The organism is Hyphococcus sp. D3-15 (genome assembly GCF_055809375.1).
This window is the reverse complement of record NZ_CM147910.1, coordinates 4058502-4113498: the sequence shown is the minus strand read 5'-3', so window position 1 is coordinate 4113498 and position 54997 is coordinate 4058502. Positions and strand designations below refer to the sequence as shown.

Here is a 54997-nt window from a genome sequence, read left to right as displayed (position 1 = left end):
TCGGGGTGGCTGTACGCATCTTTTGCGCTAATCTTATGACAGAAACTTGGGCGCTCTGTCGAACGTCGCCCGCAGTATGTTGAGGGACTTATGCGGAAAATGGCGTGGACGGGGCTGGCCGTTCTGATGCTTGGCGCATGCGCGCAGCCGAATGATGCGGGCGAAGGCGATGTGAAAACCGCTGACGCCAAGAGCGAGGGCGCGCTTGCAGGCGATGCTGCGACGAAAGACGCAAGCGACGATAAAGCGCCCGAGCCGGTGCGCCCGCCGCTCGATCCCTATCCCTCAACCTACAAGCCCTATCCGGGGGAGACTGTGCTGCTCACCGGCGCGATGGTGCTGACCGGAACAGGCGAGCGCATCGAAAACGGCGCTGTCCTAATCGCGGACGGAAAAATTTCCGCGGTCGGCGCCGCCGGGTCGATCACCGCGCCGGAAGGCGCCGCGACGGTGGATGCGAAAGGCAAATGGATCACGCCGGGCATCATCGATATTCACTCCCATCTTGGCGACTATCCCTCGCCCTCCAATGCATCCACATCCGACGGCAATGAGATTGTCGCGCCCAACACCGCTCATGTCTGGGCGGAACATTCCGTATGGCCGCAAGATGCGGGCTTCACCCGCGCGATCGCCGGGGGGATCACGTCGCTGCAAGTGCTGCCCGGTTCGGCGAACCTGTTTGGCGGACGCTCTGCGATTTTGAAAAACGTGCCATCGCGCACGGTGCAGGACATGAAATTTCCCGGCGCGCCTTACGGGCTGAAAATGGCCTGCGGTGAAAATCCGAAACGGGTTTACGGCGAGCGCGGCGGTCCCGGCACGCGCATGGGCAATATGGCCGGCTATCGCGCCGCATGGATTGAAGCGGCGGCGTATAACAAACGCTGGAGCGATTACTGGACGGCGTTTGAAAAATGGCAGGACGACGATAGCGACGACAAATCGGATGTGCCGCCGGAAGCGCCATTACGCGATCTCAAACTGGAAACCCTTGGCGGCGCGCTGAATGGCGACATCGCCGTCAACATGCATTGCTATCGCGCCGATGAAATGGTGCAGGTCCTCGATATGGCCAAGGAGTTTGGCTATAAAGTTACGACCTTCCATCACGCTATCGAAGCTTACAAAATCGCCGACTATCTGGCGGAGAATAATGTCTGCGCGGCGGTCTGGGCCGACTGGTGGGGCTTCAAGCTCGAGGCCTTCGATACGGTGGGCGAGAACGCGGCATTGGTGCACGCCCAGCCCGGCGGTTGCGCCATCATCCATTCTGATGATGAGCGCGGCATTCAGCGGCTCAATCAGGAAGCGGCGAAAGCCATGGCCGACGGACGGCGGATCGGCGTCGCGATCGAGCCGGAAGACGCCATTGGCTGGATCACCTCAAACCCGGCGCGGGCGATGGGCATTCTCGATCAGACCGGCACGCTCGAAGCGGGCAAGATGGCGGATGTGGTGATCTGGAACGGCAATCCCTTCTCGGTCTACGCGAAAGCCGAGAAGGTCTATATTGACGGCGCCTTGTTATATGACCGGTCCAATCCGGCGCTTTCGCCGCGCGTCGATTTCGAACTCGGCCTTCACGATAACGGCTTTACCGGCGGAGCAGGGCAATGAACGCAAACATCATGAAAAGCCGTATACTGAGAAAATTGTTTCTCGCCGCTGCGGCGCTGGTTTCCGCCGCCGCATCGCCGGTGCTGGCGCAAAGCATCGCGATCATGGATGGGCGCGTCCATACGGTGTCCGGCGACGTCATTGAAAACGGCGATGTCATCATCCGCGACGGCCGGATTGTCGAAGTCGGCGCCGATCTGTCGCCGCCGGCCGGTTCGACCGTCATTGACGCCTCCGGCAAGATCGTCACGCCGGGCCTGTTCAGCGCCTATTCAAGCATAGGCCTGGTGGAAATCGGCGCGGTCGATGACGCCAATGATTCAAGACCGGCTGACGGGTTTGGGCTCGGCGCCGCGTTCAACGCCGTCGACGCCTTCAACCCGTCTTCAGTGCTAATTCCGGTGAACCGCGCGGGCGGGGTGACGCGTGCGCTTTCCGCACCAATCGCAGGCAGCTCGTTATTCGCTGGCAAGGCGGCGGTGGTCGATCTGTCGGGCCGCGCCAATTCGGTGATGCGCGCCGATGTCACGCAAATCGCCGCCATGGGCGAAAGCGGCGCGGTTCGTCAGGGCGGCACGCGCATGGGCGCCTGGCTGGTGCTGCGGGAATATCTCGATGAAGCCCGCTCCTATCAGGCGAACCCGAATGATTATGTGCGCCGCCCCCGCGAGGCGCGTTTCGCACTGTCGGACCTGAAAGCGCTTGGGCCGGTGGTCAATGGCGATCAACCGCTGATCGTCGCGATCAACAGCGCCAATGACATTCGCACTTTGATCCGGGTGAAAAACACCTACCGCATCAAAGTGATCATTCTTGGCGGGTCAGAAGCGTGGCGTGTGGCGCGCGAGCTTGCCGAGGCGGGCATTCCGGTGATCACCAGCGGCATGGATAATCTGCCGGTGCAGTTTGAGGATATTGACTCTACCTTGAAAAACGCCGCGCGGCTGCATCAGGCCGGGGTGAAATTTTCCTTCTATGAAGGCGCGCATAATATTCGTCTTATCCGCCAGCATGCGGGCAACGCTGTCGCGGAAGGGCTTCCTTATGCGGCGGGGCTGAAGGCGCTGACCCTGGCGCCGGCGGAAATGTTCGGTCTTGGCGATCAGCTCGGTTCGCTTGAGGCGGGCAAGATCGCCGATGTGGTGATCTGGGACGGCGATCCGCTGGAAGTGACCACCAAGCCGGAAGCGGTTTACATCAATGGCCGCCTGCAGGACCTCAACAACCGTCAGCGCATGTTGATGGAGCGCTATCGCGATCTATCGCGCGGCGATCTTCCGCACGCATATCGCGGCGCGGACTAAACCTAGCTGACTGTCTGGCTTTCAAGACCCGCAAGCGTTTCGCGCTTGCGGGTTTTTTGCGCGCCGCCCTCGGCGATCAGGCTCAGGGCGAGCGACGGCAAGAGGCCGAGCCCAATCAGGATCAGCGCCGCCAGCGCCGCATCGGCGAGACGCTCATCCGCGGCGAGGCGATAAATCTGGGTGCTGAGGGTTTCAAAGTTGAACGGCCGCAAGATCAGCGTAGCGGGCAGTTCTTTCGCAATGTCGATGGCGACGATAGCCGCGCCCGCCAGAACCGATGCGCGCGCCATCGGCCAATGCACCTCGCGCACCAGCCGGCCCGGCGCAGCGCCGAGCATTTTGGCGGCGTCATCCAGCTGCGGGCTGATCTGCGCCATGCCGCCAGCCGTCGCGTTATATCCGGCGGTCAGGAACCGGGCCACATAGGCGTATAGCAGCACGAACACGCCGCCGGCGATGGCGTGGCCGGAAACCCGCGCCAGACTGGACGACAAGGCAAGCACGCCAATCGCCATCACTGCGCCGGGCACTGCGTATCCAAGCGTTGCGGCGCGCAGCACCAGTTTGGCGATCCGGCCGCGCGCGGCGCGCGCGCCATAAGCGAGGATTATCGACAGGGCGGCGGCGATGCACGCTCCGGCGGCGGCGATGATCGCTGTGTTCATCCCCGCATGGGTGAGATTGCGCATCACGACGGGGCTCGCGCCGAGGCCGAGCTTGGCGAGCAACACGCCGGCAGGCGCGACAAAGCCGAACAGCACCGGCAGCGCGCAGAGCGCCATCACGGCGGCGGCGTGTGGCGCAGAAAGCTTTAACCGGCGGCTCGCCCGTTGTGCGCGCACATCTTCGCTGGCGCGTCCCTTGCGGCTGGCGCTTTCCATCAGCACCAGCATCAGCGCCACCAGAAACAGTCCCGCAGCGAGCTGCATCGCGCCGGTCAGATCGCCAAGCCCGTGCCAGGTGCGGAAGATGCCGACGCTCAAAGTCGGCACGCCGAAATAATCCGCAACGCCGTAATCCGCCGCGATCTCCATCAGGGCCAGCGCCAGTCCGCCGAAAAACGCCGGACGGCTGGCGGTCAGGAGAATACTGAGGCTGGCGCGCATCGGACTTGCGCCAAGTGATCGCGCCGCTTCCATCAGTGAGGCGGAGCGCGCCGACAAGGATGCGGTCATCGCCAGAAAGACATAAGGATAAGTCGTCAGCATCAGGACGAATGCGGCGCCCGGAAGCGAGCGGATTTCCGGCAGCGCGCGCGGCCCGATCACCCCGGCGACCGCGCCAAAGGGACCGAAGAGATCGCCATAGGCGTAGGCGGCCACATAAGCGGGGATCGCAAAGGGCAACGCCAGCGCCACGGCGAAAATTTTCGCCCCGGAAAATCCGTCAGCGAGATCGCCAGCGCCGCGCCGGCGCCGATGAGCCCCGCGCCCAGCCCCGCGAGAAGGCAGAGCATAAGCGTCGTCACCAGATATTGAACGCCGCTCGGGCCGAACAGCAAATGCTCTCCGGCGCCCGTCGCGCCGACAAGCACGGCGGCGATAGGCGCGGCGGCAAGCACCGCAATCGCGGCGATAAGCCCTAATCCGCGCATCGGTCCCGAAGCGGGATTGCGGCTGTTATGATGGTGTGACGCGTCTAGCACTGTTCTTAATTCTCGTTCTCAACTAGTGACATCTATGCGAAAGTCAGGCAATTCCCAATCCCTCAGGGCGAAAGAGATTGCCCGTTAAGTGGATAGACTGTTCGAAAGACGCGCATGAGCCTCGCCCTGACCGACATTTCGCACCGCTTCGGCGAGACGCGGGCCGTCAATGGCGCCAGCCTCGATGTGGGGCCGGGCGAGATTGTCTGTCTGTTCGGCCCCTCCGGTTGCGGCAAGACCACCTTGCTGCGCCTCGCCGCCGGGCTTGAACCGCTTCAGGCGGGCGAGGTTTCGCTTGAAGGCCAGACGCTGGCCGCGCCGGGACGCCAGACCCCGCCGGAAAAGCGGCCGGTCGGTTTTGTGTTTCAGGATTATGTGCTGTTCCCGCATCTGACCGTCGAAAAGAACATCGCCTTTGGCCTTAAGGGCGCGGGCGAGATTAAAGCGCGGGTAGCGGAACAATTGTCGGCCTTCGGCATCGCCGATTTCGCCCGCCGCTTTCCCCATGAACTGTCCGGCGGACAGCAACAGCGTGTGGCGCTCGCCCGCGCCATGGCGCGCAAGCCCAAAGCGCTTTTGCTGGACGAGCCTTTCGCCAGCATCGACGTTGCGCTGCGCCGCCGCTTGCGCGCGGAATTGCGCCGTGTACTGAAGGAACAGCAGGCCGCCGTTTTGCTGGTCACCCATGACGCAGAAGAAGCGCTGGCGCTGGGCGATCGCATCGCCTTGATGCGCGAGGGGCGGATTGTCGAAACGGCGACCCCCGAAGCGCTGTATGAAAGCCCGCAAACCCCGGAAGGGGCGGGGCTGTTTCCCGGATGTCAGACGCTGGCGGGCGAGATACGAGGCGGCGTGTTTCACGCGGTGATTGGCGACGCGCCGGCCGGTGGCATGAAAGACGGGCCCGCCCGCGCGATCCTGCGCGCTGACGCCCTGACCGCGACGCCTGACCCGCAAGGGACGTTTCGCGCCGCCGATATCCGTTTCGCCGGGCCGGGCTGGCTGGCGCGCCTCGACAGCGCCGATGGCGCGTCGCTCGCGGTCGCCATGGCTGCGCCCCCGTCATGGGGCGCGCTGCATTCGGTCAGCGTGGACTGGTCGAAAGCGTTTGTTTTTGCTGGATAAATATGCCCGCCGGTGGTGCGGCGCTTTCGCGCCTTGCCTTCACCCGCATGCCCGCTTAGCTTGCTATTGAGAATTATTCGCAAAAATACGGACGGAAGACATGGCATTCAATCTGGCGTCGGGCAAATGGGTATCAGGCATGGCGGGCATTCTGGCGGCGCTGTTGCTCGCCGCATGCGGCGGGCCTGGCGGCGAGAACGGCGAACAGGCGGCGAAGCGCCCGATCACCGGCGAGGTCAATGTCTATTCCGGGCGCCATTATGATTCCGATATCCTGCTTTATGATCAGTTCACGGAAGAAACCGGGATCAAGGTCAATTACATCGAGGCGGGCGGCGATGCGCTGATTGAGCGTCTCGGCCAGGAGGCGGACGCCAGCCCCGCCGATATTTTCATCACTGCGGATGCGGGCATGTTATGGCGCGCCGATCAGCGCGGCGTGTTTCGCGCCATCGACAATGATGCGCTGGATGCGCGCGTCCCGGCGCAGTTCCGCCATCCGGACGGCAAATGGTTCGGGCTTTCCAAACGCGCGCGCATTGTCATCTACAACAAGGAAATGGGCCTGCCCGAAGGGCTTGAGACTTATGAAGATCTCGCCGATCCCGCTTATCGCGGCATGATCTGCGTGCGGTCCTCTTCCAATATTTACAACCAGTCGCTGCTTGCATCGATGATCGCCCATCACGGCGCACAGGAAGCGGAGCAATGGGCGGCGGGCGTGGTCGCGAATTTCGCGCGCAAGCCGCAAGGCAATGACACTTCCCAGATCGAGGCGGTAGCAGCCGGACTTTGCCGCATCGGCATCGTCAACAGCTATTACACGGCGCGCTTCATCGGGGCGAAGGATGCAAAGGCGGCGGCGATTGGCGACAAGTTCGACCTGTTCTTTCCCAACCAGCAGGGCCGCGGCGCTCATGTGAATATTTCCGGCGCCGGGGTGACGAAATATGCGCCGAATGCGGAAAATGCGGAAAAGCTGATCGAGTTCCTCCTGCGCGATGAATCCCAGGCGGCGTTCGCCAGCGGCAATAATGAATATCCGATTGCGCCGGGCGTTGCGGCGGTCGGCCCGATCGCCGCTTACGCGGATTTTGTCGAGGACGACCTTCCCGCGGCGACGCTTGGCGAGAATCAGCCCGAAGCCGTCCGCATTTTCGACCGTGTCGGCTGGCCATAAATTTGTTCTTCCTGAGTGCGGCGCGCCCTCGCGTATAACGCCATAAATCCCGCATCGGAAACTATGGAATGCGGGGCGCGCGATGAGGCTGAAAAACAAGATTGCATATGTAACCGGCGCAGCCAGCGGCATTGGCGCGGCGACCGCGATCCGCTTCGCCGCCGAGGGCGCGCGCGTCATCTGCTCCGACATTGATGATGAGCGCTCGAAAGAAGTGCTTGGCTACATCTCCCAGGATGGCGGCGAGGCCGACTATATCCACCATGATGTCGCCAATCCCGATGAATGGAAAACCGTCGAGATCCCATTTGCTGGACCGCTATGGCGGCATCGACATCATGGTCAACAATGCCGGCGTCGGCGCGCTGAAAAACATCGAAGACATTTCCTTCGAAAACTGGCGCAAGGTGATGGCGGTCAATCTCGACAGCGTGTTTCTCGGCACGCAAATGGCGGTGCGCCTGATGCGCAAGCGCGGCGCAGGCTCCATCATCAATGTCTCATCGATCTTCGGGATCGTCAGCGAAGCCAAGGCGCCGGCCTATAGCGCGACCAAGGGCGGCGTGCGGTTCCTGAGCAAATCCGTGGCGCTGCATTGCGCCGAGCAGGGATACAATATTCGCTGCAACACCGTGCATCCCGGCTTCATCGACACGCGCATTGGCGAATCGGACATGATGGAGCTCAATGCAGAGCAGGTGGATGCCCTGTTCAGCCGTGTCGCCGCCAATATTCCCATGGGCAAGAATGGCGCGCCGGAAGATATCGCCAGCGGCATGGTCTATCTGGCGAGTGACGATTCCGCCTATGTGACGGGTACGGAACTGGTCATCGATGGCGGCTTTGCGGCCCGCTGATCGCGAAATTTGCGAGGCGGCGCGGGGTGTTCAGGGAAATGGCGCCAGTCAGGGTTGCGAATTGATATAACAAAGATATAACAGTTACTGTATCTTTGGGAGAGTCGCCATGACCGACAAGTCGCCTCAGAGTGAAAACGCCGCCAAGCCGAACAGCGCTGAAAAGAAGGCAAGTAAAGGCGCCGCCGGCAATGACAACGCAGCAGCGCACGGCGTGCGCAAGCGTCCTTCCGGCCTGTTGAAGAATGAAAAGCTGGTCTGGGATGCGCTTTCCGGCAGCATTGAGCCGCTCAAGGCCTATGAGATTCTCGACAAGTTGAAAGAGCAGGGCGTGCGTGCGCCGATGACCGTTTACCGGGCGCTCGACGGGCTTGAGGCCAAGGGACATATCCACAAGCTCGACGGCATGAATGCGTTTGTCCTGTGCAATCACGAAGGTCCGCATGTGGTGCAGACTTTCCTGGTCTGCGAGCGCTGTTCGACGGTGAAGGAATTGCAGGTTGTCGCCGTGGAAGCGGACATCGCGCCGGCAGTGCGCGCCGCCGCCTTCGACATGCATACGGCGCGTCTTGAGATTAAGGGCAATTGCACCAATTGCGCGGCGGCCTAGTTTTTCCGCGCGCTGGCGATGCAGAATGATTGACTCCTAAAACGGCGCGCCTATGGTCGCGCTTACTGTCTGGTTTCATTTCCCGGACAGGCAGCATGCGGGAGAGGCCAGCCACATGATTCGCGCTGGCGCCGAAGGAGCAACCGCCCCGGAAACTCTCAGGCAAAAGGACCGCAGGGCTGCGTTAAAGGCTGGAAAGCGAGCGGCGCATGATTGCCGCTCCACCGACGGAGTAAGCGTGTTCTGTCACCCTTCATGGAAGGGGGCGCGCGCGAAATCTCTCAGGTTCCCATGACAGCCGGGGTCGTCGTATCTTTTGCGGCGATTTTTACATGGGAACTACGAATGAATTCTGCCTTAAAGAAAACCTCGCTTCACAATCTGCACCAGTCGCTGGGCGCCAAGATGGTTGCGTTCGCCGGTTACGATATGCCGGTGCAATATCCGATGGGCGTGTTGAAGGAGCATCTTCACACGCGCGAAAAGGCGGGGCTGTTCGATGTTTCCCATATGGGCCAGGCCTATCTGACAACCACCGAGGCCGAGATCGGCGCGCCGGGCGCTCATGAAAAAATCGCCGCGGCGATCGAGAGTCTTGTTCCCGCCGATATCAAGAATCTGAAACAGGGTGGCGTGCGCTATTCGGTTCTGCTGAACGAGCAGGGCGGCGTGCTGGACGATCTGATGATCACGCGGGTGCTCCGCGACGATCTGCAGGGAACGCTGTTTCTCGTGGTGAATGCGGCGACCAAGGAGCAGGACTTCGCGCTGCTTGAAGACAAGCTGCAAGGCGTTGCAACGCTTGAGGTCGTGCATCATCGCTCGCTGATCGCCTTGCAGGGGCCGAAAGCCGCGGCGGTGATAGAGCGGTTGATGCCCGGCTCGGCGGACCAGCCCTTTATGAGCGTGCGGCCGATGTACTGGCCCGCGTCCGACGACCGCGCCTATATCGTGGTCAGCCGTCTTGGTTACACCGGCGAGGACGGATTTGAAATTTCCGTGCCGAACTCCCATGCAACGCTGCTCGCCAAGGCGCTGCTGGCGGCGCCGGAAGTGGAGCCGATCGGCCTTGGCGCGCGCGATTCGCTGCGCCTTGAGGCGGGGCTGTGTCTCTACGGACATGACCTGACGCCGGAGATTTCGCCGATTGAAGGCAATATCGCTTTTGCGGTCGGCAAGCGCCGCCGCGAAGAGGGCGGCTTTCCGGGCGCGGCGCGCATTCGCCGCGAACTCGCCGAAGGTCCGCAGCGCCTGCGCGTCGGGTTGCGGCCGGAAGGCCGGGCGCCCGCCCGCGAAGGCACGGAAATTCAGTCTACGGATGGAAAGACCATCGGCGCCGTCACCTCTGGCGGTTTCGGGCCGAGCGTCAACGCGCCGGTCGCCATGGGCTATGTGGATGCGGATTTTTCGAAAACCGGAACCCAAGTCAATCTCATCGTGCGCGGCAAGCCGGCGCCGGCGGTGGTCGCCGACATGCCCTTCATTCCGCATAATTATTTTCGAGGTTAGGAGAGAGCCATGACCGTCCACTACACCGAAGATCATGAATGGGTGAAGGCCGAAGGCGATGTCTTCGTCATCGGCATCAGCGCCCATGCGGCGGAGCAATTGGGCGATGTCGTCTTTGTCGAGCTGCCTGAAGCCGGCAAGTCCTTTGCCAAGGGCGATGACATGGCGGTGGTGGAATCGGTGAAGGCCGCTTCCGATGTTTACGCGCCGATCTCCGGCGAGGTGGTTGAGGTCAACGCCGCCATTGTCGACGACCCGTCCCAGGTGAACGCAGATCCGGCGGGCGCGGCGTGGTTCGTGAAAATCAAACCGAGCAAGCCGGCCGAACTCGACGCGCTGATGGATGAGGCGGCGTACAAAGAATTTGCAGGCGCGTCATGAGCGAGAACAAGCCAGACGACAGCGCGGCGACCGGCGCCGCGACAGGCATTTCACTGGGCATCGCAATGGGCGTTGCCTTGGGCGCCGCCATCGGCGTCGCGCTTGATAATCTGGCGCTCGGCATTGGCGTCGGCATCGCGATAGGCGCAGGCGTCGGCTCAGCCCTCGGCGCGGCCTCTGCGAAGTCGAAAAAAGACGACGGCGACAAATAGAGAAACGGAAAACAGCCCATGCGCTATCTCCCTCACAACAACGCCGACCGTCAGGCGATGCTGAAAACCATCGGCGCCGGGGATATCGACGCGCTCTTCGCCGATGTGCCGAAAGACGCGCTGAACGCCGATTTCGACTTGCCCGATCATATGGGCGAGATGCAGGTGGAGCGCGCGCTTGGCGCCATGGCGGCGAAAAACCGCGCGGCGGGGGCGGGCCCGTGTTTCCTTGGCGCCGGCGCCTATAAGCACCACATTCCGGCGACCGTGGATCATATTATTCAGCGTTCGGAGTTTTTGACCGCCTACACGCCCTATCAGCCGGAAATCGCGCAAGGCACGCTGCAATATCTGTTCGAGTTTCAGACCCAGGTCGCCGCCCTGACCGGCATGGAGGTCGCCAACGCCTCCATGTATGACGGCTCCACCGGCTGCGCCGAAGCGGCGCTGATGGCGCGGCGCGTCACCAAGCGCGGCAAGGTTCTGCTCTCCGGCGGGTTGCATCCTCATTATGGCGCGGTGACGCGCACCAATCTGGAGCTTGTAGACGCGAAAGTCGTTCAGGCGCCCCTCGATGCGGACGCATCCGAAGACATTATCGCGCAAATTGACGACGAGACCGCCTGCGTCATCGTCCAGTCGCCGGATGTGTTCGGCAATGTGCGCGATCTGGCGCCGATTGCGGACGCGGCGCATGCGAAAGGCGCGCTGCTCGTCGCGGTGGTGACAGAAGCGGTCTCCTTCGGCGCCTTGAAAAGCCCCGGCGAGATGGGCGCCGACATTGTCGTCGGCGAAGGCCAGTCCATCGGCAACGGCCTCAATTTCGGCGGGCCTTATGTGGGCCTGTTCGCCACGCGCCAGAAATATATGCGGCAGATGCCCGGCCGGCTTTGCGGCGAGACGCAGGACGCGGAAGGAAAGCGCGGTTTCGTGCTGACGCTGTCGACCCGAGAGCAGCATATCCGCCGCGACAAGGCGACGTCGAACATCTGCACGAATTCGGGGCTGTGCACGCTCGCCTTTACGATCCATATGACGCTGCTCGGCGAGGCGGGGTTGCGCAGGCTTGCGATGCTGAACCACGAAGCGGCCTGCAAGACCGCCGACGCGCTGGGACAAATCAACGGCGTCGAACTCGTCAACAAATCCTACTTCAACGAATTCACCTTGCGCCTGCCGAAAGATGCCGCCGAAGTTGTGGACAAGCTTGCTGGCGACGGCGTGCTCGCCGGCGTGCCGGGTTCGCGCCTGTGGCCGCACGACAAGGCGGCGCACAATCTTCTTATCGTCGCCGCGACGGAATGCGTGAGCGATGAGGATATCTCGGTTTTTGCGGCCACCCTCGCGAAGGCGATTTAGAACAATGAGTGCGATTTTTTCAAAACATCTCCCCCCGCTCGTTCCGGCTCATCCTTCGAGACGGTTTGCTGGAGCAAGCCTCCTCAGGATGAAGTCGTTTCTTTTTTCTCTAATCCTCCTTCATCCTGAGGAGCGAACCGAAGGTTCGCGTCTCGAAGGATGCGCAACAGGCGGTGCATCATGACCATGAATAATCAGGGCCGTCCCACAACACCGAGTTCTGGCGCAGGCGAAGCGACGGCAAGCAACGTCAAAACCTTCACCGGCAATAAGGCGCTACAAATCGAAGAGGCGTTGTCTTTCGAAGTCGGCGACTTCGCGGGAACCGGCGTTGATCTGTCCGAGCCTTCCGGCGAGTTCGACCGCCTCGGCGGATTGAACCGCAAGACCGACATCGGTTTGCCGGGTCTTTCCGAACCGGAAACCATGCGCCATTTCGTGCGTTTGAGCCAAAAGAATTACGCCATCGATATGGGCCCGTTCCCGCTCGGGTCCTGCACCATGAAACACAATCCGCGCCTCAATGAAAAAATGGCGCGGCTGCCGGGCTTCGGCGATTTGCACCCATTGGCGCCCGAAGCGGCCGTGCAGGGCGCGCTCGAATTGATCGACACGCTCGCGCATTGGCTGAAAACCCTGACCGGCATGCCCGCCGTCGCCATGTCGCCGAAAGCCGGCGCCCATGGCGAGCTGTGCGGCATGATGGCGATCAAGGCGGCGCTGGTGGCGCGCGGCGAAGGTGAAACCCGCAAGCGCGTGCTGGCGCCTGAATCTGCGCACGGCACCAATCCGGCGACGGCGGTGCAATGCGGCTTTACCGTCGAAAACATTCCCGCCGACAAGACCGGGCGCGTCGACCTTGCGGCGCTGAAAGAAAAGCTCGGCCCTGATGTTGCTGGCATCATGGTGACCAATCCGAACACATGCGGTCTCTTCGAGCGCGATATTCGCGCCATCGCCGATGCGGTGCATGAGGCGGGCGGCTATTTCTATTGTGACGGCGCCAATTTCAACGCCATTGCGGGCAAGGTGCGCCCCGGCGATCTTGGCGTCGATGCGATGCACATCAATCTGCATAAAACCTTTTCAACGCCCCATGGCGGCGGCGGTCCGGGCTCCGGTCCGACAGTGCTCTCCGATGCGCTCGCGCCCTTCGCGCCTGTGCCTTACGTCATTTGCGAAGACGGGCGCTACAGCCTCGTTGAGACCCGCCGCGCCGCGAAAGCCGATGATGATAGCGGCGAAAGCCTGGGGCGCCTCACCGCCTTTCATGGCCAGATGGGCATGTTCGTGCGCGCGCTCTCTTACATGATGAGCCATGGCAAGGACGGCGTGCGCCAGGCGTCGGAAGATGCGGTGCTGAACGCCAATTACGTTCTTGCGCGCCTCAAAACCGAAATGACGCCGGCCTTTGAAGGTCATTGCATGCATGAAGCGTTGTTCGATGATCGCTTCTTGAAAGACACCGGCGTCGAGACCGTCGATTTCGCCAAGGCGATGATCGATGAGGGCTATCACCCGATGACCATGTATTTCCCGCTGGTGGTGCATGGCGCCATGCTGATCGAGCCGACGGAATCGGGATCGATTCGCGAACTCGATCTGTTCTGCGATGCGCTTTTGTCTCTGGCGAAGCGCGCCAAGGCAGGCGAGGCCGCTGCATTCAAAGCCGCGCCTGTCCATGCGCCGCGCCGCCGCCTTGATGAAACCGCCGCCGCGCGCCATCCGGTTCTGCGCTGGACGCCCGAACAAAAGGCGCAAGCGGCGGAATAGGCGGTCCGCGCCGATTACGCCGCGCCTCGTCCGGGTTCACGGAGGCGGCCGACGCATTGTAAGTTTCGCGCAGCTTCACAGGAGGAGCGCGCATGGATTTACTTTCCGCCGTCACAATGCACGGGATCAACATATTGGCGACGCTGTTCGTCCTGCTTGCGGGCGGCGGGGTTTTGCTCGTCGTCATCATGTTCATCCTCGACGCCAACCAGTCGCGCGACGCCATACGTCATAATTTTCCGGTGCTGGGGCGGTTTCGATATCTGTTCACCCGGCTCGGTGAGTTCTTCCGGCAATATTTTTTCGCCCTCGACCGCGAAGAAATGCCCTTCAACCGCGCCGAACGCGACTGGATCTACAAATCCGCGCAAGGAAAAAACAACACGCTGCCCTTCGGCTCGACCCGCAATCTCAATCTCGTGGGCTGTCCAATCTTCATCAACACCGCATTCCCGCGTCTTGACGAGGAGGCGACTGATCCGCCCGCCGTGATCATTGGTCCGTATACGCCTAATCCCTATCATGTTGCGTCATTGATCAATGTCTCCGGCATGAGCTACGGCGCCTTGTCAAAACCTGCGGTGCGGGCCTTGTCCCATGGGGCGGCGCTGGCCGGCTGTTATATGAACACCGGCGAGGGCGGGCTGTCGCCTTATCACCTCGAAGGCGGCTGCGACGTCATCTTTCAGATGGGCACGGCGAAATATGGCTGCCGCGACGGGGCGGGGCTGCTCGATGAGGAAAGGCTCAAGACCATCGCCGCCCATGCGCAAGTCAAAATGATCGAGGTGAAACTCGCCCAGGGCGCCAAGCCCGGCAAGGGCGGGCTGTTGCCGGGCGTCAAAGTGACCGAGGAAATCGCGCAAATTCGCGGCATTCCTGCTGGCGAGCCGTCAATCTCGCCGAACCGCCATCCTGAAATCGATAATATTGAAGAGCTGCTCGATTTTATCGCCCGGGTGCGCCGGGTCACCGGCTTGCCCACTGGGTTCAAAACGGTGATGGGCGCCTATGGCTGGGTTGACGAACTCTGCGACGCGATTGAGCGGCGCGGGATTGAATCGGCGCCCGATTTCATCACCCTTGACGGCGGCGATGGCGGCACCGGCGCGGCGCCCATGTCGCTGATGGATAATGTCGGTCTGCCCTTAAAGCAGGCGCTTCCCATGCTGACGGATATTCTTGAACGGCGCGGTATGCGCGAGCGCATCAAGGTGATCGCCTCGGGCAAGCTGGTGACGCCGGTGGAAGTCGCCTGGGCCTATTGCGCCGGCGCTGATGTGGTCAACACCGCGCGCGGTTTTATGTTTTCCATTGGCTGCATTCAGGCCATGCGATGCAACACCAATAATTGTCCCACAGGCATAACGACGCATAAAAAACATTTGCAGGGCGGGCTCGATCCGCAGGTGAAGGCGAAAGAAGCGGCGAGCTATATTGAAAAAATGCGCAAGGATGTGGCGATGATCGCTCATTCCTGCGGCGCGCCCCATGCCCGCGCGCTGAAACCCTTTCATGTGCGCATTCAGCAGTCGGACGGAACCTCGATGCCGCTTGACGAATTGCTGGCGAAACGCCGCCCCAAGGCGCCGCACGAATATAAGGACGCCTAGAAAGCCCGGGCTAAATCTTTAAAAGCCCTTTCCGCATGCCTATATCCCATGCAAAGCGGAGGGAAAGACGATGGCGGCGGACGATCTCACCATACCGGAAAGCATTTTGTTGTTGGCGCTTCATGATGAAAGCGGCGAACGCAAGGGAAGTTTTCTGGAATATGCGCTGGCTGGCGCGGGCCTTGCCGAACTTTTGCTGATGGGGCGGCTGCGCGAAGCGGGCGATCCGCCAAAGCGTCTTGATTTCATCGACATGTCGCCGGTTGGCGAACCTTTTCTCGACGCTTGCATTGAAGCGATTTCGAAAAAGAAATCGGGCAAGAAGGCGGTTGACTATGTGAATGCGATGGGCGGCAAATCCGCGCCCTTGCGCATTCTGCTCGACCAGCTCACCCGGCGCGGCGTTTTGCAGATGAAGGAAAAGAAATTTCTCTTCTTCTTCACGCGGAGGGTTTATCCGGAGGCCGATCCGTCGGCGGAGAATGCGTTGAAGCAACGCCTTGCGACGGCGATGTTTGGGACGGGTGAAGCCGATGCACGCGACAGCGTGATCATCGCGCTCGCCAACAGCGTTGATATTCTCCGGCATAATTTCGACAAGGAATTGCTGAAATCCTACAAGCCGCGCATCAAGGAAATTTCCGAGGGCAGCCTGTTGCCCGCAGGCGCCGCCGCTGAGGCCATTGAAGCGGTGCGGTCGGCGGTCTTCATCGCGGCGATCATGCCTGCGATCATCGTGACCGCGACTTAAGGGTTAAACCCGCCTTCGCGCAGGAACTGGCGTTCCGCCGGTGTTGATATGCGCCCGAAGATTTTGTTCCGGTGCGGGAAACGCCCAAAGCGCTTGACGATGTCGCGATGTTCAATCGCGAAAGGCAGGTTCATCGTGTCCGGCAGGCGCGCCATGAACAGCTCGACGCATTCCTCCTGCACGTCCGCATCTTCCGCATGCATGAAGGGCATATAGAAAAACGACCGGCGCTGTTTGTTCACAAGCTGATCAAAGCGCCGCGCCAACGCCTCGCGCGCCACATCCAGCGCTTGCGCGTCCTGCGCAAAGGCCATTGGCGTGTCGCGATAGAGATTGCGCGAAAACTGGTCGAGCAGGATGATCAGCGACAGGGAATAGACCGGGTGCGCGCGCCACACATCGAGGCGCCCGGCTTTGGCGGCGGCGTGCATCGCGCCGAAACGGGTCTTGATCGCGGCGTCGAATTTATCGTCGCGCCGGAACCACTGATAGGGTTTCGATTCCTCAAACCAGAAGGAAAGCACGGCGTCGCCGTTAGCGTTGGTGGGGCGGATTGAGTTTTCATGCGACATGACAGCTGAAATAATCATGAGCGCTGGAAATTACAAATAAGCGCCGTCTTTCAGGCGGCTTTTTTGCGACGCGCGGTCCAGCCAAGTCCAGCTAAACCAGTGAACAAAAGCGGCAGTCCCGCAGGAAGTGGAACGTCAGAGATAGCAGTCGCTTCAAGGGATTCCAGATAAAAGGGCGTATCCACATATCCGAACGCCATCTGGAACACGCGGCCGAATTCGCCGGTCATCGCACGCAGAACCAAATCCGAAAAAGTCGTAACCCCGCCGACAGAAACGTCGAGCCCGCCAATATAAAATTCAATCAGCCCATCGGAGTTGTTCAGGGACTGATTGTCGACGCCGCGAAATGAAAGCGCGTCTAGATATGTATAGTCCCAAAAACTGACGAACAGCGCTTCATCTTCGCCATTCGCGCCATCGATTGCACTGTCTATCGGGTTTTCGCAGGGAAAGCCGGAGTCAAAAAACCCCGGATCGCCCACGACTGAACGGCAGACCCCCGCTCCTCTGGGAGAACCTGTTGCGGGGTCATCGAGATAAGCTTCAACGGGAAGACTGCCGCCGCCTGTGAATCCGTCATTTGTTGCGACGATATTTTGGGAGGCTCTTAGCCGCACCAGAACATTGTCACCAAAATCGATAAGCTCGTTTGTTGCGTGTCCCGGATTTGCTGTTGCGTAGTCGACAAAGTTCACCGATGTCGCTTGCGCCGGCATGCCGCCAAGACAGAAGGCGGCAAATGTCAGTGAAAATATTGCGCCAAATTTCATGAAACACGCCCCGTACGATATTCGAATGTAAAAAGGCCCTTATAGCTACAGTCTTGTCAACCGTAAGACCTTTGACAAGCGCAAAGCTTCATGGAGTTGTTACAAAAAAGGTCGCGCTGCAACTACAGCGTGGCGCAATAATGCGGCGGCTCAACCGAGAGATGCGACGCCAACCGCCTTCTTCATCACCGTCGGAACTCGCGCCTCATCCGGTTTGATCCATTGCTGGTCTTTGCTTTTGCGGAAGCCTTTCGGCGCTGCGCCCGCATAAACATCAAGAGTCAGATGGAAATGCGTGAATGTGTGTGTCGCTTCGCCGGTTTTTTTCCAGTTGGCTTTTACCGGCGCGGATAAATGCGCATCGCCGTTCAGCGCTTCCGCCCACTCTGTTCCCGGCAGTCCCATCATGCCGCCGAGCAAGCCTTTTTCCGGGCGCCGTTCGAACAGCATTTCCCCGCGCGCATTGGTGAGCGCAAAGACCGCGCCGACGCGATTGGGTTTTGGTTTTTTCGGCGCTTTGACGGGAAAGTTTTCCTGCGTCCCTGCTTTTTGCGCGGCGCAGTTTTTCGCGATGGGGCACAGCAAGCATAGCGGCGCTTTCGGGCGGCAGATGCCTGCGCCGAGATCCATCAGGCTTTGCGCGAAATCGCCGGAGCGTTCATGCGGCCAGATCTTTTCCAGCTTTTCGCGAATTTCGGTTTTGGCGGCGGGCAGCGGCGTTGCGATTTCGTATAGCCGCGCGGCGACGCGCTCAATATTGCCGTCAATCACGATGGCGCGCTTGTCGAAGGCGATCGCGGCGATGGCGGCGGCGGTATAGGCGCCGATGCCGGGCAGGGCGCGCAAGCCTTCCTCCGTATCCGGAAAGACGCCGCCATGGGTCTCCGCGACGACGACTGCGCATTTGTGTAAATTGCGGGCGCGGGCGTAATAGCCGAGCCCCGCCCATTGTCCGAGAATGTCATCCATCGGCGCCGCGGCCATGTCGGTGACGCACGGCCAGCGCGTCAGGAATTCGGCGTAGCGCGGACCGACCGTTGCGACGGTTGTCTGTTGCAGCATGATCTCCGACAGCCACACGGCGTAAGGGTCCGGCCGCTTGCGCGCTTTCGGACGCGCGCGCCAGGGCAGCTCGCGCGCATTGGCGTCATACCAGGCCAGCAACGAGCGAACGATTGGGGAAATTTTTCGGGGCGGATTTTTGCTCACGGCGACGGTTCTTATGAATGCCGGTCAGTGTTAGAATGCCCGAACGCAAACCGCAAAGAGCACGCGCCTTGGCCTATTCGCACCATACCCGTCCCGTCCGCCGCGCCGCGCCGTCCATCGCGCGGACCAGCGCCGCGATTTTCGCCGAACTGGCGAAAAAGACGAAATATGTGGACCCGGCGCTGGCCGAGCGCTGGCCGTCGCTGGCGGGCGAGAAAATCGCTGGGCTGTGCCGTCCCGGGCGGCTTACTGGTCGCGGACAGGGCAAAACGCTGGAAGTGCGCGCGCCCAACGGGGCCGCCGCCGCTGCGGTGCAGATGGAGGCGGATGGGCTGATCGCCCGGATCAACGCCTTTTTGGGCCCTGGCGCGGTTGGCCGCATCGCCGTGATCCAGTCCGGCGCCGCCGAACGCCCGGCGCCTAGGCCCTCAGGGGACGCCGGCGGCGCCGGGGCGGGGGAAGATGGCCCGCTGGGCGACGCGCTCGCCTCCTTCCGGGCGGCGGTAAAGCGGCGAAACGGCGGGAAATAAGCGCCCTCAAGGACTTGCGCCGGGCCGCGCCATCGGCGATTTTGCACCCTGAATTCGGCGTTTGCCCCGTTTTTTCGCGGGCCGGCGCGCGCCCCCGCAATTTGAAAGGTTCTCAAGCCCATGTTCTCCACACCAGTTGCATTCTCCCGCGCCGCGCTAACCGGCGCCTGCGCGCTTATTTTGATGGCCTGCGGCGGCGCCAATTCCAGATCCTCCGCAGCGGCGGACGCCAATGGCGCGGCGGCGAATTCGGTTGAGAAAACCGGCGAGGGCTCGCTTCGAGACATGGCGCTCGGGTCGAAAGACGCCAAAGTCACGGTCATCGAATTCGCTTCCGTGACCTGTCCTCATTGCGCGGTTTTCCACGAAGATATCTTCCCGGCGATCAAGGAAAATTACATCGATACTGGCAAGGTCCGGTTCATCTTCCGGGAATTCCCGACCGCGCCGGCCAATCTGTCGGTCGCTGGCTCGATGCTCGCCCGCTGCGCCGCCGACAAGGGCGGCGATGACGCCTATTTCCTGGTCCTCGGCACGCTGTTCAAGACCCAGGGCAACCCCTATCAGGAAGACAAGGGCTGGATTTACGGCGACGCGCCGCGCGAGGAATTGCTGAAAATCGCGGCCCAGGCCGGCATGAGCGCGGATGAGTTCGACGCCTGCATGAAAAGGCAGGAATTGCTCGATTTTCTTAATGCAAACATTAAGGAAGGCACGGAAAAATACGGCGTGAATTCGACGCCGAGTTTCGTGGTCAACGGCCAGACCCGCCACTTCAGCACGGTTGAGGACTTTTCCAAGGCTCTTGATGAAGTTCTGGCGAAAGCCGACGCCCCTGCCGCGGAATAAAATACCGGCGCATGACAGCTTCGCGGCCCGACGCCAGGCTCCGGCGTCGGTCGCCGCTTTTGGCAAGGCGCCTGAAAATGCTGAGGAATAATAACATCTCGCGGCTCTTGGCCTTACATCAGAATCGCCGATCATTGCGTGGGTTCAACGATGCGCCGGGGAAGTGGGCTCCGGTTCAGCGCTTATCGGGAAAAGATTTGTGAAGTTCACTAATGTCCGCCTTGTCGGCTTTAAGTCCTTTGTCGAGCCGACCGACTTTGAAATCCGCGAAGGCCTGACCGGCATTGTCGGGCCGAATGGCTGCGGCAAGTCGAATCTGCTGGAAGCGCTGCGCTGGGTGATGGGGGCGACCTCGGCCAAGGCGCTGCGCGGCGACGGCATGGATGCGGTGATCTTCTCCGGCACCACCATGCGCCCCTCGCGCAACTGGGCGGAAGTGATTCTCTCCCTCGACAATTCCGACCGCTCTGCCCCGGCGGAATATAACGAGATGGAGACGATTGAGATCTCGCGCCGCATCGTCCGCAAGGAAGAGGGCACGCAGTCGATCTATCGCATCAACAACAAGGAAGTGCGCGCCAAAGACGTGCAGCTCCTGTTTGCTGACGCCTCCACCGGCGCCAACTCGCCGGCGCTGGTGCGTCAGGGCCAGGTCGCCGAACTGATCAGCGCCAAGCCGCAAAATCGCCGCCGCCTGCTGGAAGAAGCCGCCGGCGTCACCGGCTTGCACACCCGCCGTCACGAGGCTGAACTGCGCCTGCGCGCGGCGGAGCAAAATCTTGAGCGTCTCGATGACGTGATGAGCGAGCTGGAAACCCAGAAATCCGCGCTCGCCCGTCAGGCCCGTCAGGCGACGCGCTATCGCAATGTCTCCGGCGATATTCGCCGCACTGAGGCAATGCTGTCCTTCCTGCGCTGGCGTGATGCGCTCGATGCGCAGGAAAAAGCCGCCAGCGGTTTGCAGGAAATCAGTGCGCTGATCGAAGAGACGACGCGGGTCGCCGCCTTGGCCTCGACGGCGCAGGCGAATGCGCATGAGGCGCTTGATCCGCTGCGCATGGCGGAAGCCGAAGCCGCCGCTGCGCTGCATCGGTTGACGGTTGCGCGTGAAGGTCTTGATGAAGAAGCGCGCCGCATTGAAGCGGAGCTGGCGCGGCTGGCGTCCGAGATTGAACGCCTAAAAGGCGATATGGCGCGCGAGAAAGACCTGCTCGCCGATGCTGACAACGCCATCGCCGCGCTTGGCGGCGAAGAAGAAGCCCTGCGCGAGCGCGAAGCCGGCGAAGCTGAGCATGTGGCCGCTGCGGAAGCGGCGATGAATGAGGCCGCCGCTGCGCTCGAGGCCGTTGAAGCGCAACTCGACCAGAAATCGAAAGAAGCCGCCGACATCGAAGCGCGCCGCAAGGCCGCGACCGGCAACCTGACCGCCGCCGAACGCCGGCTCGACAAGATCGTTGAGCAGATCCGGTCCTATACGGATGAACGCCAACTGATCGAACCGACGCCGGAACAGGCGCAGGCGCTTGCAGCGGCGCAGGCGAAATTCGCCGCCGCTGAAGAGGCCGCAAGCGCCGCCGAAAGCGCATTCCAGCGCGCGGAAGAAGAGCGCGCCGCCGCCGAAGAAAACGAAGCGGAAATGCGCGGTCCGATGCGCAAGGCCGAACAGAGCCTGACCGAACTCGACGCCGAGCGTGAAGCGCTGCGCCGGGTGCTGGCGGCGAATGAAAGCGAAGACTGGACACCGCTGATCGAGATGATCGATGTGGACGCCGGTTACGAAAATGCGCTGGCCGCCGCGCTGGGCGACGATCTTGGCGCTGCCGTGGATGAAGGCGCGCCCGCTCATTGGTCGCATCTTGGCGAAAGCGCCGCCGACATGTCCCTGCCGGAAGGCGCCCAGCCCTTGTCGCGTTTCGTGCGCGCGCCGGCTGCGCTCAACCGCCGCCTCTCGGCGATCGGCGTTATCGATGCGCATCAGGGCGCGGGCTTGCGCGGGGCGTTGAAGCCCGGCCAGCGGCTGGTCTCCCGTGACGGCGATCTGTGGCGCTGGGACGGGTTTACCACCCATGCGGATGCGAAAACCGCTGCGGCGATCCGGCTTGAACAGCGCAACCGTCTGCAAGTGCTCGACCGCAATTTCGAAAGCGCGCAGGAAAGCGCCGAAACCGCCAAGCGCGACCATGCGAGCGCGAGCGAACAGCTGAAAGCAAAACAGCAGAACGAACGCGAAGCGCGCTCGCTGTTCAATGATGCGCGCCGGGCGCTTGATTCCGCGCGCACTGGCTTGAGCGAACTTGAGCGCCAGCATGAACGCGCCGCCGCGCGGCTCTCCTCGATTGACGAAAACCTGACGCGCCTGGCGGATGAGAAAACCGAAACCACGCGCAATCATGAAACGCTCGATGCGGAATGCGCGGCCTTCCCTGATGCGGAGCTGATCGCGCAAGGCGTTGCGGCTGCCCGTGATGAAGTCGCTTCGGCGCGGGCGCGCGCGGCGGAAACCCGCACCGCCCATAATGATCTCGCCAATGATGCGCGCCGCCGGGCTGAACGGCTCACGGAAATTGCGCGCGACAAAAACTCATGGGTCCAGCGCGGCGATGCGGCCCGCGCGCGGATCGGCGAGATTGAAACCCATCTCAATGAAACCGTAACGGCCCATGAAGCGGCGCAGGGCGGCCCGGCCGTCATCGAAGAAAAGCGCAAGGCGCTGCTCGATCAATTGTCGGTCGCGGAAAAACGCCGCAATGACGCCGCTGACGCTCTCGCGGAAGGTCAGCGCGTATCGCTCGAAGCCGACAAGGCGGCGAAGGCCGCCGATCACGAATCTTCCGAAGCGCGCGAGGCGCGGGCGCGCCTTGAAGCGCAGGCGGAAGCCGCCGCCGAGCGCGTCGAAGAAGCCGCCCATCTGGCGCAGGAAACCTGCGAGGTCGAGCCCGACCAATTGCTGGCGGTCGCCGAACACAAAGAAGGCGCCGATCTGCCTGCGCGCGATGATATTGAGCGCAAGCTGGAGCGCTATAAGCGCGAACGCGAAAATCTCGGCGGCGTGAACCTGCGCGCCGACGAAGAAATGCAGGAAGTCTCGACGCGGCTGGAAGAGCTGGCGGTGGAGCGCGAGGATTGCGACAGCGCGATCCGCAAATTGCGCACCGCCATCTCCAATCTCAATCGCGAAGCGCGCCAGCGCCTGCTCGATGCGTTTGAAACGGTGAGCACGAACTTCACCGATCTGTTCAAGCGCCTGTTCAATGGCGGCCAGGCGGAGCTGCGTCTGGTGGATGCGGAAGACCCGCTTGAAGCCGGTCTTGAAATCTTCGCCTCGCCCCCGGGCAAAAAGCTCGCCTCCATGTCGCTGATGTCCGGCGGCGAGCAGGCATTGACTGCGACCGCGCTGATCTTCGCGGTGTTCATGGCCAATCCGGCGCCGGTCTGCGTGCTGGACGAGGTCGACGCGCCGCTTGATGACGCCAATGTGGAACGCTTCTGCCGCCTGCTGCATGAAATGGCGCAGGAAACGGAAACCCGCTTCATCATCATCACCCACCATGCGCTCACCATGTCGCGCATGAACCGCCTGTTCGGCGTGACGATGATCGAACGCGGCGTGTCGCAGCTTGTCTCGGTGGACCTCACCAAGGCCGAGGAGCTCGTCGCAGCGGAGTAGAAGCCAGTCCAGGCCTGTAGCTGTTGCGGCGTCGGGCCAGATAGCGAGTATTGCCGGCATGCCTTGCTCAACTCGCCCGATCTCGACCTATACGCTTATGGGCGCCGGCTTTTTTGTGGTTGCGGTCGCTGGCTTTTACCCTACTTATTTTCACAATCTGATTTTGATGCGTTCCGATGCGCCCCTGTTCATGCATGCTCATGTCGCGCTGATGATGAGTTTCCTGACTGCTTACTTTATTCAAACGCTTCTCGTGCGAAGAGGGGCCGTTGGCGCCCATAAACGACTGGGCGCCGTGACAGTCGTGTTGTTCCTTGCAATGTGCGCCATGATGTTGTGGTTGGCGCGTCAGGCCCTGACGCGAGAGCTGCCGCCTGAAATCGACTACGAATTCAAAAATCTGCTTTTGCTGCAAATCGCCGGGATGATCTTCTTCCCGGCGTTTTTTCTTTTGGCGCTGCTGTTGCGGCGGCATGCTGAATATCACAAGCGGCTCATGTTGCTTGCGATGATTTTGCTCATGGATGCGCCGATCGGCCGAATGCCGATTCCTGAGTTCGGACTTGGCGGATATTGGAGCAAACATTTGGCGCTCGATAGTCTTATCCTGATCGCCGGTGCGCTGGATTTACGAGAAGCTGGGCGGGTTCACCCCGTATACATGACCGGCGCAGGTTTCGTTTTGACCTCCCAGTTTGTGATCAACGCTTTATGGGGAGCCGAAGGCTGGCTGGCCGTCGCTGACGGCGTTCAGGCTTTTTTGCGCGAGGCTCATTAAACTTAGGCAATTGCCTTTGTGTTCTTGACTCGCCGATCCGGGCGATATACTAAGGCGTATGCCTAACTATCAGAATTCCGAACCGGAACCCGAATTAGACAATGTTTTTCAGGCCCTTGCGGACCCGACCCGGCGGGCGGTGCTGGCCCGCCTTACCGAAGGCCCGGCCAGCGTCAGCGAACTGGCCAGGCCTTTCGAGATGGCGCTGCCATCCTTCCTTCAGCATCTCAAAGTGCTGGAGGAGAGCGGGCTCGTCACGTCGAAGAAAAAGGGCGGGTCAGGACCTGCGAAGCGCAATTCGCCGCGCTGTCGGAAGCTGAAGAATGGATCGCCCATCAGCGCGCAGTCTGGGAGGGCCGCCTAGACCGTCTCGACGCCTATCTCAAAACCCTTCAGTCTACGGAGAAGAAGTAATGCGCCTAAATCACTACCTGCATTTTCTTGGTCAATGCGAAGAGGCGATCACCCTCTATCAGCGCGTGCTCGGCGGAGAGATCACCGCCATGATGAAGGTCAAGGGTTCGCCCGCCGAGGAGCATTACGGGCCTGCCGGCGCGAATGACGTGCTGCATGCATGCCTGACTTTGGAAGGTTGCGACATCATGGCGTCAGACGCGCCGAAGCAATTTTATTCCAAACCCCAGGGCGCGCATATCTGCATCACGCTCGACGACGAAACCGAAGCCGAACGAATTTTCAACGCATTGTCCGAGGGCGGCGAGATCACGATGCCTTTTGAGGCGACGTTTTTCGCGAAGAAATACGCCATGTTCAATGATCGGTTCGGCACGCGCTGGATGATCCATTGCAGTTGATTGAAGCTTAGCACGCAGCCACAGGAGAAAGCGGTGCAGCAGGAAGAATGCGATCTCACCATCACCCGGACCATGAAGGCGACGCGGGCGCAGCTCTGGAAGGCATGGAGCGATCCGGAAATTCTCGCGGAATGGTGGTGTCCGAAACCTTGGACGGTGAAAGATGTCCGCATGGAGCTTCGCCCCGGCGGCGCTTCAAGCATGACAATGTGCGGCCCTGATGGCGAAGAGATGCCGCAAAATGGCTGCATCGTTTACGTCAAGGAACGCGAATGCATCGTCTTCACCGATTGCATGGAGAAAGATTGGCGCCCCACGGGCTCATCTTTCATGACCGCGATCATCACCATGAAAGACTGTCCGGACGGCGTCGAATATTCTGCGGTCATCAAACACAAAAGCGCCGAGGACAAAAAACAACACGAAAAGATGGGGTTTCATGACGGCTGGGGCAAAGTCTTTGAACAGCTCGACGCCATTGCGGGAGACTTGTGATGGCCGCGCCAGACATCGCCCATGCCAGCCTGACCGTGACGCGCGATTATGACTTTCCGCCTGAGCGCGTCTTCGCCGCCTGGGCAAGCGCCGACGCGAAACGCCAATGGTTTGGCGCTGACAGCGACGGTTTCGAGATTGAAGACTACCGTCTCGACTTCCGCCCCGGCGGCGCGGAACGCTGTCATGGCCGCAAACCCGGCGGCGGTGCGTTCTCCAATGACGGCGTCTATCACTATATCGTGCCGAACGAAAAAATCGTGCTCACTTACTACATGACGATCGATGGCGCGCCCTATTCGGTTTCAATGACCATCATTGAGCTAAAGCCGCAAGGAAATGGAACGCGCCTGACGCTGATTGAAGACAACGCGTTCTTGACGGGCGTCGATGAAAATGCGGGGCGCACCCATGGCTGGTCCTGGGGGCTTGGCCGGCTTGATGACGCGCTGAAAACGGAAGGGCGCTGACGCGATGCCGCCGATCACCCATGAACTTAAAATGTCGCGCATTTTTGACGCGCCGCGGCCGCTGGTGTGGAAGGTGTGGACCGATCCGAAACATTTGCGCCAATGGTGGGGCCCGTTCGGGCCGGAGCATACGAGCTGCGAAATGGACTTTCGCGTCGGCGGCGAATTCTCCGTGATGATGAAGGCGCGAAACGGCGAAAGCGTGCCGGCGCGCGCGGCGATTCTTGAAATCATCGAGCCGGAGCGCATCGTTTATGAAGGCGCGGCGGATGCGCCAACCGCCTGCGGCGCAGGGCTTCCGCCCCGGGCGCGGGTCACCGTGTTGTTCGAAGATTTGCAGGCGAAAACCCGGCTTACCGTTGAAACCGTGTTCCCGGATGCGCTTGCGCTCTCGGATGCAAACGCCGCTGGCTACACCACAAGCTGGAACAAGACGCTGGATGATCTTCGCGCGCGCGTAGCGTCCGGTGAATTCAGCGCTACATAGGAGGCGATCATGGCCACGCTTTCGAAAGTCAGAACATGTCTGTGGTTTGAAAAGGGCGGGCTCGACGCGGCGCGGTTTTATGTGTCGCTATTGCCTGACAGTCACCTTGAAAGCGAATATGCGGCGCGACCGGAAGAGGAGCCGCTGACGGTCGAGTTCATGCTCGCCGGCGCGCCCTATCAGATTCTCAATGGCGGGCCGCATTACAAACTCACGCCGGCGGCTTCGATCTCTGTGCTGACGGAAGATCAGGAAGAGACAGACCGGTTATGGAATTCGCTTCTTGCTGATGGCGGCGAAGAAAACAGATGCGCATGGCTGACGGACCGGTTCGGCGTTTGCTGGCAGATCGTGCCGAAAGCGCTGTGGCGGGCTGTGACGGCTACGGATCAAGTGGCGGCTGAACGGGCGCGCCAGGCGATGTTTAAAATGCGCAAAATCGACATCGCCGAAATTGAAAATGCTTTTCACAACAAATGAAGGAGCGAAACCGTGACTTATGTGGATGGCTTTGTGATCGCGGTGAAGACCGCAAAAAAAGACGGCTATTTGCAGATGGCGACGGATGCCGGCCCGATCTTCCTTGAGCATGGGGCGATCAATGTCGTCGAATGCTGGGGCGATGACGTGCCGGACGGAAAACTGACGTCCTTTCCGATGGCGGTGAAGCTTGAGCCGGATGAAACGGTGGTTTTTTCCTGGATCACCTGGCCGTCCAAGGCGGTCCGCGACGCGGGCATGAAAAAAGTCATGGAGGACCCGCGCATGAAGCCGCCGGCTGATATGCCCTTTGACGGCAAGCGGATGATTTTCGGCGGTTTTGAATCGATCCTGGAGCTTTAGGCGCCGGATTCGGCGCGGGCGCGGCGCGGCCAGACGCCGCGCTGCGCTTCACTGTTGAAAATCAAAGGCTTAGAAGAAAATTCCGTTGCTTGACGCTGCGTTGCGGCGCCTATATGGTCCGCCGCGATTTCAAGGGGTGCGGGCGTCCGCGCGCGCCTGTTTTCGGGCATGCTCATGAGTAATGACTCCGGCAGAGACAAGGCTGATCAGGACCGGCCGGGCTCGCTGGATGAATTCTCCGAGCGTCTGGAGCGGATGAGGGCGAACGGCCAGGAGCCGGGCCCGCAAAAATCCGCTTCCGCCTGGGGGCGCGCAATGCGGATCTCGTCGGATCTGCTGGCCGGCGTTTTCGTCGGCGTCCTCTTGGGGTTGGGACTGGATCGCTGGTTGGGAACAGAGCCGTTGTTCCTGCTTGTCGGTCTGGGGCTCGGATTTGCGGCGGGGCTGCGCAATATGACGCGCACCTTGAATAATGGGAACGACCAGTCGTCAGACTAGCGACGGCCGGAATGGCGGAACGCCACGGGAAGATAAGAGATGATGGATTTGCGCGCCGCCGGGCCGATGGAGCAGTTCGAAATTCTGCCAATCGTGCCGTTGTCTTTCGGCGGGATCGATGTGTCGCTGACCAACTCTGCGCTGTGGATGCTGATCGGCACCGGCGCGATCATTTTCTTCTTCTTCATGGCGACGCGCCGCGCCAGCCTGATCCCGGGCCGGGTGCAGTCCGCTGCTGAAGTCATGTATGAATTCGTCGCTGACCTTGTGCGCGACACGATCGGCTCTGAAGGACGCAAGTTTTTCCCTTACGTCTTCACGCTGTTCATCTGGATCCTGTTCGCCAATTTGCTGGGCTTGCTGCCGTCCTTTCCGGGCCTCGCCCATGAGCTGCACACTTTCACAACGACCAGCCATCTCATCGTGACGCTGGCGCTCGCCATGGTGACGATTTCCATCGTGGTGGTTTACGGCTTCATGAAGAACGGCCTCAAATTCTTCAAACTCTTCGCGCCCTCGGGTCTGCCGATTTACATGTATCCGCTGATCGTGCCGATTGAGGTGATCTCATTCCTCTCGCGCCCGATCTCGCTCGCCGTTCGTCTTTTCGCCAACATGTTCGCCGGCCACATCATCTTGAAACTGTTCGCCGGTTTCGTGGTGTCGATGCTCAGCGTCGGCGGCTTCATTTCCGTGCTCGGCATTGCGCCGTTCCTCGGCGCGGTCGCCGTCACCATGCTCGAATTTCTGGTCGCGGCGCTGCAAGCCTATGTGTTTGCAGTCCTGACCTGCATCTACCTCTCTGACGCGGCGCACGCCGCCGACCACTAACAACAAGTTTCCCGCGCGGTTCGAACAGGGCCAGCCGCGAAACCGGGATAAACGGCTCAACGAAAACTCCAGGAGTGACTACAATGGAAGCAGAAGCAGCAAAACTCATCGGCGCCGGTCTCGCCGCAATCCCGCTCGCAGGCGCAGGCGTCGGCCTTGGCCTCATCTTCGGCAACTTTCTGTCCGGCGCGTTCCGCAATCCGTCTGCGGCAGCTCAGAACCAGCCGACCATGCTTCTCGCCTTCGCGCTGACCGAATTCACCGGTCTTCTCGGCTTCGCGATCGCGATGATCATTCTCTACACGTTCTAAGGCCCGTTCTTTTTAAAGAAGGAGGGGACCCTTGTCCGTCTTCGCAAGTCTGATCGTCACCGCCGCTGCAGCCGCCACGGAAGCGCATGAAGAAGCCGCTTCCGCCGGTTTGCCGCAGCTTGATCCCTCATCCTGGCCGAGCCAGCTATTCTGGCTCGCCCTGACCTTCGGCGTGCTCTACTGGCTGATGGCGGGCAAGTTCCTGCCGTCGCTGGGCGGCGCGATTGAAGAACGCCGGGACCGAATGGCGGATGACCTCGACCAGGCGGCGGAGTTCAAACGCCAGGCCGAGGATGCCGAGACCGCCTATAACAAGGCGCTCGCCGACGCCCGCGCCAAGGCGCAAGGCATCGCGGCCGACACGCGTGCGGAAATGGACAAGGAAATCGCCGAGCTTCAGGCGGAGACCGACGCCGCCCTCGAAAAGCAGCTCGCCGCCGCCGAAGCCCGCATCACCAAGATGACGGCGGACGCTGCTGCGAAAGTGCGCGAGGCCGCAGCCGACACCACGCGCGCCGTCGTTGAGACCCTGATTGACGAGGCGCCGACCGACGACGCGGTGGCGAAAGCCATCGCCGCCGTCGCCCGCGCATAAGGACGCATGACGATGATCAATATCGCCGCAATCGCGCTCGCCGCCGCTGAAGAAGCCGCCCATGGGGCTGGCGCTGAACACGCCTCGCCGGGCTTGTTTCAGGATTCCGCGCTTTATGTGATGATCGCCTTCATCATTGTCATCGTCGTGTTCGCCCGCGCCGGGGTGCACAAGATGATCGTCTCCGGGCTCGACAAGCGCGCCCAGAAGATCGCTGACGATATCAATGAAGCGCGCAAAATGCGGGAAGAGGCGCAGGAGCTGCTGGCTTCTTATCAGCGCCGCCAGCGCGAAGCCGAAGAAGAAGCCGCCGGCATCATCGAGCAGGCCCGCAAGGACGCCGCGCGGATGACCGCCGAAGCGCACGCCAAAATCGCCGAACAGACCGACCGCCGGATCAAGGCGGCGGAAGACAAGATCGCCCGCGCCGAGGCGCAGGCCCTGTCTGAGGTGCGCGGCCAGACCGCTGACCTCGCCATCGAGGCGGCGCGTCACATCATCCGTGAGCGGATGGACGCGGGCGCGCAGGGAGCCTTCATCGACAAGGCGATCGCGGGCCTCAAAGAAAAGCTCAACTAGGCTTAGTCCAGCTCCCGGGAGCCATCCTTCGAGACACAAAAATCCTTCATCCTGAGGGCGTTCGCGAAGCGGATGCATCTCGAAGGACGAAGGAATTTTGCTCCTCAGGATGAAGGGGTTTCTGCCCAATTGCCGGGCGGCGCCAGTCCCTTAACTGTTAGTCCAGCTCCGGCGACCAGGGCTGAAGCTCGTCCAGTTTGCGCTGGCGCTGATCTTCCGGGGTGAGCGAATAATCGCCGCCAAAAGCCGAAGACTCCCACGATCCATAAGACGGGTTGGGCAGCATCAGCCAGTCGCGGCCCCAACGCTCCTCATTCATCACATAGACTTTCTGGCGCGCCGCCGGTGAGCCGTCATAATCGTCGGTGAAGTCGCCGAAATTATCGCCGAGCAAAAGCAGGATGCGGTAATCCCTGGCGACCGCCGCGCGGCGCGTGCCCTTGGCCGACGTCCAGTCCGGTTGTTCGCCCTTGGTCATCACCATATCGGATTTTCCGTCGCGGGTGACGGTGATCGGGAAGCCGAGATCGAAAAGATTTTGCGCCGTGCCTTTCTCGACTTCGGCGCTGCGATTGGTGACGTAAAAGACTTTGACGCCCTTCGCGGCGGCGGCTTTTGTAAACGCCACGGCGCCCGGTATGGCGCGGGCCCGTCCCGCGCTCGCCCATTCATTCCAGCTCGCGCTTGAATAGCTGGCGCCGCTTGCCACCATCCACGCCTGATAGGGCGAATTGTCGAGCACGGTTTCATCCGCATCAAGAATAATCGCCGGCGGCAGCATCTCGTAGCCCGGCTGTTGTTCGACCGGCGCGGCGGTCCAGCTTGCATCCGCCAGCGCTTCGTTGAGGCGTTTTTCCGCCAGCGCATAGATCGCATCCGTCGTCGCTTTATATTCGACCGATTGTTGCATCCACAGCGTCGCATTGAGCCGGTCATCGGGGGCGGGGCCGGATAGCGCGCCTTCGCGCGCGGAGCCTGATTGCGCGCCTTCGCGCGCCGGGCCAGATTGCGCGCCTTCGCGCGCGGGCGGCGCTGTTGTTGTGGCGCAGGCGGCGAGCAGCGCGCAGGCCGCGCCGGCGAGGGCGAGGCGTTTCAGCAAGGTTTTACGGTCCGGCATGGAATGAATTCCCCTGTGCGGTTGTTTCCACTGAGCATAGAAGCTGCGCCCCGCCGGGAAAATGCTTATATTCAACTTTCAGAAATCAGGATTTCCATGCGCAATCTTATTGTACTCGCCTTCGCCCTCCTTGCCGCCTGCGCCAGCCCGCCGGTCAATCGCGACGCCTCGGCGCCGCTGGAAACCGTCGCAAAAGTCGACACCGCGCGCTATCTCGGCCGCTGGTATGAGATTGCGCGCTTTCCAAACCGGTTTGAGAAAAACTGCGAGGGCGTCACCGCCGATTATGCGATGCGCGAAGACGGGTTGATCTCCGTCATCAATACCTGCCGCGAGGGTGCGCCGGACGGGAAAGAAAAGGCCGCCAAGGGACGCGCGCGGATTGTCGACGCCAAGACCAATGCGAAACTCGAAGTGAGTTTCTTCGGGCCGTTCTGGGGTGACTATTGGGTGATCGGCCTTGCGGATGATTATTCCCTGTCGCTGGTCGGCGAACCGGAGGGACGCTATCTCTGGATCCTTTCGCGCACGCCGGAAATTTCTGACGCAGTGCGCGACAAGGCGGTAAGCGACCTCAAGGCGATGGGCTACAATACCGACGCGCTGTACTGGACGAAGCAGGCTTTGGGGCGCTAACGACTAATCTTCAATTACTTCCGTACCGTCGCCATAAGTCACTGTGACTGAAGTTACGCCAGCACTAGCAAGCGCATCAACCAGCTCCCAGAAAGCACGCGGCTCCGACGATCCAAAGTCAACAGAAATGGAAGCATCTTCAATTAGTACGGAATGAATGATGTTGCCGAAGGTTTTGGCGTCATCATATCGGACCTCTTCAACATCAAACCAATAGCCGAACCATGTATCAATGTCTTCATCTGCAATCGGCTTGTCTGCTTGGATGCGCACATCATCCCAACGCATTGTCGAAATCGTGATTTCAATTCCGCTTCTCGCCCCGCTTGTTACGGGAAACCCTAAACCAGACTCTATCGCTAACTCTTTTACGACAGGCCCATCGTCGTTTTGGACGAAGTCGACACAATAAAGGTCACCATAGATTGGATTTTCGGCAGGCATTTGGAACTTACCCTCGGGACTGCACATTGTGCAGGCCGCAAGTTCTCGTTCTACAAATGACTCTAATTGCGCGAAGTAATGATCGCGGACATTCTCAACGATAAGCGCCAGATCAGCCATGCAAAGCCCCCATCACAGGTTTGGATAGGAGCCTAATATAAATCTTGCAAAGAACCTATCCGCCATGCTTTTCCTGACCTTGTCGCGCAGGAAGCCGATGGGTTTGCGGCCGGTCTCGGCTTCATAGCGCCAATAGGTCCAGCCGCCGCGCCGATTAATTCCGCGTAATCATCATTGTGCGGTTGCAACAAAGCGCCGGAATCCGCCCTCTGACGTCTGATCGCGCGCGCTATTCCGCTGAGTGACACTGAACCTTTATAGGAATAGGCTAGCGTTTCTAAGTTGCGTATCAGCGCGCTTTTCGCCTTCGTCTAAACAGCAATTTGCGCGCTGTTTTGTGGCGTATGGACTTAACACATACATAGGGGGAGTTCCATGAACTCAAAAACAAGAGCAGTCTGCTCTGTGGCGGCGCTATGCGTCGCGATGGCGGGCGGCGTCGCCTTGGCTCACAATCCAATGGGCAGCGACAAGGCCGGCCAGCTTTCGGTGCTTGCCGAACAATCCAATCTCGTCTTCACCGGGCGCGTCGCGTCGGTGGAATATCGCAATGTAGAGGGAAAAGGCGAAGGCCCCATTCCCCATACATTCGTCACCTATCAAGTGGACAATGTGTTGCGCGGCCGCGCGCCGGGCAAAACATTCACCATGGTTTTCATTGGCGGGTCCGACGGCATGGGCCGCTTTCTGGAAGTCAGCGGCGTGCCGGCGTTTGAAGTCGGCGAGCAGGACATGTTGTTTGTCGACGGCAATGGCGAAAAAGCCTGTCCGCTGGTTCTGTGCGAATATGGCCGTTATCGCATTCATGAGAACGGCGTGTTCAACACCCATGGCTCGCCGGTGCGCGCAATATTGGACAACAATGTTGTCGCCCGCGGCGCGCCGCCGCGCGCCTTCCGCACCTTCAGCTATCCGACGCCGAAATTTGACGACCTGATGCGCAATCCGGAAGCCAAGGCGATGCTGGAAAGCCAGAAGATGTCCATGGAAGAGGCGCGGGCGCGCTATGAAAAGGAAGCGCCGAAACAGATCACGCTTGAAGTGGCGCTTCCCGACCCGACGGAAAAAGCCGATGGCGGCGGCGGCGATAACGTCAAGCCGACGCGCCCGACCCTGCAGCAATTGCAGCGCGACCAGATCAAGCCGGGCCAGCGCGCCACAGACGCGGTGCGGCAATTGGACGATACGCTTGTGACGCCGGAAGTGAAGCGCACGCTTGAAGCAGCGCGGATCGACCCCAACCTCGCCGCGATCGCCACGACCCGGGACGACCTTCCCGAAGGGCCGATGGCGATTGAGGAATTCGCAGACAAAGTGCGTGCGGTGCTTTCCAAGACGCAACGCAAACCCGCAGACATCAGATCATTGAATCTGGATGCGCCGTTAAAGCTCGTCGGACCGGCGGAGCGACAAGCGGTGAGCGCAGATCCCGGCAAAGCAGCGCCGGGCGAAGCAAGCGACGCAGACAAGCGCGAAGTCGAAATGCTCAAGGAGCAAGACTTCAACCCTGTTCTCAAACGTCAATAGCGTCAGCGCAGCAACCAGATTTTGAAGGATCATGATCATGAAGAAACTAGCCGGACTATTTGGCTTGCTCTGCGCGATGCTATTCGCGGGAGAAGCCGCCGCCTACAGCTACAGCACCTGCCTGGGTGAAAAGCTGAAATGGAATTCCAATTCCAAGACCCTGCGCGCCAGCGCCACCAGTTTCCCGTCGGGAACATGGCGCAACGGATTGCAGGACGGCGTCAACAAATTCAACCTGAACCCGAGCAAGTTCAGATATTCCCTGACAACCGACTCCGGCGGGGTCGGGCGCAATAACGGACAAAGCGAAGCCTGGGGCGATAGCGGCTCCATCATGCAGGGCGCGCCGGCCATCGCTTATTCCAACTGGACTTGTTACTGGCTGTTTGGCGACCATGTGAAAATGGACGAAGTCGATGTGATCTTCGAATATGGATCGCCCTGGCAGTGGACCACAAGCTCCAACAAAGCCAACCTGATCCGCTATGGCGGTTCGTTACGGCCCTTGCAGACGACGGCCGCCCATGAATTCGGTCACGGCCTCAAGCTCAATCATGTGAATTACGAATACAACGTCATGGGCACGGATTTTGAGCATATCCATGTCAACGGATCGACCGCGCGCGCTTATATGGGCGAGGACGCCGCCGATGGCTCCGTCTTTCTCTATGGCGCGCGATCGGGAAGCTGGGAGGATGTGGGCGTGGTGCACTGGAAATATTCCGGCGCATCGGGCGAATATTCCGACCATGCCAAAACCCGCGTCACGACCTCGTCCGGCGGCAATCTGCCGACCGTCACCATTGACGGAGAGACCGGCTACCGGGTCAATCGCGGCCAGACCGTGCGGCTTGAACTTTCCTATGAGAATAACGGGAAGAACTATCAAAGCGGCGTTCAGACCGGCTATTACATCTCCACCAATAACTACATCTCGACCTATGACCGGCGTATTGGCGGGGCGAGCTGGAATCTCGGGCGCAACAGCGTTTACACGACCTCTGTGACGCTGACGATCCCGAGCAATTTGTCGCCCAACACCAATTACTGGATCGGCGCGGTGATCGATGAAAACAACGCGATTGGCGAAGCGGTCGAGTGGAACAACGCGACCTACATTCCCATCCGGGTGCAATAGCGCCCGCGCAGATTAAGGCAAACGAAAACAGGGGCTCGCGCAAGCGGCCCCTGTTTTTTTGTGGCGTGATTTTCTCTGGATCCCGGCCTGCGCCGGGATGAGCGGGGGGTATGTTTCCCCGCTAATCGCAATCATAGGTCAGGCCGTCGCGCGAGACCTGACAGCGCGTGCAACTGAGCACCAGGAACCGGTCGCCATCGCGGATCGCGCCGCTATCGGCCGTGGACCGATCATTTTCATAAAAGGACAGCTTGTCGTCGGTCGCCGGCCGGATGAACAGGCCCGGCAATTTTCCGTCATCATGCCAGATCCGGATCAGCTCGCGCTGGTTTACATAGACCGTGGTGTCGAGCCAGCCGGTGTCGACGGTCGGGTTGGTTCCCACATTGCGATGTTGCAACTGGCGCCCGTTCAACCGGTATTCGGTCTGGAAATTCGGCAGGGTCGCATAGCACCAGCGATGCGCCAGCCAGGCATATTGATCCGGCTTGGCCTTGCGCCAGGATTCGTTTTCATAGGCGCCGGGCAGATCGACCTCGCCCACCGAGCGCATTTTGGAGAAGACATAGGCGCCGCCGCCAAAGGCCAGCACAAGAAAGCTGACCGCGCCGCCAAATATGCCCAGCTTGGCGGCGAGATTTTCAATTTTTTTGTAGCTCATATCCCCAGACCCCGTTTCTGCGGTGTCCGTACTATATGAACAAACGCGCCCGCAGGTCACGCCCGATTTTCATCGGGCGCAGGCGAAAAGGACAGGGGGAGGGCGAAAGGGCGCGGTTAGCCCGCCATGCCTTTGCGGATCTTGTCGCGCAGGAAGTCGATCGGCTTGCGGCCGGTCTTTTCCTCATAATGCCAATAGGTCCAGCCATTGCAGGCCTGGGCGTTCTGCACGGCGGCGCCGACCTTGTGGATTGAGCCCTGGATCTCGTGCTCGCCATCCTTGACATAGAGCGAGCCGTCGGCGCGCACCTTGGCGGAATGATTTCCACGCGGAGAATAAAGTTTCGAGCCCGGCTTCAACAGCTTGGCCTCGACCACCGTGCCGAACGGCACGCGCGCCGCCGCTTTCGGCGAGGGCTGCGTCTTCAGCGTGTCGTCATCAAGCGGCTTGACCCGCGCAATGCGTTTTTTCGCCGCCGCGATATAGGTTTTGTCGCGCTCACAACCGATATAGCGCCGCCCGAGATATTTCGCCGCCGCGCCCGTGGTGCCGGAGCCAAAGAAAGGATCGAGCACAACATCGCCCGGCTTGGTCGACGCGATGAGAATGCGATAGAGCAGGCTTTCCGGCTTTTGCGTCGGGTGGGTTTTTGCGCCGTCCTCGCCCTTGATGCGCTCATTGCCGGTGCAGATCGGGAATTCCCAATCGGAGCGCATTTGCAGATCGTCATTCGATGTCTTGAGCGCGCGATAGTTGAAGGTGTATTTCGACTTTTCTGATTTCGACGCCCAGATCAGCGTTTCATGAGCGTTGGTGAGGCGCGTGCCGCGGAAATTCGGCATCGGATTGGACTTGCGCCAGATCACGTCATTCAAAATCCAGAAGCCGGCGTCCTGCACCGCCGCGCCGACGCGGAAGATGTTGTGGTAAGAGCCGATCACCCAGATCGCGCCATCGGGCTTCAACACGCGGCGCGCTTCCGCCAGCCAGGCTTTGGTGAATTTGTCATATTCCTTGAAAGACGCGAATTTGTCCCATTCATCATCGACGCCGTCGACGCGGGAATTGTCCGGACGCGTCAGATCACCGCCAAGCTGAAGATTGTAAGGCGGGTCGGCGAAGACGAGATCCACCGATGCGTCAGGCAGTTTCTTCATCGCCGCGATGCAATCGCCGGTGACGATGGTGTCGAGAAATTGCGTGATGTCGTTTTGCTTTGCGCTTTTCTTTTTTGGTTTTTTCGCTGGCATCGCCGCCCCTCATGCATTCCCTCGGCGCTCCGCCTTCAACCCATTCCGCCTTCATCCTGAGGAGCAAAAATTCCTTCGCCCTTCGAGACGCGGGCTAAAGCCCGCCCTCAGGATGAAGGAATTATTGCGTCTCGAAGGATGGGGCCGAAACGGACCGTCAACTTCAAAAGCGCGTCCCAAACAAGGAGCGGCACTTTGAGTCGCGGTCGAGTCCCCGTCAAGAGTCGGTTGAAATTTTTTAGCAGATTCAAGATGTTAATAGGTTAGTAACATTAATTAACAGCGCCAGCGAATTATGTATCCGCGCACAACATATTGTGGATCGGTGCGAAGCTCTTGCGATGATGTGGTGTGACCCCATGAGCGTCGAGTCCCGCGCGATGGGCCGGCGCGCCATAACCTTTATTCTTTTCCCATGCATAAAAAGGATGCTCGCATGCGAGCGCGCGCATCAAATCATCGCGCACGGTCTTGGCGATGATCGATGCGGCGGCGATGGAGAGCGATTTCGCGTCGCCCTTCACCACCATTTCCGCATGGGCTTTCAGCTTCGGTTTTTGCGAGCCGTCGACAATGCAGATATCGGGCTGAACGGGCAGCGCCGCCTCGGCGCGGGCCATGGCTAGGAAGGTCGCCTGCAAAATATTGATCGCGTCGATCTCCTCAACGCTGGCCATGCCGACGCCGATCTGCGCCTTGGCGCGGATTTCCGCAGCGATCACATCGCGCTTTTTTTCCGAGATGGTTTTTGAATCGGCAAGGCCCGCGGGCAGATCCGCCGGGTTGAGGATCACGGCGGCGGCGACCACCGGTCCGGCCCAGGGACCGCGCCCGGCCTCGTCAATGCCGGCGATCGGTCCGGTGAAAAGCCCTGAAAAAGAGCGCTCAATATCGAAGCTGGGTTTGATGGCGGCCATGAGGCAACATGGCTCGAGTCGCGGCGCGCCTCAAACAGCCAAACGCGCCGCCGGTCGTCCGGCGGCGCGCTTTGTTGATCGCGGTCACCCCTTAGGCGAGGGCGCCATAGGTGTAGACCGCCGGCGCAAATGCAGCCGCCAGAACAGCCGCAAATGACAGAACTGCGAGAGTGCGGAACATGTCTTTCTCCTTTTTTGTTTTATTTTTGCGTTGAAAGATTTGGCGGCGGCCGGGAGGCGGCCGCGTCAGGCCGCCTTGCCGGCGGCCATCGCATGGACCTCTTTCGCCGATAGCTGCTGTCCGCCAATGGCCCAGTCGCCGCCCTTGATTTCGTTGAGCTTGACCCAGGTGACGGCGCGCATGTTTTCGCCTTCGACCGCGACCATGGCGTCGGTGACGCGCTCGATGATTTCGGCCTTCTGGTCCGGCGTGAAAACGTCTTCGATGATGTCGATGGTGACGAGTGGCATGGTGTTCTCCCTTGATTGGTTCCCGCAGGCGAACCGTTCGGCTGCAGCGTGTGAGAACCATCTAGGCCGGGCGGGGGCGGGAAATCCTGAAGGATATCTGGAGAAATCATGGAGGTTTCGGCCATTCGCGCTTTATAGTCGGCGCCATGATTTATGAGTTCGGGGAATTTGAGCTGGATGGCCGGGCGGTTGAGCTGCGCCATCTGGGCGGCGAAGCGGGCGGCGCGCCGGTGGCGGTGGAGCCGCAGGTCTTCGCGCTGATCTTGCTGCTGGTCGAAAACGCCGAGCGCATGGTGTCGAAAGATGAAATCATCGAGAAAATCTGGGACGGGCGGATTGTTTCGGAATCGGCGCTGACCAGCCGGGTGAAGTCAGCGCGCGCCGCGCTGGGCGATGACGGCAAGGCGCAAAAATATATCCGCACCGTGCATGGCCAGGGATTTCGCTTCGCCGCCCCGGTCAGGGAAAAAGGCCTGCGCGGCAATCCCGCGACGCTTGCCGCGCAGACCGACGCGCCGACCGACGCCCCGTCCGACGCACTGCTTGCGGCGCCCGATATGCCGGCGGCGCCGTCGAAACCGTCCATCGCGGTGCTGCCCTTTCGTCTGGTCGGCGTCGCCGGGCCTTATTCGGCGATCGCCGATGCGCTACCCCATGAACTGATTTCGGAAATGTCGCGCCTGCGCTGGCTGTTTGTGATTGCGCGCGGTTCTTCCTTCCGGTTTCGCAGTCTTGATCCGGATATGGCGCAGGTCGGGCGGGCGCTGAATGTGCGCTATTGCCTGTCCGGCATGGTGGAAGTCGCCGGGAACGACATCGCCGTCACCATCGAGCTGGCCGATACGCGCGATGGCGGCGTGGTGTGGGGCGAGCGTTACGCGGCGCGGATCGACGATATTTACAATGTGCGCCGCCAGATCATCGCCAGCATCATCGCCGCGCTGGAAATCCAGATCCCCTTGCATGAGGCGCAGGGCGCGCAGCTTAGTAGTCCGGAAAATCTTGACGCCTGGTCTGCCTATCATGTGGGGCTGCAGCATCTCTACCGGTTCAACGGTCAGGATAATGACGCGGCGGCGGCGATGTTTGAGCGTGCGATCGCGCTGGCGCCGGATTTCGCCCGCGCCCATGCGGGGCTATCCTCGGTGAAATTTCAGGACGCTTTCCTTCAGTATAAGGATGATGTTGGCGCGGCGCGGCTCGCCGCGCGCCGTCATGCGGAAAAGGCGGTGGAGCTCGATCCGCTCGATCCGTTTGCGAATTTCGCCATGGGCCGCGCGCATTGGGTCGAAAACAACATCGCCGGCGGCATGGGCTGGCTTGAGCGCGCGGTGACGCAAAGCCCGAATTACGCCCAAGGGGTCTATGCCTGCAGTTGGGCCGAGGCGGTCACGGGCCAGAGCCAGTTCGGGCGCGAGCATGCCGATCTCGCTTTGTCGCTGAGCCCGCTCGATCCGTTTCGCTACGCCATGCTGGGCGTGCGCGCCTTCACTCATTTCATCGATGGCGATGCGGCGGAGGCGGCGCGCTGGGCAGAGCAATCGGCGCGCACCCCCGGCGCCCATGTGCTGATCGCGATGATCGCCGTCGCCGCCCATGAAGCCAATGGCGATCATGAAAAGGCGGCGCGCTGGGCGGCGAATGTGCGCGAGCGCAACCCGGCGGTCAGCCAGGCGGAATTCTTCCGCTCATTTCCCTTCGACCATGAGCAAACCCGCGCGCGCTTTTCAGAAAACCTCGCGGCGCACGGGTTTTAGGGGCGGGGCGATTACTCCATTTAGTTATATTGGGTATGTTAACTTGGAGAACGGCTAAAATTTCCAACGTTCCGCTTGCATAAACTCCTCAAGGGAGATGCAAGAAATTTTAAAATGATTACAGATATTGGGAACTTTTGCCGAATTCTTTTTCGCTTTTTCATTTGTTACCACTGGGCAACCAAGTATTGCAGCGCGTGCAATAATAAAGGGGTCTGCATTCTTTCCGCCTTTGTATATTTTCTTTAGTTCTATTACTTGCTGAAAGTGACGAACGTTAAAAATTTTTGCGAGAAACTCAGCTTCAGCAGCAATAGGTGCTGGAAAGATCTCCTTATTTGCCTTTAGCCACTCCTCAAAATGTTGATGTGCTTCACGGTCGGCGAGTTCTCGCGATACTTCGCGTGTTGATGTTATCTCACCTGCTTCGACCAATGCGTCGAAGCTATTCTAAAGGCTTGGAAACGTATTTCGGTAATAGCTGCCAAATAGTTGCGAGAATATGTTGGTGTCGAAAACGTACACTACGGGCTTGCCCCTGTAATATATGTTTCAAGGGTCGTGAGGTTTTTTGGTTTTGTATCGAGGTAGTCGGCGAGTTGATATGCGTCTATCCTATTCTGATAGTACTGTGAAAAAGCGAGGTTAATGTAGTCGGACCCTAGATAAGCGATTTTTGATCTATATGGATCTCCCCGGAAGATTTCTTTTTGTATGTTTTCCAAGCCGCGACAGCTTTCTCGTATGCATGCTTAGTTATGAGTTTTCGGTCTAAAAATTTTCGATATATGACTTCACGACTAACATTGAATAGGTCAGCTATTTCTGTTGCGGTATCTTCAGTCGGCGCTTTACCCGCGAACTCCTTTTCGAAGCTCGCCTCCGGTACCAAGAAGCGCCCCGCAAAGCGATTGCAGATAATTTCAATGCGTTTGTCGTTATTTGGTAATCGGTCAATGTAAGAATCTTCAAGTGTGTCAATTCCGCTTGTGTGGAAGACTAGGTGCGCAAGTTCGTGGAACAGCGTGAACGCTTGCCGAGTTTTTGCAGATGTGTTGTTGATGTAAATGATAGGAAATTCGTCATTATAAAGGCAAAATCCAGAATAATCGCTTTGTCGAAATTGATCTTTAAATACAAAAATTCCAACTGATTGCATTGCATCGCGCCAGTGTTTCAGTGCGCTGTCGGAGTTTGGCCATGCGCACTGTTGCTCAACGGAAATGCCAAGATATTCACGGACCTTCTTTGCCATAGAATCAATGGAACCTCCCACGCGAAATTGTAGATCGCGTGTGATGAGCCGGTCAGCGGGGTTTCGGCCTCCGGTTAACTCAGACAGGCTTAGTTGAAACGCGCGCGCTTTCTCCAAAAGCAGGCGCACGCGAGGCGGAATTTTGGCGATTTCATCAGCGCCGAGAGTGCGGAATGACTGTTCGACCGGGGGTACGTCTGGCGGATTTGGGAAGAAGAATACCGCAATCGGCAACTTCAGTTTTTCTGAAAGTTTTTCTAGTTGGGGGTAGGTCGGAAAGGAACCTTTAGGCGTTTCCCAATCTGCAATGTTTTTGAAGTCGTTTTTTAAGTCGTCATGCGAATAACCAGCTCGCTCGCGAGCCCATATAAGGACTGATCGCGTGACTGGTATTTGCTCAGATGCCATAATCGTTACTTTTGTAGGTGCTCGGATGCAAAGGCCTATCCTGTTGAATACTGGCCATTCATTTTTCTGATAATTTTCGTGAATAGCCTCGTATTTTCCGGCTTGTGGGTCAAGCGGAGAACAGCGACCCGTTCTAATCCGAAACGCGTTTAGGTCATCACCCAAACAAATCCATCTGGCCCGACACGCTTGTCGGCACGCGGAACAGCGACATGTCGAGAGGGGGCGCTCCTTGTTGAAGCCGAACCGGGCGCGCGCGGCGCGGTTGCGCTGGGCGATGAGTTTGGCGTAGGGCGTCGTGATCTCTCGGCCCCGCGACCAGTGCGGGTCGTAATCCTTGCCGCCATTCATCTCGCGAATATGGCGCATGATGCGGCCCGCGCGGTTCGGCGCATAGGCCGCGAGCCATTCCTGAAACAAGGGCGAGACCTCAAGCGGCAGGCGCAGGACGGTGAAGGCGGAAAAACTCGCGCCCATGGCGGCGGCTTTTTCCATGATCGATTCCATTTCGTCATCATTGAGACCGGGGATCATCGGCCCGGTCATCACGCCGGTGACGATTCCTGCTTCGCTCAGCTTGCGGATCGCTTCAAAGCGCCATTTCGGCGCCGAGGCGCGCGGCTCCATGGAGCGCGCCAGCGCCTTGTCTTCGGTGGTGATCGAGATCATGGCGCGGGTCAGGTTCTTCTCGGCCATGGGCGTTAAAAGATCGAGATCGCGGGTGATCAGCTGCGCCTTGGTGAGGATCGTCACCGGGTGATTGAATTTTGCAAAGACGCCCAATATGCCGCGCATGATCTGCAGGCGCCGCTCAATCGGCTGATAGGGATCGGTATTGGTGCCCATGGCGATCGGCGCGGGGCGGTAGCGCGGATTGGAAAGCTCTTTCTCCAATAGTTTGGGGGCGGATGGTTTTGCAAAAAGCCTGGTTTCGAAATCGATGCCCGGCGACAGGCCCATATAGGCGTGGGTGGGCCGCGCGAAACAATAAATGCAGCCATGCTCGCAGCCGCGATAGGGATTGATCGAGCGGTCAAAGCCCACATAGGGCGAGTTGTTGAAGTTGATGATCTTCTTCGGGCGTTCATAGGTCACTTCGGTCTTGAAGGGCGCAAGCGCCTCATCAAGATCCCAGCCATCGTCGATCTCTTCGCGGCGGTCCGCTTCATAGCGGCCGCTCTCATTGGACCGCGCGCCGCGCCCTTTCCCCTGGGCGGTCACCCTGGTGGTTTGCGCTCCGGCAGCGGCGGCAAGTCCGGAGGCGTCCCCTGTTTCTCCGGAGGTGGAGCGGCGGGGCGGGTGAAAGGAAAGGTGCGCGGCGCGGGCCATGACGAGAAGCTAGCAAAGCGCGAGAACAAAGCAAGAACATTTTTTCCCGAATCGCGCCGGCCGGCTTTCCGGGGCGGTCGCCGCTAACCATTGCGGTTATCCGGCGCTGTTTCTTTGACTTGGTTTTGCGGGGATGCGACCAAGGCCGGGCGAGGGAGAACACCAGATGAAACGCGCCGTAAATTTTTTCGTCCATGCAAGAATATGTGCGCTTGTCGCCGCCGCGATGGTGATGGCGTGCGCGACGGCGCCCGCCGCGCTGGCGAAGAATCCGAAATACATGTCCGTGGCGGAGCTGGCGCCCGCCGCGCAGGCCGGTGACGCAGCGGCGCAATATCATCTGGCGCTGCGTTATGAAAAAGGCGACGGCGTCGCGCAAAATTATGCCGACGCAAAGACATGGTACGCAGCGGCGGCGGCGCAGGGCCAAGTCCAGGCGATGTTCGAAATGGGCATGCTGCACGCCATGGGCCGCTTCACCCAGGACCGGCCCGTCGCCGCGGCGCAATCGCGTTACTGGTTTGATCAGCTCGAAGCGGCCGGCGTCGTCATAGAAGATAAATTTTATATCTGGCGCGACAATATCGAGCGCAAGGACATCGCCGACGCACCGTCGCGGATTGAATGGCTGCGCGTCATCGCAGAAAACGGCCACCGTCAGGCGCAGCGTTATCTCGGCTATCAATATGACACGGGCAAACTCGGCGCGCGCGACTGCGTGAACGGCGCCTATTGGTATGAAAAGGCCGCGACGCAGGGCGACCGGCGCTCGCAAGACCGCATGGGCATGCTGTCCGTGGCCTGCGCCGGCATCCCGGCGGATGAGGCGAAATCGGCCTATTGGTTCAGGCAGGCCGCGTTGCAGGGCGATGTGGGCGGGCAGATTTCCACCTCCGCCGCTTACAGATTGGGCAAGGGCCTGCCGAAAGACGACAAGCTCGCCGCCTATTGGATGGGGCAGGCGGCGGAGCAGGGCAGCGCCGTCGCGCAAAAAGAGCTGGGCGATTTTTACCGCGAGGGACGCGGCGTGCCGCGCGATCTGGTGATGGCGCGCAACTGGTATGAAAAATCCGCCGCGCAAGGCTATGACCGGGGCGAGGCGGCGCTTGCCGATCTGCGCCGCCAGACCGGGGAGGCCGCGCCGTCGACCGCCGATACGGTGGTGATGCTCGCGGCGTTGTGGATTGCGCTCGACGCGGTGTCAGACATCACCAGCGACGACCCGGAACCCTCGCCCCATTCGAGCTTTGTGCAGGACGCAATCAATCAATGCCGCAATGACGTGCACCGGCGCATGGTGCGCTGTTATTCCAGCATGACGATTCCCGGCTGCACCATGACCGGTCAATGCACCTATGAATGGACCTGTCAGACCGGCAATAAGGGCCGCGGCAAATGCAGCCCGAACGCTCGGTACACGGACGAGCAGGTGGATTATTATTGCGATCCGCTGGTCGGCGACAAATACACCACCAGAGATGCGGTCTACGCCAGCTCTTGTCATTGACGCGGCGGATCTGAGGGAGACTTCAGGGCGGAACGGGCCGGGCACAAGGCTTTCCGGCCCGCCGGGCATTTTTGTAAAGCACCCTTGACAGCCCGCTGCGCCCCGCCTATGTAAAGCCTGCTTGACACGGGCGGCTTCGAACCGCCCCAAACGGCAGGTTACGGAGGCCCCTCATGTCTGAACGGATCAAAAAGGCGAAGCAGCGCTACAAGATCGAACTATTCGCGGCGATGGCGCTCTATGTGGCGGTTATTCTCGCCGCGAAGATCGCGGCGCGGCAGGTGGAGGAGGGCGCGGTGCTGACCGCGCTGGCGCTCGCGCCCATGGCGCCGCTGTTGCTGGCGGGCTTTGCGTTTTTCCGGTTTTTCAAAAACATGGATGAGCGCGACCGCCGGGTCAGCGCTGACGCGGCGGGGCTTACCCTCGCCATTGGCATTTTCGCATCCTTGATGGTCGGCTTTCTGGACGCCTTTGACGTGCTGGTGTTTGACGATGCGCTGATCTGGTTCGGGCCATTTCTGATCATTTTGTGGGGGCTGTTCCGTATCATGCTCGGCGGGCGGGACTGCTGAGATGGAGAACCGCTTGAAAGAACTCCGTGCAGAGAGGAACTGGTCGCAAGGCGATCTCGCCGAAAGGCTCGATGTGTCGCGCCAGACCGTGAATTCCCTTGAACGCGGAAAATACGATCCCAGCCTGCCGCTCGCCTTCAAGATCGCCGGCGTGTTTGGCTTGCCGATCGAGAACATCTTCAGCCCAGAAGAGGAGAAGGCTCAGTGAAAATTTGCGGAAATTTTAGCGCGGCCCTGGGCGTCGCGGCTGGTGTCGGAACCGCAATCGCGGTGGCCCTGAGCGATATGGCGGTTGGCGTCGGCGTCGGCGCGGCGATTTTTCTCGCCATGAGCATGACGGCCCGGCGCAACACACATTGAAAAAAGGAGAGCTCAATGAAAAACCAAAACAAAAACTCTCGCAAGGCGATGCTCCTGATTGCGAATGCGCTGTTCTGGGCGGGCGCCATGCTGGCCGGCGCCCATCTGTTCAAGGATGCGGGCTGGAGCAACCACATGGTGATGTGGATGATCGTCGGATATATGACGGTCAATGGCTTGCTAGCGAGCGCGCTCGGCAAATCCCGCCCCCCTTGTTGAGCGCGCAGGGAGCGCTGTCATGGCTCACATATATGGTGCAATCCTCGCGGCGCTGGCGGCGGGCGCGGTTCCCGGCCTGGCGGTCGCGCTGGCGCTTGGCGATGGCGGGCTCGGTTTGAAGACAGCCATCATCGCGGCGGCGCTGATGTTCGCCGTCGCGCGGCCAAGAAGCGCCCGGTTGGCCTAACGCTGACATCTTTGCGTGAGCGGCCTTCCGTTCCGGCGGGCCAGCGCGTAAGCCTCATGGTTCCGCCAGGCGCAACGCAACATGATCTCTGTCGTCATTCCCACTTTGAACGCCCAAAGCCGGCTCGCTTTGTGTCTTGAGGCCCTGGTGACGCCGGCGCTTAATGGCGCGGTCAAGGAAGTGATCGTCGTCGATGGCGGCTCAACCGATGCGACCATGCAGATCGCTGACGGGTTTGGGGCGCGCATCCTCACCGCGCCGCCGGGACGCGGCGGGCAATTGCGCGCCGGCGCTGACGCGGCGCGCGGCGACTGGCTGCTGTTTCTCCATGCGGACACAATGCTGGAAGAGGGCTGGGGCGATGCGGCGGCGCGCTTCATCCGCGATCACGCCGAAGCGGCGGCGGTGTTCACGCTGGCCTTTGACGCGAAAGGCGTGGCGCCCGCGCTGGTCGCCGCCGGCGCGATGTTCCGCACAAAATTTCTCAAAACCCCTTATGGCGATCAGGGCCTGCTGATCTCGCGGGGGCTTTATGATGCGATTGGCGGCTTTGCCGACATCCCGCTGATGGAGGATGTGGAGTTCATCCGCCGTCTGACAAAGGCGAAAACGTCTCGCGCTCTGCATATATTGAAAGCGCATGCCGTCACCTCCGCCGAACGCTATGAGCGCGACGGCTATGGGCGGCGGGTGGTGAAAAACCTCACCATCCTGACGCGTTATTTCCTTGGCGCCGCGCCGGAAAAGCTGGCGAAGGATTATCGATGACGGAGCATGGAAAAATATCAGCGCTCCACGGCAAAACAGTGCTCCTTCATCCTGAGGAGCAAAAATCTTTTCGTCCTTCGAGACGCGTCCGCTTCGCGTATGCCCTCAGGATGAAGAGATTTTTGCGTCTCGAAGGATGGGGCGAAGTGGGCAGATAATGCGCGGGACCGTCATCATTTTCGTCAAGGCGCCCGTCGCGGGGCGGGTGAAGACGCGGCTCGGGCGAGAGGTCGGGTATGGCCGCGCCGCAGCGCTTTTCCGCATCATGACGCAAAGAACTGTCGCTGAAAGTTTGAAGGGCGAATGGCGAACCATGCTCGCGGTCGATCCGCCGGGCGCGATGCATGACAGCCATACATTCTGGCATCCTGCTGCGCCGCGCATGGCGCAAGGGGCGGGCGATCTCGGCGCGCGCATGGCGCATGCTTTTCGCGAAGCGCCGCCGGGGCCTGTGGTCATCATTGGCGCCGATGCGCCCGCCATGCGCGCCCGGCATTTGCGCGCAGCCTTGGCAGCGCTCAAAGGCGCGGACGCCGTGTTCGGCCCGGCGGAAGATGGCGGCTATTGGCTGGTAGGGCTGGCGCGCAAACGCGCCGCGCCGGAATTATTCAATGGCGTGCGCTGGTCAACCAAACACGCGCTGAAAGACACGCTGAAATCCCTGCCCGTCTCGTTTGATGTGCGCATGATTGAGACGCTCCGCGACGTTGATGAGGCGAAAGACCTTGCGGCGCTGATATTGCACGCCAGCGCCTGATCCCCCTCCTAGCCTCCCCCTCTTTAAGGGGGAGGGACTGGGTTGCGCCTGGCGCGACCGTCACCTCCCCTTGAAAAGGGGAGGTCGGGAATTGCTACGCAATTTCCGGGTGGGGATCTGCTTGTCAGAATTGACGCTGCGGACCCGGCGCGACATTCTTCCGCCAAAATAAGGGAGACGCGCATGAAATGGTTGGGCCTTGCGCTCGGCGTCCTGTTTGCGATCGGCGCCTATGTGATGTTTGGCGTCGTGCCGCAGCGCGTTGATGCAAATACCAATCTCGTTCTGGAGCATGAGCCTTACCCGGTCAGCGATGCGGCGCGCGCGCTCCATGCGAGCATTCCCGTCGCCGATCTTCACGCCGATACGCTGCTATGGAAACGCGACCCGGCGAAACGACAGTCGCGCGGCCAGACCGATCTTGTGCGCCTGCGCGAAGGCGGCGTCGCCTTGCAGGTCTTCACGGCGGTCACCAAGGTTCCGAAAAACATGAATCTCGACGCCAATGCGGCGGATAGCGATCAACTGCCCTTGCTGATGGCGGCGCAGGGCTGGCCGATTGGCACATGGACCTCGATCTATGACCGCGCGGCGTTTCAGGCGCGCCGCCTCGACAGGCTGGAACGAAAAGCGCCGGATGAGTTCATCTTTGTACGGAATGCAGGCGACCTTCAGCGCGCGCTGGATGACGGAAAGCTCGCCGGGATCTACGGCATTGAGGGCGCGCACCCGCTGGAAGGCAAGCTTGAAAACATCGAAAAGCTCTACGGGGCGGGGATGCGCGTCATGGGCTTGCAGCATTTCTTCGACAACGAACTTGGCGGCTCGCTGCATGGGCAATCGGGCGCCGGGCTGACGGCGTTTGGCGAGCAGGCGGTGGATGAGGCGGTCGCGCAAGGGCTGATCATCGATGTCGCCCATTCATCCGAAGCGGTGGTGCGCGATGTGCTGGCGCGCTCGTCAAAGCCGGTGATCGTCTCCCATACGGGGCTCAAGGGTCATTGCGATACCGCGCGCAACATCCCCGATGCGCTGATGAAAGCCATCGCCGATCATGGCGGGCTGGTGGGCGTCGGCTTCTGGGAGGCGGCGGCGTGTTCCACGACGCCTGAAGGCATCGCGGCGGAGATCGTCTACGGGATCGGCCTGCTCGGCCTTGATCATGTGGCGCTCGGCTCCGACTTTGACGGCGCGGTCACTACGGGGATCGATGCGTCGGAGCTCGCCGCGATCACGCAGGCGCTGATGGATGCGGGCCTGAGCGAGGATCAGATCCGCGCAGTGATGGGCGAAAACGCCGTGCGGTTCTTCATGGAAAATCTGCCGGCGGAGTAGCGCCGGGCCCGCCCAAACAAAAAGCCCGCCGGGGGAGCGGCGGGCTTTTTGGGGCGCTTGGGAGATGTGCGGTTCTGTATTGGCGCGGAACCGGATCGCGCGTCAGGCTGATCCGAAGGTCGCGAATGCGGCGGGGACGGCCACGGCCATCGCGACGATGCCGATCAGAATATAAAAGGCTGCAACCATCGTTCTCGGGCCGAGTTTGATGGATGGGTCGGCGAAGTCCGCCGGATTGCTTGAAACTGCCATAATAATAACTCCTCGGACCGCTCCTGGTGGCTTGATTGCCTGTTGTTTTAGGGTCCGTCATAAAACTGTCATCATACTTGCGCACTCAATGCGCAATGTCAAGTGAAAGGCGCAAATGCTGCGCCTTTGTCACATAATTGTAATATCTGTGACGCCCGCAACCCCAATGAATCCGCCATTTTCGGCGGCGGGGCATTAATATGTGACAGTGTTTTGGGCGCGGTTTGTGACAGCCCAAGCGGGCTGTCCGGCGCGGGATTTGACCGGGAGTCGGCTCAGGCGGCCTTTTTGCGGGCCGGCTTTTTCAGGGGCAATTGCGGCCTTGAGAACAGCCACAGATCGTCGTCGGAATCGCCTGGCTGGAACTTGTAGCCGTCCACATCGAAGCCCTTGAGGTCTTCCACCCGTTCGATCCGGTTTTGCGCCGCCCAGCGCGCCATCATCCCCCGCGCCCGTTTGGCGAAGAACTGGAGCTGGCGCAGCGCGCCGTCTTTTTCTTCCTTGAAGATCGGAGTGATCACCGGCGCTTTCAGCGCCTTGCGGTCGACCGCGCTGAAATATTCATTCGAGGCGAGATTCACCACGCTTGGATCTTCATGGCCCTTCAGCAGCTTGTCGATTTCCCCGGCGATTTTCCCGCCCCAGAAATCATAGAGATTCTTGCCGCGCGGATTGGCGAGCCGCGAGCCCATTTCAAGGCGATAGGGCTGGATCGCATCGAGCGGGCGCAACAGGCCGTAAAGCCCCGACAGGATGCGCAGATGATCCTGCGCGAAGGCGAGATCGTCCTTGCTCATGGTCGCTGCTTCGAGCCCGAGATAGACATCGCCGTTAAAGGCCAGCGCCGCCTGTTTTGCGCTGCCGGACTTGCCCGCCGGATCGAAAGCCTGAAAGCGCTCGTAATTCAGCTCCGCCAGCTTGTCGGAAATCTTCATCAGAGATTTGATCTTCGCGCGGCTGAGCTTGCGCGTGGTCTCGCTCAGCTCGCTCGTATCCTTGGCGAAGACAGGCTTGGTCGCGCGCGGCGCGCCGGGCGCGGCGTCGAAATTCATGTTCTTGGCGGGGGAAAGCAAGATGAGCATGGCGAGTTTCGTTCCTTTGCCGCGCCCTTCATCCTGAGGAGCAAAAATCCATTGATCCTTCGAGACGCCGCTTCGCGGCCCTCAGGATGAAGGATTTTTGCGTCTCGAAGGACGAAGGGAAGATGTCTACAGCTTCCGTCCGTTGAGTCGGCTTAAATCTAAAGCATCTTGCCGGGATTCATGATGCCCTTGGGGTCGAGCGCTTTCTTGATCGCGCGCATCATTTCCATTTCCACCGGGCTTTTGCGTTTCGCCAGCGATTCGCGGCGATGGCGCCCGACGCCATGCTCGGCGGAGATCGAGCCGGAAAATTCGCCGATCACGTCATAGACCGTCGATTCGATTTGCGGACGCACGGGTTCGAGCACGTCTTTCGCGGCGCCGACGGGGCCTAGAATATCGTAATGCACATTGCCGTCGCCAATATGGCCGAACGGCACAATGCGCGCATCGGGCGCGACTTTCAGCACCGCCGCGCCGGCTTTTTCGAGAAAGGCGGGTATGTCGCTGGTCGCCACCGACACGTCATGGCGCGCGCCGAGGCCTTCGCCATTGATCGCTTCGGACAGCGAATGGCGGATGCGCCAGAAATCATGGGCTTGCGCTTCGTTTTCCGCGATCACCGCATCCTTGACCAGACCTTGCTCCATCGCGGCGGCGAGGACATCTTCAACGACCGCGCGCAGGCCCGAGGCTTGCGCGGAGGAAAATTCAGTCAGCACATAATAGGGATATTTCGCCGCCATGGGATCGCGCGTCTGCGGAATGTGTTTCAGCGTGAGGTCGATGCAGATCCGCGCCATCATCTCAAAGCTCGACGCGAGACCGCCGGTTGAATTCTGCACATGAGACAAGAGTGCGACCGCGGCTTGCGGATCATCGACGCCCGCCATGACGGTGACTTTCTCCGCCGGCGCCGGGAGCAGTTTCAACACCGCGCCGGTGACGATGCCCAGCGTGCCTTCGCCGCCAATGAATAATTGTTTCAGATCGTAGCCCGTATTGTCCTTACGCAGACGTTTCAGCCCGTGCCAGATTTCACCGGAGGGCGTGACCGCTTCGATCCCCAGAACCAGATCGCGGGTGTTGCCATAGCGCAAGACATTGACGCCGCCCGCATTGGTCGAAATCACGCCGCCAATCTGGCAGCTTCCTTCCGAGCCGATGGAAAGCGGGAACAGCCGTCCGGCCTCGCTCGCCGCCTCTTGCGCTTCGCTCAGGGTGACGCCCGCATCGACGGTCATGGTGTTGTTCAACGGTTCGATGGCGCGAATGCGGCGCATGCGCTTGAGCGAGATGAGAATTTCATCGCCCAGGGGAATCTGTCCGCCGACGAGACCGGTATTGCCGCCTTGCGGCGTGATGGCGATGTCATTGTCGCTGCAATATTTGACCACGGCGGCGACTTCTTCGGTGGAGGCGGGGGCGACGATCAGCGCCGCCTTGCCGGGCCAGCGGCTGCGCCATTCGGACAAAAACGGCGCGCCGTCTTCGCCCTCGTAAATCCCTTTCGGGCCGACAATGGCGCGGATCGCATCAAGCTTGTCCCGGGCGGGAGCGTTGCGTGCGGTTTCGGAGCTGGCTGTGGCGGTCATCGAAATCCCAGTGTTGCTGCGCCTTGTGTAGCGAGCGCGACTTCACCCAGCAAGCCGCGCTGAAATCCATGATTAAGGTGATCTGATTTTGCCATAAGCACGAAAGGCGTTTATCAATCGCCTGGAGTAAGGCGCGACGGGAACGGGCGACGAGATCACAAGTCGCCGGCAATGACTGTCAACAAGCGGCCGTTTTGGGAGAGAACGCCAACATGCTGACCTCGAAGTGGAAAACCATTGCGCTTGCGGGCGCCGCAACGCTGGCGCTGGCCGGTTGCGCCCGCGATTCCGCGCCGACGGAACTGGCGGTGCAAAGCGACGCCAATGCGATGCAGGCGGCGGAGGCGGTGGCGAACCCCGCGCGTTCCGCGCAGGACCGCGCCGATGATGACATGCGCAAGCCGGCGAATGTGCTCGCCTTTATGGGCGTCGGCCCGGGCGATCAGGTATTCGAGCTGGAGGGCGGCACCGGTTACTACACCGAGCTGCTTTCTTACATGGTCGGCCCTGACGGGCTGGTGGTGATGCAAAATCCCGAAAGCTTCGACGCCTTCGTCAAAGAGATTGTGGAGGCGCGAGTGATCGGGCGGCTCGACAATGTGCGCATTTCAAAGAGCCGGTTCGACGAACTCGACGCGCAAGACGGCGCCATGGACATCGTCACCTGGATCCTCGGGCCGCATGATCTTTATTATGCGCCGGGCGGCGAAATGCTGGGCGATGACGCGGCGGCGTTTGCGGAAATCATGCGCATCCTCAAGCCCGGCGGGACTTTTGTCGTAGTCGATCATGTGGCGGCGCCGGGATCGCCGAAAGCCATCGGCAATACGATCCACCGGATCGATCCGGCGATCATCCGCCAGCTTGCAGATGATGCGGGTTTCATCATGACCGGCGAAAGCGATGTTTTGCGCCATGACGATGACGACTATGAGGCGAATATATTCGACCCCAAAGTGCGCCGGATGACCGACCGCATTCTCTACAAATACAAAAAACCGGAATAGGCGTTTACGCGACGCGCGGCTTGCGCTGAGCGCTCGCGGTGAAAACCTTACGCGCGCTTGCGGCGCTTGGCGGCGCCAAGTCCTGCAAGACCGGTCAGCATCAGCAGCGCGCCGGCGGGCAGCGGCACTTCGGACACCGGGAGCTCGCCATCAAATAGCGGGCCGTCAATCTCGACGGTCTGGACCAGAGAGCCGACCACAACCGAGCCTTGGGTGCGGCCGCCATTGATCGTGGCGTCGGCGAGCGGCGCGAGGATCGAGGCGCCGAAGGCGGTGCTGACGGTCAGCGACGTGGCTTCATAGAAGTTGAAAATGACAGTCGGAAACGAGCCGTTGAAGTTGAAGCCATTGCCCAGCGTGATCAGGTCGCCGGCGACATTGATGACCGTGGTCAAGCCGCCGGTGTTAAAATTGAGGCTGGAGATTCCGCTGAAGAATGCGCCGTCAATGTTGAACACCGCAACGCCGTCCGGGCCTGCGACGGAATTGAACACGGCGTTCTGACCGCCGGTGATCGAGCCGCCGGAATCGGACATCGCGCCGAGCTCTGCAGAGAGCGCGAGGGCCGCGCTGGCGACCGACGCAGTGTCGATGCTGGCGCCTTCGGTGACCGCGCCGCCGCCATTATTATGGAGCGTGCCGGTGATCGATCCGCCGATTGCGGCGGCGCCGGAAAACAGGCGAACCTCGCCTTTAAGGTCGCCGCCCACCACCAGCGCGCCGCCAAGCGAGCTCGCGGTCAGGTTATCGGGATTGACGCCGTAAGGGCCGGCGCCGGTCAGGTCGCCGCCGACATAGACCGTGCCTTCGGTCTCAGAGCTTGCGGTGGCGTCGCCCAGAACGATCAGATTGTATTCGCCCATCAGTTCGGCGGCCTGCACCGGCGCGGCGCTGGCGCCTGTCTCAAGACCGAACGCCGCGAGCATGGCGGCGGAAGCGGCGGCGAGGATGCGGGATGAGGATGGGGAAATATGGATCATTTTGAGCTCTTTGAACTGGACAATCCGGTGCAATTTCACCGGCGCTTGCTGCATTGCAAAAAATCCGCCATCCGGCAAGCCTTGCAGCGCGGCATTTGCGCAAAGGTTATGGTCTTCACTGGCTGGCGCGCCGGCGATTGCAACTTCAAGGCGGTGCGGCGGCGAGGCCGCGCGCGATGCGCGAATTTTTCGGCAGGGTGTTCAGCCGCGCGGCGCGGCGGCGCGGGCGAGACGGTCATTGATCGCTTCGCCCAATCCTTCCATGGGGATCGGCGCGGCGGCGATGGTGTTGAGGCCGTGGCTTTGCGCAAGCCGGTCGAGGGCGCGCAAATGGGCGAACAGATTGGCGGCGGCCTCGGTAATGTCGCCTTTATCGCTTAAATTCAGTGCAGCAGGGCCTTCGCCAGCGATTGCGCCGAAACCGAGATAGGCTTCGCCAGGTTTCTGCTCGCGCGCATTCAGGCGCATCTTTGCATCGGGCGCGTAATGGCTGGACATCATGCCCGGCGCCTCGATTTTTCCGTGGGCGGATGAAAGCGGCGCGCCGATGACGCGCTCTATTGTCTCGCGCGCAATCCCGCCGGGTCGCAACAGCGTCGCAACATCATTTTCGACTTTCACAATCGCGGATTCAACGCCGATGGGGCAGGGGCCGCCATCAAGGATCATGTCGACGCGGGCGCCGAGGAGTCGCGCACATGTTCTGCGCGGGTCGGGCTGATGGTCCCCGAGCGATTGGCGCTGGGCGCCGCCAGCGGGCGGTCTACCGATTTGATCAGCGCTTGCGCGAGGTCATGGCGGGGCATGCGGACGCCAATGGTGTCGAGCCCGGCGGAAACCAGCAGGGAAACATCGCTGTCCTGCTTGCGCGGCAGAACGAGCGTCAGCGGGCCGGGCCAGAATGCGGCCATCAGTTTTTCCGCGAGCGGTGAAATCTCCACATTACGCGCCGCCATCTCGGGGCCCGCCACATGAATGATCAGCGGATTGAATTGCGGGCGGCCTTTGGCTTCGAAAATGCGCGCGACCGCCTTGTCATTGGTGGCGTCGGCGGCGAGGCCGTAGACGGTCTCGGTCGGCATGGCCACAAGCCCGCCATCGCGAA

Annotated in this window: 59 protein-coding genes, 3 pseudogenes and 2 riboswitches (1 of these 64 running past the window's edge); of the genes and pseudogenes, 44 read left to right on the top strand and 18 right to left on the bottom strand. The window is 60.5% G+C overall.

Translation table 11 applies throughout. The features are described 5' to 3' along the window. The first annotated feature begins 99 nt into the window (after positions 1-99). On the top strand, positions 100-1620 hold the full coding sequence (locus AC0L8G_RS19790) for an amidohydrolase (RefSeq protein ID WP_473388918.1): 1521 nt from the start codon (positions 100-102) through the stop codon (positions 1618-1620). After that, entirely contained in the window at positions 1617-2924 is a 1308-nt protein-coding gene (locus AC0L8G_RS19785; RefSeq protein ID WP_473385893.1) for an amidohydrolase family protein, read from the top strand. The genes AC0L8G_RS19790 and AC0L8G_RS19785 overlap by 4 nt, the downstream gene beginning before the upstream one ends. Before the next feature lie 2 nt (positions 2925-2926). On the opposite strand, the gene AC0L8G_RS19780 is transcribed toward AC0L8G_RS19785, so the two are convergent. Next, positions 2927-4282 carry an ABC transporter permease gene (locus AC0L8G_RS19780; protein ID WP_473385892.1) on the bottom strand — a complete coding sequence of 452 codons (1356 nt, stop codon included), beginning with the start codon at positions 4280-4282 and terminating at the stop codon, positions 2927-2929. Next, on the bottom strand, positions 4189-4569 hold the full coding sequence (locus AC0L8G_RS19775; RefSeq protein ID WP_473385891.1) for a hypothetical protein: 381 nt from the start codon (positions 4567-4569) through the stop codon (positions 4189-4191). The genes AC0L8G_RS19780 and AC0L8G_RS19775 overlap by 94 nt, the downstream gene beginning before the upstream one ends. A gap of 114 nt (positions 4570-4683) precedes the next feature. Here AC0L8G_RS19775 and AC0L8G_RS19770 point away from each other — a divergent pair, with 114 nt between their 5' ends. The 12 genes and pseudogenes from AC0L8G_RS19770 to AC0L8G_RS19715 all read left to right on the top strand — a co-directional run bounded on the left by AC0L8G_RS19770 (position 4684) and on the right by AC0L8G_RS19715 (position 15939). Beyond that, on the top strand, positions 4684-5694 hold the full coding sequence (locus AC0L8G_RS19770) for an ABC transporter ATP-binding protein (protein WP_473385890.1): 1011 nt from the start codon (positions 4684-4686) through the stop codon (positions 5692-5694). Between the two features lie 100 nt (positions 5695-5794). After that, entirely contained in the window at positions 5795-6874 is a 1080-nt protein-coding gene (locus AC0L8G_RS19765; RefSeq protein ID WP_473385889.1) for a Fe(3+) ABC transporter substrate-binding protein, read from the top strand. Positions 6875-6956: 82 nt separating this feature from the next. After that, a pseudogene (locus tag AC0L8G_RS19760) lies at positions 6957-7109 on the top strand (SDR family NAD(P)-dependent oxidoreductase); the annotation flags it as partial. Between the two features lie 28 nt (positions 7110-7137). Further along, complete coding sequence (locus tag AC0L8G_RS19755; RefSeq protein WP_473385888.1) at positions 7138-7731, top strand: SDR family oxidoreductase; 594 nt, start codon at positions 7138-7140, stop codon at positions 7729-7731. 109 nt (positions 7732-7840) lie between these two features. Continuing rightward, positions 7841-8341 (top strand): Fur family transcriptional regulator, encoded by a 501-nt coding sequence (locus AC0L8G_RS19750; protein ID WP_473385887.1) that lies wholly within the window; start codon positions 7841-7843, stop codon positions 8339-8341. 88 nt (positions 8342-8429) lie between these two features. Then, positions 8430-8525: riboswitch (glycine riboswitch) on the top strand. Continuing rightward, positions 8526-8649, top strand: a riboswitch (glycine riboswitch). It abuts the riboswitch before it with no gap. Positions 8650-8686: 37 nt separating this feature from the next. Next, positions 8687-9850, top strand: a complete 1164-nt coding sequence (gene gcvT, locus AC0L8G_RS19745; RefSeq protein ID WP_473385886.1) for a glycine cleavage system aminomethyltransferase GcvT — start codon at positions 8687-8689, stop codon at positions 9848-9850. 9 nt (positions 9851-9859) lie between these two features. Beyond that, complete coding sequence (gene gcvH, locus AC0L8G_RS19740) at positions 9860-10231, top strand: glycine cleavage system protein GcvH (RefSeq protein ID WP_473385885.1); 372 nt, start codon at positions 9860-9862, stop codon at positions 10229-10231. Next, positions 10228-10443 (top strand): glycine zipper domain-containing protein, encoded by a 216-nt coding sequence (locus tag AC0L8G_RS19735; protein ID WP_473385884.1) that lies wholly within the window; start codon positions 10228-10230, stop codon positions 10441-10443. Before gcvH ends, AC0L8G_RS19735 begins: the two co-directional genes overlap by 4 nt. A gap of 18 nt (positions 10444-10461) precedes the next feature. After that, positions 10462-11802, top strand: a complete 1341-nt coding sequence (gcvPA, locus tag AC0L8G_RS19730; protein ID WP_473385883.1) for an aminomethyl-transferring glycine dehydrogenase subunit GcvPA — start codon at positions 10462-10464, stop codon at positions 11800-11802. Between the two features lie 180 nt (positions 11803-11982). Beyond that, positions 11983-13575: an aminomethyl-transferring glycine dehydrogenase subunit GcvPB gene (gcvPB, locus tag AC0L8G_RS19725; protein WP_473385882.1), complete on the top strand. Its 1593-nt coding sequence runs from the start codon at positions 11983-11985 to the stop codon at positions 13573-13575. A 116-nt stretch (positions 13576-13691) separates the two neighbouring features. Then, positions 13692-15188, top strand: a complete 1497-nt coding sequence (locus AC0L8G_RS19720) for an FMN-binding glutamate synthase family protein (protein ID WP_473388916.1) — start codon at positions 13692-13694, stop codon at positions 15186-15188. 70 nt (positions 15189-15258) lie between these two features. Then, a complete protein-coding gene (locus AC0L8G_RS19715) occupies positions 15259-15939 on the top strand; it encodes a GOLPH3/VPS74 family protein (RefSeq protein WP_473385881.1) in 681 nt (226 codons plus the stop codon). Here AC0L8G_RS19715 and AC0L8G_RS19710 read toward each other — a convergent pair. From AC0L8G_RS19710 to mutY, 3 genes are all read right to left on the bottom strand, one after another. After that, a complete protein-coding gene (locus AC0L8G_RS19710) occupies positions 15936-16529 on the bottom strand; it encodes a DUF924 family protein (protein ID WP_473385880.1) in 594 nt (197 codons plus the stop codon). The genes AC0L8G_RS19715 and AC0L8G_RS19710 overlap by 4 nt on opposite strands. 32 nt (positions 16530-16561) lie before the next feature. After that, the gene (locus tag AC0L8G_RS19705) at positions 16562-17284 is read right to left on the bottom strand and encodes a VPLPA-CTERM sorting domain-containing protein (RefSeq protein WP_473385879.1); all 723 of its coding nucleotides are present in this window, start codon (positions 17282-17284) and stop codon (positions 16562-16564) included. Positions 17285-17434: 150 nt separating this feature from the next. After that, positions 17435-18493 carry an A/G-specific adenine glycosylase gene (gene mutY / locus AC0L8G_RS19700; protein ID WP_473385878.1) on the bottom strand — a complete coding sequence of 353 codons (1059 nt, stop codon included), beginning with the start codon at positions 18491-18493 and terminating at the stop codon, positions 17435-17437. A 68-nt stretch (positions 18494-18561) separates the two neighbouring features. On the opposite strand from mutY, the gene AC0L8G_RS19695 reads away from it, so the two are divergent. The 16 genes and pseudogenes from AC0L8G_RS19695 (at position 18562) to atpF (ending at position 30241) form a co-directional block, all read left to right on the top strand. Beyond that, positions 18562-19023: a DciA family protein gene (locus tag AC0L8G_RS19695; protein ID WP_473385877.1), complete on the top strand. Its 462-nt coding sequence runs from the start codon at positions 18562-18564 to the stop codon at positions 19021-19023. Between the two features lie 120 nt (positions 19024-19143). Then, positions 19144-19872 carry a DsbA family protein gene (locus AC0L8G_RS19690; protein ID WP_473385876.1) on the top strand — a complete coding sequence of 243 codons (729 nt, stop codon included), beginning with the start codon at positions 19144-19146 and terminating at the stop codon, positions 19870-19872. Between the two features lie 199 nt (positions 19873-20071). Continuing rightward, positions 20072-23539: a chromosome segregation protein SMC gene (gene smc / locus AC0L8G_RS19685; protein ID WP_473385875.1), complete on the top strand. Its 3468-nt coding sequence runs from the start codon at positions 20072-20074 to the stop codon at positions 23537-23539. Positions 23540-23597: 58 nt separating this feature from the next. Continuing rightward, positions 23598-24317, top strand: a complete 720-nt coding sequence (locus AC0L8G_RS19680; RefSeq protein ID WP_473385874.1) for a hypothetical protein — start codon at positions 23598-23600, stop codon at positions 24315-24317. A 58-nt stretch (positions 24318-24375) separates the two neighbouring features. Further along, positions 24376-24731, top strand: a pseudogene (locus AC0L8G_RS19675) (ArsR/SmtB family transcription factor). Next, on the top strand, positions 24731-25132 hold the full coding sequence (locus AC0L8G_RS19670; protein ID WP_473385873.1) for a VOC family protein: 402 nt from the start codon (positions 24731-24733) through the stop codon (positions 25130-25132). The pseudogene AC0L8G_RS19675 and the gene AC0L8G_RS19670 overlap by 1 nt, the downstream one beginning before the upstream one ends. Before the next feature lie 33 nt (positions 25133-25165). After that, the gene (locus tag AC0L8G_RS19665) at positions 25166-25627 is read left to right on the top strand and encodes an SRPBCC family protein (protein WP_473385872.1); all 462 of its coding nucleotides are present in this window, start codon (positions 25166-25168) and stop codon (positions 25625-25627) included. Then, entirely contained in the window at positions 25627-26097 is a 471-nt protein-coding gene (locus tag AC0L8G_RS19660) for an SRPBCC family protein (RefSeq protein WP_473385871.1), read from the top strand. Before AC0L8G_RS19665 ends, AC0L8G_RS19660 begins: the two co-directional genes overlap by 1 nt. Before the next feature lie 4 nt (positions 26098-26101). Continuing rightward, entirely contained in the window at positions 26102-26584 is a 483-nt protein-coding gene (locus AC0L8G_RS19655) for an SRPBCC family protein (protein ID WP_473385870.1), read from the top strand. A gap of 9 nt (positions 26585-26593) precedes the next feature. Further along, positions 26594-27064, top strand: coding sequence for a VOC family protein (locus tag AC0L8G_RS19650; protein ID WP_473385869.1), 471 nt, complete (start codon positions 26594-26596; stop codon positions 27062-27064). Positions 27065-27076: 12 nt separating this feature from the next. Further along, positions 27077-27427: a DUF1428 domain-containing protein gene (locus AC0L8G_RS19645; protein WP_473385868.1), complete on the top strand. Its 351-nt coding sequence runs from the start codon at positions 27077-27079 to the stop codon at positions 27425-27427. 174 nt (positions 27428-27601) lie between these two features. Continuing rightward, entirely contained in the window at positions 27602-27925 is a 324-nt protein-coding gene (locus AC0L8G_RS19640; protein WP_473385867.1) for an AtpZ/AtpI family protein, read from the top strand. Between the two features lie 39 nt (positions 27926-27964). Beyond that, positions 27965-28756, top strand: coding sequence for a F0F1 ATP synthase subunit A (locus tag AC0L8G_RS19635; RefSeq protein ID WP_473385866.1), 792 nt, complete (start codon positions 27965-27967; stop codon positions 28754-28756). Positions 28757-28839: 83 nt separating this feature from the next. Next, on the top strand, positions 28840-29067 hold the full coding sequence (locus AC0L8G_RS19630) for a F0F1 ATP synthase subunit C (RefSeq protein WP_104828989.1): 228 nt from the start codon (positions 28840-28842) through the stop codon (positions 29065-29067). Positions 29068-29098: 31 nt separating this feature from the next. Next, positions 29099-29662, top strand: coding sequence for a F0F1 ATP synthase subunit B family protein (locus AC0L8G_RS19625; RefSeq protein WP_473385865.1), 564 nt, complete (start codon positions 29099-29101; stop codon positions 29660-29662). Between the two features lie 6 nt (positions 29663-29668). Continuing rightward, on the top strand, positions 29669-30241 hold the full coding sequence (gene atpF / locus AC0L8G_RS19620; protein ID WP_473385864.1) for a F0F1 ATP synthase subunit B: 573 nt from the start codon (positions 29669-29671) through the stop codon (positions 30239-30241). 157 nt (positions 30242-30398) lie between these two features. On the opposite strand, the gene AC0L8G_RS19615 is transcribed toward atpF, so the two are convergent. After that, positions 30399-31358 carry a 5'-nucleotidase, lipoprotein e(P4) family gene (locus AC0L8G_RS19615; RefSeq protein ID WP_473385863.1) on the bottom strand — a complete coding sequence of 320 codons (960 nt, stop codon included), beginning with the start codon at positions 31356-31358 and terminating at the stop codon, positions 30399-30401. Between the two features lie 96 nt (positions 31359-31454). Between AC0L8G_RS19615 and AC0L8G_RS19610 the strand changes: the two genes are divergently transcribed. Next, the gene (locus AC0L8G_RS19610) at positions 31455-31994 is read left to right on the top strand and encodes a lipocalin family protein (RefSeq protein WP_473385862.1); all 540 of its coding nucleotides are present in this window, start codon (positions 31455-31457) and stop codon (positions 31992-31994) included. A 3-nt stretch (positions 31995-31997) separates the two neighbouring features. Here AC0L8G_RS19610 and AC0L8G_RS19605 read toward each other — a convergent pair whose 3' ends face one another. Continuing rightward, positions 31998-32558: a hypothetical protein gene (locus AC0L8G_RS19605; RefSeq protein ID WP_473385861.1), complete on the bottom strand. Its 561-nt coding sequence runs from the start codon at positions 32556-32558 to the stop codon at positions 31998-32000. Between the two features lie 375 nt (positions 32559-32933). On the opposite strand from AC0L8G_RS19605, the gene AC0L8G_RS19600 reads away from it, so the two are divergent. Continuing rightward, complete coding sequence (locus AC0L8G_RS19600) at positions 32934-34085, top strand: hypothetical protein (RefSeq protein WP_473385860.1); 1152 nt, start codon at positions 32934-32936, stop codon at positions 34083-34085. A gap of 37 nt (positions 34086-34122) precedes the next feature. Next, positions 34123-35223 carry a CARDB domain-containing protein gene (locus AC0L8G_RS19595; RefSeq protein ID WP_473385859.1) on the top strand — a complete coding sequence of 367 codons (1101 nt, stop codon included), beginning with the start codon at positions 34123-34125 and terminating at the stop codon, positions 35221-35223. A gap of 121 nt (positions 35224-35344) precedes the next feature. Here the strand turns inward: AC0L8G_RS19595 and AC0L8G_RS19590 are convergent, their stop codons facing one another. From AC0L8G_RS19590 to AC0L8G_RS19575, 4 genes are all read right to left on the bottom strand, one after another. Beyond that, positions 35345-35884 carry a hypothetical protein gene (locus tag AC0L8G_RS19590; protein ID WP_473385858.1) on the bottom strand — a complete coding sequence of 180 codons (540 nt, stop codon included), beginning with the start codon at positions 35882-35884 and terminating at the stop codon, positions 35345-35347. Positions 35885-36000: 116 nt separating this feature from the next. After that, on the bottom strand, positions 36001-37134 hold the full coding sequence (locus AC0L8G_RS19585; protein WP_473385857.1) for a DNA methyltransferase: 1134 nt from the start codon (positions 37132-37134) through the stop codon (positions 36001-36003). A gap of 293 nt (positions 37135-37427) precedes the next feature. Next, positions 37428-38051 (bottom strand): ribonuclease HII, encoded by a 624-nt coding sequence (locus tag AC0L8G_RS19580; protein ID WP_473385856.1) that lies wholly within the window; start codon positions 38049-38051, stop codon positions 37428-37430. Positions 38052-38297: 246 nt separating this feature from the next. After that, on the bottom strand, positions 38298-38522 hold the full coding sequence (locus AC0L8G_RS19575) for a tautomerase family protein (protein ID WP_473385855.1): 225 nt from the start codon (positions 38520-38522) through the stop codon (positions 38298-38300). A gap of 146 nt (positions 38523-38668) precedes the next feature. Here AC0L8G_RS19575 and AC0L8G_RS19570 point away from each other — a divergent pair, with 146 nt between their 5' ends. Then, positions 38669-40279, top strand: a complete 1611-nt coding sequence (locus tag AC0L8G_RS19570; protein WP_473385854.1) for a winged helix-turn-helix domain-containing protein — start codon at positions 38669-38671, stop codon at positions 40277-40279. A 54-nt stretch (positions 40280-40333) separates the two neighbouring features. On the opposite strand, the gene AC0L8G_RS19565 is transcribed toward AC0L8G_RS19570, so the two are convergent. Continuing rightward, the gene (locus AC0L8G_RS19565; RefSeq protein ID WP_473385853.1) at positions 40334-40714 is read right to left on the bottom strand and encodes a DUF4411 family protein; all 381 of its coding nucleotides are present in this window, start codon (positions 40712-40714) and stop codon (positions 40334-40336) included. Positions 40715-40940: 226 nt separating this feature from the next. After that, positions 40941-43271 carry a PA0069 family radical SAM protein gene (locus tag AC0L8G_RS19560; RefSeq protein WP_473385852.1) on the bottom strand — a complete coding sequence of 777 codons (2331 nt, stop codon included), beginning with the start codon at positions 43269-43271 and terminating at the stop codon, positions 40941-40943. Between the two features lie 166 nt (positions 43272-43437). Here AC0L8G_RS19560 and AC0L8G_RS19555 point away from each other — a divergent pair, with 166 nt between their 5' ends. The 9 genes from AC0L8G_RS19555 to AC0L8G_RS19515 all read left to right on the top strand — a co-directional run bounded on the left by AC0L8G_RS19555 (position 43438) and on the right by AC0L8G_RS19515 (position 48976). Further along, a complete protein-coding gene (locus tag AC0L8G_RS19555) occupies positions 43438-44778 on the top strand; it encodes a tetratricopeptide repeat protein (RefSeq protein WP_473385851.1) in 1341 nt (446 codons plus the stop codon). Positions 44779-44951: 173 nt separating this feature from the next. After that, positions 44952-45350: a hypothetical protein gene (locus tag AC0L8G_RS19550; RefSeq protein ID WP_473385850.1), complete on the top strand. Its 399-nt coding sequence runs from the start codon at positions 44952-44954 to the stop codon at positions 45348-45350. Between the two features lies 1 nt (position 45351). After that, positions 45352-45558, top strand: coding sequence for a helix-turn-helix transcriptional regulator (locus AC0L8G_RS19545; RefSeq protein WP_473385849.1), 207 nt, complete (start codon positions 45352-45354; stop codon positions 45556-45558). Next, the gene (locus AC0L8G_RS19540) at positions 45555-45710 is read left to right on the top strand and encodes a hypothetical protein (protein WP_473385848.1); all 156 of its coding nucleotides are present in this window, start codon (positions 45555-45557) and stop codon (positions 45708-45710) included. Before AC0L8G_RS19545 ends, AC0L8G_RS19540 begins: the two co-directional genes overlap by 4 nt. A gap of 15 nt (positions 45711-45725) precedes the next feature. Continuing rightward, a complete protein-coding gene (locus tag AC0L8G_RS19535) occupies positions 45726-45929 on the top strand; it encodes a hypothetical protein (protein ID WP_473385847.1) in 204 nt (67 codons plus the stop codon). A 19-nt stretch (positions 45930-45948) separates the two neighbouring features. After that, positions 45949-46116: a hypothetical protein gene (locus AC0L8G_RS19530; protein WP_473385846.1), complete on the top strand. Its 168-nt coding sequence runs from the start codon at positions 45949-45951 to the stop codon at positions 46114-46116. 81 nt (positions 46117-46197) lie between these two features. Further along, positions 46198-46884, top strand: coding sequence for a TIGR04283 family arsenosugar biosynthesis glycosyltransferase (locus AC0L8G_RS19525; RefSeq protein ID WP_473385845.1), 687 nt, complete (start codon positions 46198-46200; stop codon positions 46882-46884). A gap of 157 nt (positions 46885-47041) precedes the next feature. After that, a complete protein-coding gene (locus tag AC0L8G_RS19520) occupies positions 47042-47641 on the top strand; it encodes a TIGR04282 family arsenosugar biosynthesis glycosyltransferase (protein WP_473385844.1) in 600 nt (199 codons plus the stop codon). Between the two features lie 183 nt (positions 47642-47824). Continuing rightward, a complete protein-coding gene (locus tag AC0L8G_RS19515) occupies positions 47825-48976 on the top strand; it encodes a dipeptidase (protein WP_473385843.1) in 1152 nt (383 codons plus the stop codon). Between the two features lie 102 nt (positions 48977-49078). On the opposite strand, the gene AC0L8G_RS19510 is transcribed toward AC0L8G_RS19515, so the two are convergent. From AC0L8G_RS19510 to AC0L8G_RS19500, 3 genes are all read right to left on the bottom strand, one after another. Then, complete coding sequence (locus AC0L8G_RS19510; protein ID WP_473385842.1) at positions 49079-49228, bottom strand: hypothetical protein; 150 nt, start codon at positions 49226-49228, stop codon at positions 49079-49081. A gap of 275 nt (positions 49229-49503) precedes the next feature. Continuing rightward, positions 49504-50310: a peroxide stress protein YaaA gene (gene yaaA / locus AC0L8G_RS19505; protein WP_473385841.1), complete on the bottom strand. Its 807-nt coding sequence runs from the start codon at positions 50308-50310 to the stop codon at positions 49504-49506. Between the two features lie 158 nt (positions 50311-50468). Then, on the bottom strand, positions 50469-51905 hold the full coding sequence (locus AC0L8G_RS19500; protein WP_473385840.1) for an FAD-binding oxidoreductase: 1437 nt from the start codon (positions 51903-51905) through the stop codon (positions 50469-50471). Between the two features lie 212 nt (positions 51906-52117). Here AC0L8G_RS19500 and AC0L8G_RS19495 point away from each other — a divergent pair, with 212 nt between their 5' ends. Next, positions 52118-52912, top strand: coding sequence for a class I SAM-dependent methyltransferase (locus tag AC0L8G_RS19495; protein ID WP_473385839.1), 795 nt, complete (start codon positions 52118-52120; stop codon positions 52910-52912). 47 nt (positions 52913-52959) lie between these two features. On the opposite strand, the gene AC0L8G_RS19490 is transcribed toward AC0L8G_RS19495, so the two are convergent. Both AC0L8G_RS19490 and AC0L8G_RS19485 read right to left on the bottom strand, forming a co-directional pair. Then, complete coding sequence (locus tag AC0L8G_RS19490; RefSeq protein WP_473385838.1) at positions 52960-53892, bottom strand: collagen-binding domain-containing protein; 933 nt, start codon at positions 53890-53892, stop codon at positions 52960-52962. Positions 53893-54093: 201 nt separating this feature from the next. Beyond that, positions 54094-54997, bottom strand: a pseudogene (locus AC0L8G_RS19485) (L-threonylcarbamoyladenylate synthase) (it continues 46 nt past the right edge of the window).

Bases quoted from the DNA above. Each gene is read 5' to 3' on its own strand.
- AC0L8G_RS19790 (WP_473388918.1), top strand. From the start codon at position 100: ATGGCGTGGACGGGGCTGGCCGTTCTGATGCTTGGCGCATGCGCGCAG.
- AC0L8G_RS19785 (WP_473385893.1), top strand. From the start codon at position 1,617: ATGAACGCAAACATCATGAAAAGCCGTATACTGAGAAAATTGTTTCTC.
- AC0L8G_RS19770 (WP_473385890.1), top strand. From the start codon at position 4,684: ATGAGCCTCGCCCTGACCGACATTTCGCACCGCTTCGGCGAGACGCGG.
- AC0L8G_RS19765 (WP_473385889.1), top strand. From the start codon at position 5,795: ATGGCATTCAATCTGGCGTCGGGCAAATGGGTATCAGGCATGGCGGGC.
- AC0L8G_RS19755 (WP_473385888.1), top strand. From the start codon at position 7,138: ATGATGTCGCCAATCCCGATGAATGGAAAACCGTCGAGATCCCATTTG.
- AC0L8G_RS19750 (WP_473385887.1), top strand. From the start codon at position 7,841: ATGACCGACAAGTCGCCTCAGAGTGAAAACGCCGCCAAGCCGAACAGC.
- gcvT (WP_473385886.1), top strand. From the start codon at position 8,687: ATGAATTCTGCCTTAAAGAAAACCTCGCTTCACAATCTGCACCAGTCG.
- gcvH (WP_473385885.1), top strand. From the start codon at position 9,860: ATGACCGTCCACTACACCGAAGATCATGAATGGGTGAAGGCCGAAGGC.
- AC0L8G_RS19735 (WP_473385884.1), top strand. From the start codon at position 10,228: ATGAGCGAGAACAAGCCAGACGACAGCGCGGCGACCGGCGCCGCGACA.
- gcvPA (WP_473385883.1), top strand. From the start codon at position 10,462: ATGCGCTATCTCCCTCACAACAACGCCGACCGTCAGGCGATGCTGAAA.
- gcvPB (WP_473385882.1), top strand. From the start codon at position 11,983: ATGACCATGAATAATCAGGGCCGTCCCACAACACCGAGTTCTGGCGCA.
- AC0L8G_RS19720 (WP_473388916.1), top strand. From the start codon at position 13,692: ATGCACGGGATCAACATATTGGCGACGCTGTTCGTCCTGCTTGCGGGC.
- AC0L8G_RS19715 (WP_473385881.1), top strand. From the start codon at position 15,259: ATGGCGGCGGACGATCTCACCATACCGGAAAGCATTTTGTTGTTGGCG.
- AC0L8G_RS19710 (WP_473385880.1), bottom strand. From the start codon at position 16,529: ATGATTATTTCAGCTGTCATGTCGCATGAAAACTCAATCCGCCCCACC.
- AC0L8G_RS19705 (WP_473385879.1), bottom strand. From the start codon at position 17,284: ATGAAATTTGGCGCAATATTTTCACTGACATTTGCCGCCTTCTGTCTT.
- AC0L8G_RS19690 (WP_473385876.1), top strand. From the start codon at position 19,144: ATGTTCTCCACACCAGTTGCATTCTCCCGCGCCGCGCTAACCGGCGCC.
- AC0L8G_RS19680 (WP_473385874.1), top strand. From the start codon at position 23,598: ATGCCTTGCTCAACTCGCCCGATCTCGACCTATACGCTTATGGGCGCC.
- AC0L8G_RS19670 (WP_473385873.1), top strand. From the start codon at position 24,731: ATGCGCCTAAATCACTACCTGCATTTTCTTGGTCAATGCGAAGAGGCG.
- AC0L8G_RS19660 (WP_473385871.1), top strand. From the start codon at position 25,627: ATGGCCGCGCCAGACATCGCCCATGCCAGCCTGACCGTGACGCGCGAT.
- AC0L8G_RS19655 (WP_473385870.1), top strand. From the start codon at position 26,102: ATGCCGCCGATCACCCATGAACTTAAAATGTCGCGCATTTTTGACGCG.
- AC0L8G_RS19650 (WP_473385869.1), top strand. From the start codon at position 26,594: ATGGCCACGCTTTCGAAAGTCAGAACATGTCTGTGGTTTGAAAAGGGC.
- AC0L8G_RS19640 (WP_473385867.1), top strand. From the start codon at position 27,602: ATGAGTAATGACTCCGGCAGAGACAAGGCTGATCAGGACCGGCCGGGC.
- AC0L8G_RS19635 (WP_473385866.1), top strand. From the start codon at position 27,965: ATGATGGATTTGCGCGCCGCCGGGCCGATGGAGCAGTTCGAAATTCTG.
- AC0L8G_RS19630 (WP_104828989.1), top strand. From the start codon at position 28,840: ATGGAAGCAGAAGCAGCAAAACTCATCGGCGCCGGTCTCGCCGCAATC.
- atpF (WP_473385864.1), top strand. From the start codon at position 29,669: ATGACGATGATCAATATCGCCGCAATCGCGCTCGCCGCCGCTGAAGAA.
- AC0L8G_RS19615 (WP_473385863.1), bottom strand. From the start codon at position 31,358: ATGCCGGACCGTAAAACCTTGCTGAAACGCCTCGCCCTCGCCGGCGCG.
- AC0L8G_RS19610 (WP_473385862.1), top strand. From the start codon at position 31,455: ATGCGCAATCTTATTGTACTCGCCTTCGCCCTCCTTGCCGCCTGCGCC.
- AC0L8G_RS19605 (WP_473385861.1), bottom strand. From the start codon at position 32,558: ATGGCTGATCTGGCGCTTATCGTTGAGAATGTCCGCGATCATTACTTC.
- AC0L8G_RS19600 (WP_473385860.1), top strand. From the start codon at position 32,934: ATGAACTCAAAAACAAGAGCAGTCTGCTCTGTGGCGGCGCTATGCGTC.
- AC0L8G_RS19595 (WP_473385859.1), top strand. From the start codon at position 34,123: ATGAAGAAACTAGCCGGACTATTTGGCTTGCTCTGCGCGATGCTATTC.
- AC0L8G_RS19590 (WP_473385858.1), bottom strand. From the start codon at position 35,884: ATGAGCTACAAAAAAATTGAAAATCTCGCCGCCAAGCTGGGCATATTT.
- AC0L8G_RS19585 (WP_473385857.1), bottom strand. From the start codon at position 37,134: ATGCCAGCGAAAAAACCAAAAAAGAAAAGCGCAAAGCAAAACGACATC.
- AC0L8G_RS19580 (WP_473385856.1), bottom strand. From the start codon at position 38,051: ATGGCCGCCATCAAACCCAGCTTCGATATTGAGCGCTCTTTTTCAGGG.
- AC0L8G_RS19575 (WP_473385855.1), bottom strand. From the start codon at position 38,522: ATGCCACTCGTCACCATCGACATCATCGAAGACGTTTTCACGCCGGAC.
- AC0L8G_RS19570 (WP_473385854.1), top strand. From the start codon at position 38,669: ATGATTTATGAGTTCGGGGAATTTGAGCTGGATGGCCGGGCGGTTGAG.
- AC0L8G_RS19560 (WP_473385852.1), bottom strand. From the start codon at position 43,271: ATGGCCCGCGCCGCGCACCTTTCCTTTCACCCGCCCCGCCGCTCCACC.
- AC0L8G_RS19555 (WP_473385851.1), top strand. From the start codon at position 43,438: ATGAAACGCGCCGTAAATTTTTTCGTCCATGCAAGAATATGTGCGCTT.
- AC0L8G_RS19550 (WP_473385850.1), top strand. From the start codon at position 44,952: ATGTCTGAACGGATCAAAAAGGCGAAGCAGCGCTACAAGATCGAACTA.
- AC0L8G_RS19545 (WP_473385849.1), top strand. From the start codon at position 45,352: ATGGAGAACCGCTTGAAAGAACTCCGTGCAGAGAGGAACTGGTCGCAA.
- AC0L8G_RS19535 (WP_473385847.1), top strand. From the start codon at position 45,726: ATGAAAAACCAAAACAAAAACTCTCGCAAGGCGATGCTCCTGATTGCG.
- AC0L8G_RS19530 (WP_473385846.1), top strand. From the start codon at position 45,949: ATGGCTCACATATATGGTGCAATCCTCGCGGCGCTGGCGGCGGGCGCG.
- AC0L8G_RS19525 (WP_473385845.1), top strand. From the start codon at position 46,198: ATGATCTCTGTCGTCATTCCCACTTTGAACGCCCAAAGCCGGCTCGCT.
- AC0L8G_RS19520 (WP_473385844.1), top strand. From the start codon at position 47,042: ATGCGCGGGACCGTCATCATTTTCGTCAAGGCGCCCGTCGCGGGGCGG.
- AC0L8G_RS19515 (WP_473385843.1), top strand. From the start codon at position 47,825: ATGAAATGGTTGGGCCTTGCGCTCGGCGTCCTGTTTGCGATCGGCGCC.
- AC0L8G_RS19510 (WP_473385842.1), bottom strand. From the start codon at position 49,228: ATGGCAGTTTCAAGCAATCCGGCGGACTTCGCCGACCCATCCATCAAA.
- yaaA (WP_473385841.1), bottom strand. From the start codon at position 50,310: ATGCTCATCTTGCTTTCCCCCGCCAAGAACATGAATTTCGACGCCGCG.
- AC0L8G_RS19500 (WP_473385840.1), bottom strand. From the start codon at position 51,905: ATGACCGCCACAGCCAGCTCCGAAACCGCACGCAACGCTCCCGCCCGG.
- AC0L8G_RS19495 (WP_473385839.1), top strand. From the start codon at position 52,118: ATGCTGACCTCGAAGTGGAAAACCATTGCGCTTGCGGGCGCCGCAACG.
- AC0L8G_RS19490 (WP_473385838.1), bottom strand. From the start codon at position 53,892: ATGATCCATATTTCCCCATCCTCATCCCGCATCCTCGCCGCCGCTTCC.